The sequence below is a fragment of the Rhizobium sp. L43 genome, from assembly GCF_002531725.1.
Classification (GTDB): Bacteria; Pseudomonadota; Alphaproteobacteria; order Rhizobiales; family Rhizobiaceae; genus Rhizobium.
The window spans coordinates 1-43081 of the sequence record NZ_NWSQ01000039.1; the positions used below are offsets into that span (position 1 = coordinate 1).

The following is a 43081-nucleotide window of genomic DNA, read 5'->3' on the forward strand; positions in this document are numbered from 1 at the left end:
TTTCTCTAGAACGAAAGACTTCGTCGCCAGCAGCGCCGCCGCCCTCGTTCAGTGAGTGGGCTTATAGAACTAACCCCCCGAAACAGTCAACTGCCCTTTTCGAAAAAAATGATCTTTCTTTCAGTCCATTGTTTTTAAAGGGAAATTTCAAGATGGCGCCAAAATGCGGTCGTTTCCCGGATTCGGATCGGCCTGACACGCCTCACGAAAATGAACCTCTTTCGACTTTTCGTGGAAAGAACGCTCTTTCATGTCCCCGCGCCCCGACATCATCACAATCTGCTGGTCTTAAGAGACGCACGATTCACACAGGCAAATGCAGGCAATCTGCCTTTCCCTGAGCGATTTGACTTCCATGCCCAAAATATGCACATCTTTTGCCCCAGCCAGGATGGCCGAGAAATGCTTCCAGAGACGCCTGATGTAAGGACGCGGACCCGACTGCCATGATGACGGAGAAAATGATGATCCGCTCGTTGGGCAACGAGCCTCCGCTTCTGGCCGACGGCAGACGCGCGCCCGACCGGCGCGAGGTTTCCTTGCGCTGGCTCTCGGGCACGTTCCTCACCGGCATTACATCCTCCGTCCTGATGGGCGTCGCCCTTTTTGCCGCCCTTGACGGCCGCCAGCAGCTGGCGATCCCCGCCGAAGCCTATGCAAGTGCCGCGGCAGACGCGCATGAGGATACGGCAGTGGTCCGCGGCGGCCGGCTGATCGCACCCGCCATTGCCGCAAAACCGTCCGACCGCGCCATCATGGAGGTTTCGACCGTCGTTCACGACGGCGAAAAGGAGGTCGTGCGCCGCCAGCCCTTCGCGCATGTGAAGATGACGCTGGCCGCCAACCATGTGGCGACCGAGGACTATCCGGACTTCGATCCCCTGGCGATCTTTTCCGCCGATGAGCCGCAGCCCGCCCCGCAAAGCCGCACCGGCGCGCTTTACGGCTCCGATGTCGAATCCGAAGTCAGCTTGAAGACCATTCCCTTCCCGACCGGCAAGACCAACATGAAGATGGCGTCCGGCCTGTCTCTCGAGGAGGTCGAAGAGAATGTGCGCTCCAACGGCTCGGTGCTGACGGATGGCAACACGCAGCTTGCGGCCCTTTATTACGTCGATCCCCGCCGTTTCTCCAATGAGGATGCCGATGTCGATCTGACCGCCGGTCTGTCCGCCCGCGTGCTCGAACAGAACATGACGGTCTCGGCATCGGAATCGATCACGCCGCAGACCGAAGAATTCGCCGACGACATCCTGCCGGTGCGTGTCGACACGCCGATCGCCAAGGCGCTGACGGATTCAGGCTATCCGCAGCAATATGCCGATGGCATTGCCGGTTTTATCTCGCAGCAACTGGGTTCCACCGATCTCGACAAGGGCGACGTGTTGCGCATCGGTATCATTCAGAAGGGCGAACAGGCAAAGATCATCCGCGCCAGCGTCTATCGCGGCACCCGCCATCTCGTCACCGTTGCTGTTGACGACAAAGGCAGATACGTGCCCGGAAGCGAGCCGCCGATGCTGGATGCCATCGCCACCGCCTTCGATGACAACTCCTTCGCGCCGGCGCCCGGCCAGAATCTGCCGCGCGTCTATGACGGCATCTATCGCGCTGCCCTTTCCTACGGCATGACAAAGGATATGACGGCGCTGATCATTAAGCTGCTTGCCAGCAACGTCGATTTCCAGGCGCAGCTGCGGCCGACCGACAGTCTCGAGGCCTTCTTCTCCGTCGCCGACAGCGCCGGCCAGGCGACCGAGGATTCCGAACTGCTCTACGTCAATGCCCGTTTCGGCGACACGCAGACGCGCTTCTACCGCTTCCAGGATCCGGACGACGGCACGGTCGATTATTTCGACGAGAACGGCAAGAGCATCCGCCAGTTCCTGCTGCGCAATCCGGTTCCGAACGGCATCTTCAAATCGGGCTTCGGCATGCGCCGTCACCCGATCCTCGGTTTCGCCCGCATGCACACCGGCGTCGATTGGGCGGCACCCCGCGGCACCGCAATCATCGCCGCCGGCAACGGCACGGTCGAAAAAGCCGGCTGGGATTCCGGCGGCTACGGCAATCAGACGATCATCCGCCATGCCAACGGCTATGAATCCTCCTACAATCACCAGAGCGCCATCGCCAAGGGGGTCATCCCCGGCGCCAAGATCCGCCAGGGTCAGGTGATCGGCTGGGTCGGCACGACCGGCGAGTCCACCGGACCGCACTTGCATTACGAGCTAATCGTCAACGGCACCAAGGTCGATCCGCTGCGCATCCGCCTGCCGGGCGGCAAATCGCTGCAGGGCGAGGCGCTGGCGAAATTCGAAGATGAGCGCAAACGCATCGATACGCTGCTGAACAACCAGACGGCGGATCAGGTGGCGAGCAAGTAGCCCCCGCAAACAAAATGGCGGCCGAAGCCGCCATTCTTCATTATCATTCATCGGCCAAGCCGGCTTACGCCGCTTCGTTCACCGTCTGCCGTGTCCTGAACTGCAGCCGGTCCGAACCGCTCGTCACCTTCACCGTCGAACCGTCCGGCACCTGGCCGGACAGAATCTGCTCGGCCAGCGGATCCTGCACGAACTTCTGGATCACCCGCTTCAGCGGCCTTGCGCCGTAGACCGGATCGTAACCCTTGTTCGCCAGCCAGTGGCGGGCTTCCTCGTCGAGGTCGATGACGATCTTGCGTTCGGACAAGAGCGCCACCAGCCGCTTCAGTTGGATATCGACGATCGCGCCCATCTCCCCACGCTTCAGGCGGTGGAAGAGGATGATCTCATCGATGCGGTTCAGGAATTCCGGCCGGAAATGCCCGCGCACGACCTCCATCACCTGCTCGCGAACCGTGTCGCTGTCGTCACCGTCCGGCAGCTGCGTCAGATATTCGGCGCCGAGGTTCGAAGTCATGATGATCATCGTGTTGCGGAAATCCACCGTCCGGCCCTGGCCGTCGGTCAGGCGTCCATCGTCCAGCACCTGCAGCAGGATGTTGAAGACGTCGGGATGGGCCTTTTCGATCTCGTCGAACAGCACGACCTGATAGGGCCGGCGGCGCACGGCTTCCGTCAGCGCCCCGCCTTCGTCGTAGCCGACATAGCCGGGAGGTGCGCCGATCAGCCGGGCAACGGAGTGTTTCTCCATATATTCCGACATATCCATGCGCACCATCGCCGTCTCGTCGTCGAAGAGGAAACGGGCGAGCGCCTTGGTGAGCTCCGTCTTGCCAACGCCGGTCGGGCCGAGGAAGATGAACGAGCCGATCGGCCGGTTCGGATCCTGCAGGCCGGCGCGGGCGCGGCGGACGGCGCGGGAAACAGCCTGAACCGCATCACCCTGGCCGATCACCGATTTCGCCAGCTCGTCTTCCATCCGCAGCAGCTTGTCGCGTTCGCCCTCCAGCATCCTGTCGACCGGAATGCCGGTCCAGCGGGAAACGACATGGGCGATATTGTCGGGGCTTACCACCTCCTGCACCATCGCGCCGCGTTCGCCATCCTGCTTTTCGGCATCAACGAGCTGCTTTTCGAGATCCGGAATGACGCCGTAGGTCAGTTCGCCGGCACGCTGGAATTCCCCCTTGCGCTGGGCGATTGCCAGTTCGTTGCGGGCATCGTCGAGCTGCTTCTTGAGATCGGCGGCAAGGCCGAGCTTCTGCTTTTCCGCCTGCCAGCGGGCCGTCAGCGCATCGGCTTCCTCTTCGAGACCGGTGAGTTCGGTCTCCAGCCGCTTCAGCCGGTCGGCAGAGGCAACGTCGGTTTCCTTCTTCAGCGCCTCACGCTCGATCTTCAGCTGGATGATGCGGCGGTCGAGTTCATCGAGTTCTTCCGGTTTGGAATCCACCTGCATGCGCAGCCGCGCCGCCGCCTCGTCCATCAGGTCGATCGCCTTGTCGGGCAGGAAACGGTCGGTGATATAGCGGTTGGAAAGTGTTGCAGCCGCCACCAACGCCGCATCGGCGATGCGCACCTTGTGATGCTGCTCGTATTTTTCCTTCAGGCCGCGCAGGATCGAGATCGTGTCTTCGACCGTCGGCTCGTCGACGACGACGGGCTGGAAGCGGCGGGCAAGGGCCGGATCCTTTTCGACATGTTTGCGATATTCGTCGAGCGTGGTCGCACCGACGCAATGCAGCTCGCCGCGGGCAAGGGCGGGTTTCAGCAGGTTGGAAGCGTCCATCGCCCCATCCGCCTTACCGGCGCCGACCAGCGTGTGCATCTCATCGATGAACAGGATGATTTCGCCGTTTTCCGCCTGGACTTCATTGAGCACGGCCTTCAGCCGCTCCTCGAATTCGCCGCGATATTTCGCACCGGCAATCAGCGCGCCCATATCGAGCGCCATCAGCTTCTTGTCCTTGAGCGATTCCGGCACGTCGCCGTTGACGATGCGCAGCGCCAACCCTTCGACGATCGCCGTCTTGCCGACGCCGGGTTCACCGATCAGGACGGGATTATTCTTGGTGCGGCGCGACAGCACCTGGATCGTGCGGCGGATTTCGTCGTCGCGGCCGATCACCGGGTCGAGCCTGCCTTCGCGGGCTTCGGCGGTGAGATCGCGTGCGAACTTCTTCAGCGAATCGAAACCCTGTTCGGCATTGGAGGAATCCGCCGTCCGCCCCTTGCGGATGTCATTGATGACCTGGTTGAGGCCCTGGGCCGTCACGCCTGCGTTCTTCAGCGTCGAAAAACTCGAGGCCGAGGATTCGATTGCCAGCGCCTGCAGCAAACGCTCCACCGTGACAAAGCTGTCACCGGCCTTCTTCGCCGCTTCTTCGGCGGTCGAAAGGACCTTGGCGAGGGGTTGTGCCAGATAGATGTTGCCGTTGCCGCCGGAGATCTTCGGCAACTTGGCGAGAGCCGCGTCATTGGCAAGACGGGCGGCCTTAGCATCGCCGCCGGCGCGCTCGATCAGCGACGCCGCCATGCCCTGATCGTCGTCGAGCAGGACTTTCAACACATGTTCGGGCGTGAATTGCTGGTGACCTTGCGCCAGCGCATAGGTCTGAGCGGACTGGATGAAACCGCGCACCCGCTCCGAATATTTCTCGATATTCATATTCTACCTCCATGGATCGCCCTGCCCTGACGAGGCGCAGACCGATGATTGAGATCGACCCCCTGAAAAGGCAGGCCGCGCTTGGCCCGTATGGGATTCGGGCGAAGCAGTTCGGAGAGAATATGGTAGCCTGTTCTGCGAGTTTAAAGAGCCCGTAAAATGAAAATCCCCGGCGCGAGACCGGGGATTTTCAAGGCAATTCCGAAGATGGCATGACCTTCCGCTCTCCCCCGAAGGAGAGGCGAAATCCTCATTCCGATGCAGCGTCAGCCAGTACAGGCGCCTCGCCAGAGGCACCCTCGCCTTCTGCTGCTTCGCCTTCTGCGCCGCGGCGCGGGCGACGGGGACGGCTGCCGGTGGCGCGACGGCGGGGCTGGCGTTCGCGCGGCTGACCGCCCGAGCCTTCCTCGTCCATGGCGACTTCGGCCGGAATGCCTTCGATCTCCGGCTGCGGGCCGGTTCCGTCGATGACCTCGGCCTGGGACACCACTGGCGCCGGAGCGGGAGCCGGCTGGGGCCGGGGCTCAGCCTGCGGCCGCGGCTGATGCTGCCTGTTCTGCGGCGGCTGGACGACGACAACATCATCGCCGTCATTGTCGCTGTTATCGATGTCGTCGCCGTCGCGGTCCCCGGCGTCATTGTATTCGCCGCGATCATCGCGCTGGAAACGTTCCTGCATCTGCGCCTGGGCGCTGGCAATGATCCGATTGTAGTGTTCGGCGTGCTGGAGATAATTCTCGGCAATCACGCGGTCGCCGGAGCTTTGAGCGTCGCGGGCAAGCTGCGCGTATTTTTCGGCGATATGCTGGGCAGTGCCGCGAATCTTCACATCGGGGCCGGAACTGTCATAGGTTCGGGTCAGCGGATTGCCGCCCTTGCGGTTGAAATTGTTGTTATTGTTATTTCCGCCGCCGCCGCCGTTGTTATTGTTGTTACCACGCCCTCGACCGCGCTTGTTCTGCTGTCCTGGCCTCATAGATCGTTCACCTGAATTCTCTGTTTGTGATGGATACATGGCACCAACCGCCATGACCGAAAAGCGGGTCAGGACCTTTGTGCCGCGAGCATACTGCGCCTTTGCGCCGACCTGCCGCTTGGTTCTCAAGTCAGATTGACTGATTCACGCATTGGGTCGTGTTCAACCGTTGAAACTCTCGTTTAAAAGAGCGGACCCCCGAGGCAAACCAAGTACCGAACGAATCTCGTTCATTCCTATCTGCCCAACACGTGACCGCAACCTATATCGCTTCCCTGGGAAATCCAAGCCTTTTCTTCGCAATAACAATAATGTCCTGTTCAACGCAGCAATTATCGCCTGTCACGCGAGCGCGAACACGAGCACCCTGTCGTTCTGACCATAATCTTTTACGGATTTGAGACACTTGAAGCCTTTCGCTTCGAAGATCGCCGTCACATCGTTTCGCTGATCGTAGCCGATTTCCAGTCCGAGAACCCCGTCGGGCCTCATGAACCTTGCCGCATCCTTGGCTATGGCTTTATAGGCGTCAAGCCCATCCGGGCCGCCATCCAGAGCCGCAACCGGATCAAATTTCATCACTTCGGGAGCGAGATCGTGAATGACATTGGAAGCAATATAGGGCGGATTTGAGACAATCACGTGAAAGGAGCCCTGGATGCTCTCGAACCATCTCGACTGTATGGCCTCAAAACGATCCTGTAATCCGTTTCTCTCTGCGTTCGATCTTGCCGTCTGAAGTGCATCCGCCGATATGTCGCTGCCGATACCTGACGCCTCAGGACACTCGCTCAAAAGCGCAAGGCATATCGCCCCGGTCCCGGTTCCCATGTCAAGAATATGGAGATCGTCTTGCGCCTTTGCAAGGTCCCGGAGATAGGCAAGCACCGTATCGACCAGGATTTCCGTATCCGGCCGCGGTTCCAGCGTTTCCGCCGAGAGCCGTAACGGCAGCCCATGGAATTCCCGCTCCCCGAGAATGCGATGCACCGGCTCGTGGCCGAGCCGCCGTTCCACCGCCTTGAAAATCACTTCGGCCTGCTCGGAAGAAAGCCGCGCGGCCGATCGCGTCAACAGCTCGGTCGGCGACAGTTTCAAAAGGCCTGCGACCAGCAGCCGCGCATCGGTCGCCGGATCGACGATACCTGCTTCGGTGAAACGGCGGCGCGCTTCGGCAAGCGTGTCGGCGACCGTCGAACTCATTGCTGCTCGCCGAGCTGCGCCAGCTGGCTTGCCTGGTAGTCGGCCATCAGCGCATCGACGACCTCCTCGATTTCGCCTTCCATCATCCGGTCGAGTTTATAGAGCGTCAGATTGATGCGATGGTCGGTCACCCGCCCCTGCGGGAAATTATAGGTTCGGATCCGTTCCGAGCGGTCGCCGGAGCCGACCTGGCTCTTGCGATCGGCCGAGCGCTCGCTGTCGGCCCTCTGCCGCTCGGCATCGTAGAGCCTGGAGCGCAGCACCTGCATCGCCTTGGCGCGGTTCTGGTGCTGTGATTTTTCCGAGCTGGTGACGACAATGCCGCTCGGCAGGTGGGTGATGCGCACCGCCGAGTCCGTCGTATTGACGTGCTGGCCGCCGGCGCCCGAAGAGCGCATCGTGTCGATGCGGATGTCTTCAGCACGGATCTCGATGTCGATCTCCTCGGCCTCAGGCAGCACCGCCACCGTCGCGGCCGACGTGTGGATGCGCCCGCCCGCCTCGGTTTCCGGCACACGCTGCACGCGATGCACGCCGGATTCGAATTTCAGCTTGGCAAAGACGCCCCTGCCGGTGATCGTCGCGATGATTTCCTTGTAGCCCCCGGCTTCGCCCTCGCTCGCCGAGAGCACCTCCACCTTCCAGCCCTTTTCCGCCGCAAAGCGCTCGTACATGCGAAAGAGATCACCGGCGAAAAGGGCGGCTTCCGAGCCGCCCGTGCCGGCGCGGATTTCGAGGATCGCGCTCTTTTCGTCCGCTGCATCCTTCGGCAGAAGCAGGATCTGCATCTCCTGTTCCAGCGCCTCGATCTGCTCCTTCACCTCGGGCAGCTCCAGCTCGGCGAGGTCGCGCATCTCGCGGTCGACCGACCTGTCCTCGAGCAGCGTTTCGAGATCGGCAAGCTCGGCGACCGCCTTTTCATAGACGCGGATCTTCGTCACGACAGGCTGCAGCTCGGAATATTCGGATGCGAGCTTCACATAGACATCGGCAGCCGGACCAGCCGACATGCGCGCCTCGATCTCGCTGAAACGACGTTCCAGCTCGCGCATCTTTTCAACGGGAAGCTTCGCCACCCTTCACTCCGATTCTTCTTAATATCTGTCTAAAGGGGAATATTGTGGCTCTCGGCGAAGCGGGCAAGCACCTCGCGCATCGGCATCAAGGCGTGGTGATCGTCCAACACCTCGTCCATCGCCTTCGTCAGCGCCCCGACATCGAGCCCGAGCAGCATTGCCTTCACCGGTCCGATCGAGGCCGGCGACATCGAGATCGAGCGGAAGCCAATGCCGAGCAGCGCCATCGCCGAGATGGGTTTGCTGGCGAGCTCGCCGCAGAGCGTCACCGGCGTCTTGTTCCGCTCCGCCCCGCGCACGATATCGCGCAGGATGCGCAAGAACGGCTTGCCGAGCGGATCGAAGCGGTCTGAAACCCTTGCATTGCCGCGATCGACCGCCATTGAGAACTGGAAGAGGTCGTTCGAACCGACTGAGACGAAATCGACTGCCTCCATCAGTTCGTCGAGTTGCCAAAGCAGTGCCGGCACCTCCAGCATCGCCCCGAATTGCAGCTTGCGCGGCAAGCCGTGGCCGAAGCGCGAGAGATGCTGCACTTCCTTCTGCAACAGCTCGCGCACCATCCTCAGCTCGGAAACCTCGGTCACCATCGGTACCATCAGCTTCAGCTCGGTGTCGGCCGATGCCTTCAGCAGGGCGCGCAACTGGGTGCGCAACAGTCCCGGCCGGTCGAGCGACAGCCGGATGGCGCGCCAGCCGAGTGCCGGATTTTCTTCCTCATGGCCGCGGAAATAGGGCACCACCTTGTCGCCGCCGATATCGAGCGTACGGAAGGTGACGGTGCGGCCCGCCGCCTGTTTTATCACATTGCGATAGAACTGCTCCTGCTCGTCCGCCTTTGGCATGGTGGAGGCGATCATGAACTGCAGCTCGGTCCGGAAGAGGCCGATGCCCTCGGCGCCCGATTCCGAAAGCTGCGGCAGGTCGACCAGCAGCCCCGCATTCATCATCAGCGCGATCCGCTGCCCATCCCTGGTCACCGGCTCGACGGCGCGCAGCGCCCGGAACTGCTCCTGCCGCCTGGCGCGGAAGCGCACCTTTTCCTCGTAGGAACGGCGGTGATCGGCCATCGGCCGCAGATGCACATGCCCCTCGTCGGCGTCGATGATCACGGCATCGCCGTTCTCGGCGAGCGCCACCACACCCGCCGCCTGGCCGATGACCGGAATGCCCATGGCGCGCGCGACGATCACCACATGGCTCGTCACCGCGCCTTCTTCCAGCACCAGTCCCCGCACATTGGAGCGCGGATAATCGAGCAGCTCGGCCGCGCCCATGGCACGCGCCAGGATGATCGCGTCGCTGGGGAAACCTTCGGCGGTCGTCCGCCCGGTATAACCCGTCAACTGCCTGAGCAGCCGGTTCGCCAGATCCTCGAAATCATGCATGCGTTCGCGCAGATAGGGGTCGGTCAGGCGCATCATCCGCGCCTTGGTGTCGCTCTGCACTTTTTCCACAGCCGCTTCCGCCGTCAGGCCGTTGCGGATCGCCTCCTCGAGCTTGCGCACCCAGCCCTGGTCATGTGCGAACATCCGATAGGTTTCGAGCACCTCGCGGTGTTCGCCTTCCATCGAGACGTCGCGACGCGACAGCATGTCGTCGATCGAGATCCGGAGCGAGCCCATGGCTTCGGCCAGCCGCCGGATTTCCTTCTCTGCATCCTCGTTGAGCAGGTTGGTGACGACGATACGCGGCTCGTGCAGCACGACGTAACCGAGGCCGATGCCGTCATTATAGGTGTCGCCGTCGATCGTCACCGATCGTGTCAGGTCGAGTTCGAGGCCGGGCTTGGTGATCTTCTTCAGCTCGCCGGTGGCGATCATCTCGGCAAGCACCATCGCCGTCGTTTCGAGCGCTTCCACCTCCTCGTCGCGATAGTTGCGGCTCGCCTTGTTCTGCACGACGAGAACGCCGAGCGAGCGGCCGGTTCTCAAGATCGGCACGCCGAGGAAGGAATGATAGATTTCTTCGCCCGTCTCCGGCAGGTAGCGGAACGCCGGATGCGACTGCGCGTCGGAAAGGTTCAGCGGCTGTGCCGAAGCGGCGATCGTACCGACGAGGCCCTGCCCCATCTTCAGCTGCGCCAGATGCACGGCCTCTCGATTGAGGCCTTCGGTCGCGTAGAGTTCGAGCACGCCGTCGGCGCGCAGCACATAGACGGAGCAAACCTCCGCCACCATATTGCCGGCGATCTGCCGGACGATCCGGTCAAGACGCTCCTGCGGCTCCAGCGGCTCTGCCATCAACTCGCGCAGCCGCCTGAGCAGCACGCGCGGACCGCCGGAAAGGTCTCTCATGGCGTCTCAAGCTCCCGAAACAACGCACTCACTCCCGGCGGGCCGGCCCTTGTCTCCTCAACCTGAAGGGGCAGGCCGCCCACTGGGAATCAATTCTTATCCAGACCGTAGCAGGAATGCAAAGTCCTGACAGCGAGTTCTGCATAAGGACCGTCGATCAGGATCGAAATCTTGATCTCGGAGGTGGTGATCGCCTTGATGTTGATGCCTTTTTCAGCAAGTGCACGAAATGCGGTGGCGGCAACGCCCGCATGGCTGCGCATGCCGATGCCGATGACCGACACTTTCACCAGCCCCGATTCGTTCTGCACGACATCGTAGCCGATCTTCTCCTTATGGTCGCCGAGCACCTTGATCGCCTTCTCGACGTCGCCCGACGGCACGGTGAAGGTCATGTCGGTCTTCGACCCGTCCTCGGAGATATTCTGGACGATCATGTCGACATTGATATGGGATTCGGCGAGCGGCCCGAAGATCGCCGCGGAAACGCCCGGCCGGTCGGCAAGACGGCGAAGCGAGATCTGAGCCTCATCCTTGGCATAGGCGATGCCGGTGACTACTTCCTGTTCCACGATTTCATCCTCGTCACAAATCAGCGTTCCGGGCGGGTTTAGCAGATCGCCCATGCCCGGAGCATCGGGATCTTCGAATGACGAGCGCACGAAGGTGCGCACCTTGTGCACCATGGCGAGCTCGACCGAACGCACCTGCAGGACCTTGGCGCCGAGCGAGGCCATCTCCAGCATTTCCTCGAAGGCGATCTTCTTCAGCCTGCGCGCCTTCGGCACGATGCGCGGGTCGGTCGTATAAACGCCGTCGACATCGGTATAGATATCGCAGCGATCGGCTTTGACAGCTGCCGCGATGGCGACGGCCGACGTATCCGACCCGCCGCGCCCAAGCGTCGCAAGGCGGTTGTCAGGCCCCAGTCCCTGGAAGCCGGCGATGACGGCAACCTGTCCCTCGCCCATCCGTTTGACGATGTCGGAACCGTCGATCTCCAGGATCCGCGCCGCGCCATGCGCATTGTCGGTGCGGATCGGGATCTGCCACCCCTGCCAGGAACGCGCATTGATATCCATCGCCTGCAAGGCGATCGCCAGCAGCCCCGAGGTCACCTGCTCGCCGGAGGCGACCACCGCATCATATTCGCGCGCATCGTAAAAGGGAGAATTGGCGCCGATCACTTTCGGCATGCCCTGCACCCAGCCGACCAGTTCATTGGTCTTGCCGGACATGGCCGATACCACAACCGCCACCTCGTGACCGGCATCGACTTCGCGTTTCACATGGCGGGCAACGTTCTTGATGCGGTCCAGGTCAGCGACGGACGTGCCGCCGAATTTCATTACGATGCGTGCCATATGCCTCTACCACGACTGGCGCCGGAAAACGGAAACCCGGACCCGGCATCACGAAAGCTCCGGGGCAGAGCGGCCTGGCCAAAGAGCAGCCATCCCAACCTCTGGAACCGCTCTAAAAAGCCCAGGCCCCAAAGGCCCCAAGTTGCGGCGTCTCTTAGCGAGTTTGGCGGGGGGAGGCAAGCGCGCGCGATAAAAGCTGTTGCGAGCGGCTCAGCCCTCGTCGGTCGCCGATCTCCACGCCCCTTGACTTATGCCCCCGATCGTCCGACTTCACTTGTCGGAACGCAAGGAGTGGACGATGACGGAAACCGCCAGAAGCACGATCGACCAGGGCGAAGTGGACCGCTTCTCGACGATGGCGGCGGAATGGTGGAGCCCGACCGGCAAATTCAGGCCGCTGCACAAATTCAATCCGGTCCGCCTCTCCTATATAAGAGACAAGGCCTGCGAGAATTTCGGTCGCGACCCGAAAAACGCCCGCCCGCTCGAGGGTCTGCGCGTGCTCGATATCGGCTGCGGCGGCGGCCTGCTGTCCGAACCGGTCGCCCGTATGGGCGCCTCCGTCGTCGGCGCCGATCCGTCCGAGAAGAATATCGGCATTGCCTCGACCCATGCGAAGGCCTCCGGCGTTTCGGTCGACTATCGCGCCGTCACCGCCGAGGAACTCGCCGAGGCCGGCGAAACCTTCGATATCGTCCTCAACATGGAAGTGGTCGAACACGTAGCCGACGTCGAGTTCTTCATGACGACCTGCGCGAAGATGGTCCGCCCCGGCGGCCTGATCTTCGTTGCCACCATCAACCGCACGATGAAGGCAGCAGCGCTTGCCATCTTCGCCGCCGAAAACATTCTACGCTGGCTGCCGCGCGGCACTCACCAGTATGAGAAGCTGGTTCGCCCGGAAGAGTTGGAAAAGCCGCTGACAGCAGGCGGCCTCGAGATCACCGACCGGACCGGCGTCTTCTTCAATCCGCTGTCGAACCAGTGGAACCTGTCCAAGGATATGGACGTGAACTATATGCTGCTGGCCAAGCAGCCTGCATAGCTAGCAATAAGCCGACTAAACTTTCAGCATCTGCGCGCGAGCAAGCAGATCCTTTTGGGTTTCCGCGTTGCAAGCGGCAAGTTCCTTGACTCGGTCGCGATCGATTGTCGTCCCCGCTCCGTCAGGCCCGTAAGGCTGCTTGAACGTAAAAGCGCCGGGGCTTGGCCCGTGATCGGCGAGATATTCGAGGCGTTCGACACCCTCCTGCCAATCCGGCCTGTGATGGCCAGACACCCACCACAGAACCAGCGGCGGCCATGTCTGTTTCACATTCCAGCTGCGCGCATGTTTAAGCGCCTCCGCATGCACACCATTATAGGTAAAGGCCATCAGGCTCTCGATGTCGGCCCAGAGCGAAAGGGAGGAGGGTGCTGATGTAAATCCGCTGCCCTCGATATAACGGGGAAAGGCCTGAACGCCCCAGCTTCTGACTCCGGGATAACCGGCATAGCCGGAGCGTCCGATGAAGCCGCAGGCACGGGCGGCGGCTTCGAAATTCAAAGGCTCGCGGAGAACGAAGCCTTCAACCGTTTCGCTTTCGGCAGGCGCGACGTGCAGGCCGAAATTGTAGAAGGCCAGCCGCGCGGAAGGCATTTCAGTTCACATCCTCGGGCAGAACAGGGATAGCGGCGATCTCGATACCCTCTTCCACGAGCGCCTGCGCCTCGTCGAACGTCGCCTGGCCGATAATGCCGCGGGCATCCGCCTCGCCGTAGTGGATCTTGCGGGCCTCCTCGGGAAACTGCGTGCCGACATCCTCGGAATTGGCCTTGACGGCCGCAACCGCCTCTTTCAGTTTTTGCAGGGCTTCCTGGCGCATGGCATCCATCGCCAGCGTCTGCCTCTCGTCCTTTTTCCGCGCCGTCGAGACCGAAGGCGCCATCAGCAGCTTGGACACGGCGGCGGAATGGCAGACCGGGCAGGTCAGGAAACCGGTCGCGGCCTGGCGGTCGAAATCGGCGCTTTCAGAAAACCAGCCTTCGAATTCATGGGCATTGTCACAGGTGAGCGAATAGCGGATCAAGCGGCAACGCCTCCTGCGACTTCCCCCGCAATCCTCTCGACCGAAAATTCCCGGCCATTCCTCAGGTTCGGGATCTTGTCATGCGCGGCCTTGACCGCGCCGGGGTCGATCTCGGCGACGATGACCGCCTCGCCGGTGCCGCCGGCAGACGCCAGCACCGTGCCCCAGGGGTCGATGATCATCGAATGGCCGAAGGTCTCGCGGCCGTCCTCGTGCCGGCCGGCCTGCGCGGCGGCAATCACGAAGACACCGTTCTCGATCGCGCGAGCCCTGAGCAGGATCTCCCAATGCGCCTCGCCGGTCTGCTTGGTAAAGGCAGCGGGAACCGTCATCACTTCGGCGCCGGCAACCGCCTGGGCGCGGAAGAGCGCGGGAAAACGCACGTCGTAGCAGATGGCAAAGCCCATTTCGGCAAAGGGTAGCGACAGGACGCGGGCCTCCGAGCCGGCTGTGTAGGCCGCACTTTCACGCCAGCTCTCGCCATTGTCGAGATCGACGTCGAACATATGGATCTTGTCGTAGCGATTGAGCATCCTGCCGTCAGGGCCGAACAGGAAACCGCGATTGGCGATCTTGCCGTCGGCAAGGGCGATCGCCGTCGAGCCGACATGCATGTGGATGCCGAATTCGGCGGCGAGATCGGAGCCGGTCTTGACGATAATGTCATGGGCCTCGTCGGCGAGCACGGCGCGCGCCGCCGCGCGGTCGCGCTGCAGCATGCCGGTCATCTCGGGCGTCTGCACATAGGTCGCGCCCTGGCCGGCGGCCTCGCGCACCAGCCGCGCCATGGCGGCGGCATTCTTCACCGGATCGACCCCGGAACACATCTGGATGGCGGCAGCCTTGAAGCTCATCGGTTCGTCCTCAGGCCACCAGCATCGGATCGAGCTTGCCGGCCCGATCCAGCGCAAAGAGATCGTCGCAACCGCCGACATGATCGACGCCGATGAAGATCTGCGGGAAGGTGGTGCGCCCGTTCGACTTGCCGATCATCTCCTGGCGAAGATCCGGCGAGTAGGTGGCGTCGTGCTCGACATATTCGACGCCCTTTTCTTCGAGCAGGGACTTGGCGCGGCTGCAATAGCCGCAAAACTGCCGTGTATAGATGGTGACGGGTACCATGATCTCTCCAGACCGATGCCGGGTATTTCTGTCATATAGGCTCGGACAGAGCCCTTGCAAAGGTCAAAACCGTTATCTCGGCCGCCCCCGCCTTGCGCAATGTCCGGCTTGCTGCAGCGACCGTCGCCCCTGTTGTATAGACGTCGTCGACGAGCACGATGCGCTTGCCGAAAATGTCGTTTTCGCGACCCTTGGCAATCGCGAAAGCGCCCCTGACATTATCCTCACGCGCCTTCGCGCCAAGGCCGACCTGCTGGCTGGTGCGCTTGACGCGGATAAGCGTTGCGGCCAGCAGCGGCTTGCCCGAAAGCCTTGCCATGTGGCGGGCAAGCTCGGCGGCCTGATTGAACTTGCGCGCCAGCATGCGGGTACGGTGCAGCGGCACCGGGATCAGCGCATCGCAGCTTTCGACCGCTCCGTCGGAGGCGCGCAGCATCCAGGCGGCCATCATCGGCGCCAGATCGGTGCGATCGCGATATTTCAGCCCATGAACGAGATCGCGGACCGCATGGTCGTGGGTCGCAGCCGACCGCAGCCGGTCGAAGGGCGGCGGGTGGGCGATCGCCTCGGCGCTGAGGATGCCGGCGCCGAGATCGTGCGAGAAGGGAATGCCGAGCACTTCGCAATAAGGCCGTTCGATGAAGCGGATGCCGGACCAACACTTTGCGCAGAGCCCGCGATGACCGCCTGTGGAAATACCGCAGACCGAACAGGCCGGCGGATAAAAGAAATCGGCAAGCACCGAAAACGGCCGCAAGAGATGCGTCCGCAAGACCTTTGACGGACTTTCGACATCGATCGGCCCCATGCCAACGAGGCTAGCGCATAATCTCGAAAAGGAAAATCGTCTTGCCGCTTAAACCGTGCGGGACTAAGGACATCGCCATGGAAACGATTTTCGACAAGGCCCTGATCGCCGTGCATCGCCATCGCGCGCTTGTCAACAACGACCCGAAAGCCGCCTTCCTGCTCGACATCGCCGGTGAAGAAATGGCCGAGCGGCTTGCGGTCGTCGAGCGGACCTTCGAGACCGCCGTCGAACTGCATGGCGCAACGGGGGCTGCCGCCCGTGCCGCGCTGGCGACGGGCAAGATCGGCACGATGATCCGCGTCGAGAGCGAGAAGGCCTATGCGATCCCGGGAGAAACCCTGATCGAGGCGCCGCTCGAGGACGTGCCGCTCGAGCCACAATCGGCCAATCTCATCCTTGCGCCCCTCAGCCTGCATCTGACCAACGATACGCCTGGCGTCTTCATCCAGATCCGTCGCGCCCTGAAGCCGGACGGCCTGTTCCTGGCTGCGATCCCCGGCGCCGGCACGCTGCAGGAATTGCGCGACGTGCTGCTGACCGCCGAGGTCGAGATGACAGGCGGCGCAAGTCCGCGCGTCATCCCTTTCGCCGATGTGCGCGATGTCGGCAGCCTGATGCAGCGCGGCGGCTTCGCGCTCCCGGTGATCGATGCGGAGAACTACACAGTACGATATGATTCGCTCTTTCCGCTGATGCGGGATCTGAGAGCGATGGGCATGAGCAATCCGCTTGCAGCGCGCGGCCGCGCGCCGCTGACGCGCGCCTTCTTCCTGCGCGCAGCCGAGATCTATGCCGAACGCTATGCCGATCCCGACGGACGCATCCGCGCCACCTTCTCGATCATCTATGTCTCGGGATGGGCTCCGCACGACAGCCAGCAAAAGCCGCTGAAGCCGGGCTCGGCCAAGGCACGCCTTGCCGATGCGCTGAAGGTGGAAGAGCACAAGCTCAGGCAATAGATACCGGGTAGCCGGCAGCTTCTTCAATTCACTGGCAGATTGTTATTGATCACGTTGAAGACGTTCTGCAGCGCATTGGTAAAAAAGCCCAGACCGGAGATGAGCGCAGTGCAGATGATGGCGGCGATCAGGCCATATTCGATCGCCGTCGCACCTCTGTTATCCGCAAGAAATGCTTTCATAAGACGCATTACCCCAACCTTTAGCGCGAAGACGACAAACGACCATTCCACGACCATCGGGCGATGGCCGGCACTTTCAGCAACCGGCGCCGACGCCGTAGCCCTGGACGACGCAGACCGAGCCGGGCGTATCCTGGAGGACGCTGCGGCGGATCGTATAACGCTTGCCGCTTTCGGTCTTCGGGATCGATCCTGTCGTCATCGTGTCGAATTCAACCGGCGCGCTGGCAAAGACGCTCTTCTTCGAGGAATCCGCAAGCATCGGCGTCAGGATCAGCGTCAGCGCTACCACCGCCGTGCCGAACAGAAGGGCGATATTGAGCGCACCCGTCCTGCGCGAGGCAGACGAAACCCGTTCCTTTTCCCGGACAGCTTTCCAGAAATCATCGTCCATGACGTCAAGCCTTTTAATACACGCACGCCAGATGCTTGATTGAGGCCGATCTTTGGCAGAAGGTGTTAAACGATCCATTAATATCCACAGCCGAAAACGGCGTGGCACAATAATAATCAGCTAACGCTAATGCATGTCGCCCGGAACTGTGCCGCGGTTCCAGGATAACGACAGGCAATGGAATAAAAATAAAGCGCGTCGCACCAATCAAGTTCAACGGGACGCGCTTTAAAGTAAATCCTGCAGCATCGGGATGAGCGGCTCGTCGGCCGGCGGCATCGGGTAGTCGCGCAGCGCCTGCGGACGCACCCATTTCAGCGCCTGGCCCTCCCGACCCTGGGGAATGCCCTCATAGCGCCGGCAGATATAAAGCGGCATCAACAGGTGGAAAGTCTCATAGGAGTGGCTGGCGAAGGTCAGCGGCGCCAAGCAGGCGATCTTGGTATTGATGCCCAGTTCTTCCTCGAGCTCACGCACCAGCGTTTCCTCCGGCGTCTCGCCGGGCTCGACCTTGCCGCCGGGAAATTCCCAGAGCCCCGCCAGCGACTTTCCCTCGGGACGCTGTGCCAACAGGATACGCCCGTCGGCATCGATCAGCGCACAGGCGGCGACCAGCAAAATCTTCCGGCCTGCATCGCTCATCGCGGCTCCCGCTGCCAATAACAATAATGATAGGCGTCGCGAAAGCCGAGGCGCTCATAGAGGGCGATGGCCGGACGGTTGGACAGCTTCGCCTGCAGCCAGGCCGACCGGGCGCTGCGCATGCGCGCCCAGCGCAGCGCCGAGGTCAGGATCTCGGTGCCCAGTCCCTCGCGCCGCCGCGTCTCGGAGACCGAAAGCGACATAATGCCGGCAAGGTCGTTGTCCTGGACGCAGAGTACGGTCGCAAGCGGGCCGTCCGCCGCATTCTCGATCATGAACAGGCCCGACGGCGGCTTGATCGCCGAAATGATTTCGGCAAGCGCCGGCTTCAAGCTCAGTGGCGCCCGTTCGACGGCGAGGTTGGCGTCGACGAAACGGCCGACATCATGGGTCGGCAGGTGATCGAGCGTATCCGGCAGCGCGGCCTCGGCAAGATCGCAGGTCATCACGACCGTCTCGTCGAACCGCGTCCAGTTTTGCGCACGGAGAAGATCGATCAGCACCGGCGAGGCAAGCGGCGTCTGGCGGATGACGGCAGCGCGGCCATAGGCCTCGAACTTCCGGCTCGCCTTTTCCAGGCGGATTTCGACGTCGCGATGATCCGAAGGATCGAGCGGCACGATCGAATTCAGCCGGTTGGACGGGTGGCCGGCCGTCAGCCGCACCTGCCAGCTGCCGTCGTATTGCACTGATGCCGCCGGCCAGGCACGAAAGCCGACGGCCTCCAGCCTGCGCACCAGCGGCAGATTCTGTGAAGAAATGGATGCCTGCGTCAATGAACGATCAGCTCCGATAGTCGCCATTGATCGCAACATATTCCTTGGTGAGGTCGCAGGTCCAGACGGTTGCGGTGCCGGCGCCGAGGCCGATATCGACTTTCACGGGGATATCCTGCGCCTTCATGACGGCAGAGGCGGCCGCCTCGGAATAATCCGGGTCACGCTCGCCGTTGACGGCGACCCTGATGTCGCCGAACCAGATAGCAAGCCGGTCTCGGTCGGCCATCTCGCCGGATTTGCCGACGGCCATGACGATGCGGCCCCAATTGGCGTCTTCGCCGGCAGCCGCAGTCTTGACCAGCGGCGAATTGGCGATCGATAGACCGATGCGCTTGGCGGCGGCATCGCTCTCGGCGCCCGTTACGGTGATTTCAAGCATCTTGGTGGCGCCCTCGCCGTCGCGCACCACCTGCAGCGACAGATCCTTCAACACTTCGTTGAGGGCGGCGCGAAAGGCTACAAGGCGCGGGTCGTCGGCGCGCTCGATGCGGGCCTGGCCGTCCTCGGCTGCGGCCCCCGTCGCAAACAGCATCAGCGTATCGGAGGTGGAAGTATCGCTGTCGACGGTCATGGAATTGAAGGTCGGACCGACGCCGTCAGACAGAAGCACCTGCAGCGCGGCAGGCGCGATGTCGGCATCGGTGACGACGAAGGAAAGCATCGTCGCCATGTCGGGCGCGATCATGCCGGCACCCTTGGCAATGCCGTTGATCGTCACAGAGACGCCGCCGATCTCGGCGCTGCGGGTCGAAACCTTTGGGTAGGTGTCGGTCGTCATGATCGCCTTGGCGGCCTCGAACCAGAAATCGCCGGTCGCTTCGACCTGCATCCGGTCGAGGACCCCTGCGAATTTGGTGGCATCGAGCGGCTCGCCGATGACGCCGGTCGAGGCCAGATAGACTTCGTTTTCGGCGCAGCCGACGGCAGCGGCGGCCGACTTCGCCGTCAGTGCGGTCGCCTGGCGGCCCTTCAGGCCGGTGAAAGCATTGGCATTGCCTGAGTTGACGACGACGGCGCGGGCGCTGCCATGGGGGAGATTGGCCCGGCAGAAATCGACGGGCGCCGACGGGCACTTCGAGCGGGTGAAGACGCCCGCAACCGCTGCCGGTCTGTCGAAGACCATCATCAGCACGTCGGTGCGGTTCTTGTACTTGATGCCGGCGGAAGCCGTCGCCATGCGCACACCACGCAGCGGCGGCATCGAGACGAAGGATTTCGGAGCGAGCGGAGAGACGGAACCGGACATGATGAGACCTGCCAATGAGCATTTCCGGGCGAAAAATGGAACCGGCTCGCCGTCGGGAAATGCGACAACAACGACGATAGTGAAGGGCCCGGAAGAACCGGGCCCAGATGCGATATTACTGCTTCGGCGCCGGTGCGGCAGGCTCGCTGCCCGGCTCCGGCTGCTTGTTGGCCTGGTCGTAACCCTTGCGCAGCGTCTCGTCCGTGATCTCGATCTTGGCCGAGGCCTTCGCCTTGTTCAGAAGCTCAAGATACTTGTCGCGCATGACGAGCTGACGAACCTGATCCTGCACCTGCTCGAAGGGCGGCGGCGGGGCATCGCGCTTATCCTCGACCTTGATGACGTGATAGCCGAAATCGGTCTTGACGGGCGTCTTGGAATAGGTGCCCTTCTCAAGCGCGAAGGCCGCGTCCTCGAATTCCTTGACCATGCGGCCGCGCGAGAAATAGCCGAGATCGCCGCCTTCCGACTTGTTCGGATCGGTGGATTTTTCCTTGGCGAGTTCGGCGAAATCCTTGCCGGCGTCGAGCTGCTTGATGATGTCCTTGGCTTCGTCCTCGGTCTTGACGAGGATATGACGGGCGTGGACTTCTTCCTGCTTCGGCAGGGCAGCGACTTCCTTGTCGTAGCGGGCCTTGACTTCTTCAGGCGTCACGATGTCGACGACATGCTTCTTGAAATAGGCGTTGTGCAGCTCGCGATCGGTAAGATACTGCATGCGCTTCTTGAATTCGTCGGTCTGATCGAGCTTCTCGGCCGCAGCGTCGGCGGCAAGCAGCTTCACGTCGATGGCTGCGGAAAGGGCTGCGACCTTCTTCTGGTCGTCGGGAAGCTGCGCCAGCTGCGGGTCGAGATTGGCGACCGCGAGGTCGAGTTCCGACTGGTGAATTTCCAGATTGCCGACCTTGGCGATGACGGCGTCATCGGCATAGGCCGGGGCCTGGAGCGCAACAAAAGTTGCAAACGCCAGAACGGCAAGTTTGTTGGTGCTCAACATGAAATACCCTTCACAGTTACATCGCCGGTTTCAGCATCGCCTGAATCCAGCCCAAAATAGCCCTCAACACCGGATTGTGGCCTTTCTGTATCCGCCAAATCCGTTGACATCATTCGACCCCCCTCTTATCTGTCACGCAACCTCGCGTCCAGAACAGTTTCCGGGCGTTTTAAGGCGCGCGCCTGATTTTCGGCTGGGCCGCGAACAAGAAACGTCGGGGATGAATATTGAGAAAGGACCAGTCATATGGTCAGCTTTGGCGGTATAGCCCGCAAGTTATTTGGGTCTTCCAACGACCGCCGCGTGCGGTCCTACCAGCCGAACGTCGTTGCCATCAACTCTATCGAAGAGAAGACCAAGGCCCTGACGGACGAGCAGCTCGCGGCAAAGACCGTGGAGTTTCGCACCCTGCTCGCCGAGGGCAAGACGCTCGACGACATTCTGATCCCGGCCTTTGCCGTCGTGCGCGAAGCCTCGCGCCGCGTTCTCGGCCTGCGACCTTTTGACGTACAGCTGGTCGGCGGCATGATCCTGCATTCGAATGCGATCGCCGAGATGAAGACCGGCGAAGGCAAGACCCTCGTCGCCACCCTTCCGGTCTATCTGAACGCGCTTTCCGGCAAGGGCGTGCACGTCGTCACCGTCAACGATTACCTCGCCCAGCGCGATGCCGCCACCATGGGCCGCGTCTACGGCTTCCTCGGCATGACCACCGGCGTCATCGTCCACGGCCTCTCCGACGAGGAGCGCCACGCGGCCTATGCCTGCGACATCACTTATGCCACCAACAACGAACTCGGCTTCGATTATCTGCGCGATAACATGAAGTACGAGAAGAACCAGATGGTTCAGCGCGGCCACAACTTCGCGATCGTCGACGAAGTGGACTCGATCCTCGTCGACGAGGCGCGCACGCCGCTGATCATCTCCGGCCCGCTCGACGACCGCTCCGAACTCTATAATACGATCGACGCCTACATTCCGCTGCTCGTCCCCAGCGATTACGAGATCGACGAGAAGCAGCGCTCGGCCAACTTCTCCGAAGAGGGCACCGAGAAGCTGGAAAACCTGCTCCGCCAGGCCGGCCTCCTGAAGGGTAACGCACTCTACGACATCGAGAACGTCGCGATCGTCCACCACGTCAACAACGCGCTGAAGGCCCATAAGCTCTTTCAGCGCGATAAGGACTATATCGTCCGCAACGACGAAGTCGTCATCATCGACGAGTTCACCGGCCGCATGATGCCGGGCCGCCGCTATTCGGAAGGTCAGCACCAGGCGCTCGAAGCCAAGGAAAAGGTGCGGATCCAGCCGGAAAACCAGACGCTGGCTTCGATCACCTTCCAGAACTACTTCCGCATGTACGCCAAGCTCGCCGGCATGACCGGTACGGCGCAGACGGAAGCGGAAGAATTTGGCAACATCTACAATCTCGATGTCATCGAGGTCCCGACCAACCTGCCGATCAAGCGCCTCGACGAGGACGACGAGGTCTACCGGACCTTTGACGAGAAGTTCAAGGCGATCATCGAGGAGATCCTCGACGCCCACAAGCGCGGCCAGCCGGTGCTGGTCGGCACGACCTCGATCGAGAAATCGGAACTGCTGGCCGAGCGTCTGCGCAAGCAGGGCTTCGACGACTTCAAGGTGCTGAACGCCCGCTATCACGAGCAGGAAGCCTATATCGTCGCCCAGGCCGGTGTGCCCGGTGCCATTACCATCGCCACCAATATGGCCGGCCGCGGTACCGACATCCAGCTCGGCGGCAACCTCGACATGCGTATCGAGCGCGAACTCGGCGAGGTCGAAGCCGGTCCGGAACGTGACGCCCGAATCCAGGCGATCGTCGAGGAGATCAAGGAACTCAAGCAGAAAGCGCTCGCCGCCGGCGGTCTCTACGTCATCGCCACCGAACGCCATGAAAGCCGGCGCATCGACAACCAGTTGCGCGGCCGCTCCGGCCGTCAGGGCGACCCCGGCCGCTCGAAATTCTATCTCTCGCTTCAGGACGACCTGATGCGCATCTTCGGCTCCGACCGCATGGACAGCATGCTGACCAAGCTCGGCCTCAAGGAGGGCGAGGCGATCGTCCATCCCTGGATCAACAAGGCCCTGGAGCGCGCCCAGAAGAAGGTCGAAGCCCGCAACTTCGATATCCGCAAGAACCTCCTGAAGTATGACGACGTTCTCAACGATCAGCGCAAGGTGATCTTCGAGCAGCGTCTCGAACTGATGGAATCGACCAATATTTCCGAGACCGTTTCCGACATGCGCCGTGAGGTGATCGAGGACATGGTCGAAAAGCATATCCCCGAGCGCGCCTACGCCGAACAATGGGATGCCGCCGGCCTGAAGACCGGTGCCTTGAATATCCTCAATCTCGACCTGCCGGTCGAGGACTGGGTGAAGGAAGAAGGCATCGGCGAAGACGATATCCGCGAGCGCCTGACGGAAGCGGCCAACGCCGCCTTCACGGAAAAGGCCGAGCGTTTCGGCGACGATATCATGCATTATGTCGAACGCTCGATCGTCATGCAGACGCTCGATCATCTCTGGCGCGAGCACATCGTCAATCTCGACCATTTGCGCTCCGTCATCGGCTTCCGCGGTTATGCCCAGCGCGATCCGCTGCAGGAATACAAATCGGAAGCCTTCGAGCTGTTCACGGCGCTGCTCAACAATCTGCGCGAGGCCGTCACCGCTCAGCTGATGCGCGTCGAGCTGGTGCAGCAGGCCCCTGCCGAGCCGGAACCGCCGCTGATGCAGGCCCATCACCTGGATCCGACGACCGGCGAGGACGATTTCGCCCCGGCGATCTACCAGGCATCGGAAGTCATCGTTTCTCCTGAGAACCGCAACCCCGATGACCCGGCCACCTGGGGCAAAGTCGGCCGCAACGAGACCTGCCCCTGCGGTTCCGGCAAGAAATACAAGCATTGCCACGGCGCCTTCGAACAGGTCTGAGACAAACCGCAAAGACCCAGAAAATGCCGCCTTCGGGCGGCATTTTCTTTTCTAGCAATCGCAATTTCAGGGTCGCGCAGCAGGCCCGATCCGGAACCGTTTCTTAACCCTGTTCTGTCAAGACTTCGGCTGCGATTTTGCCTGACCTTAGAGTTTTGCGTGTTCATCATGGCGGTCATAGAAACAGCGGAGAAGATGCTGCCCGCGGGTCTGCGCCCGATCGGCAGCCGTACGCTGCGCATGCTTGCTGCCGTGCTCACCGAACGCGGAGAGAAGGCCGCCGCCCAGCGCATGGCGCTGACGGCCTTTTCGATCCGCGTCCTCAGTGCTGCCCTTGCCTTCGTCTCCCAGATCGTGCTTGCCCGGCTGATGGGCGAATATGAATACGGCATCTTCGTTTTCGTCTGGGTGCTGGTCGTCGTCTTCGGTGATCTCTCCTGCCTTGGTTTCCACACGGCCATCGTTCGCTTCCTGCCGCAATACAGGGCAGCCGGCGCCTTCGAGGAAATCCGCGGCCTGACCGGCACGGCGCGCATCTTTGCGCTGCTTTCCGGCACGGCGGTGCTCGCCGCCGGCATGCTCGGGCTGCATTTCTTCGGCCATATGATCCAGGTCTATTATCTCGTCCCGATCTTCCTCGGTCTGCTCGCTATGCCGATGATCGCGCTCGGCGACATTCTGGAAGGCACGTCGCGGGCGAACCATTGGCCGGTCATGGCGCTGGGCCCGGTCTATATCGTCCGCCCGATCCTCATCATCGTCTTCATGCTGATCGCGATTGCCATCGGCGCCGAGCATACGGCCGTCACCGCGATGCAGGCAGCGCTCGCCGCGACCTTCGTCACCGCGCTCGGCCAGTATGCCGCCACGCTCTATCGCCTTCGCCGGCATTATGACGAAGGCCCGCGCAAGGTCGATTTCCTCGCCTGGTTCAGCGTCGCCTTTCCGATTTTCCTGATCGAGGGCGTGAGCTTTCTGCTCACCAATTCCGATGTCGTCGTTGTCGGCATCTTCCTCGAGCCGCACGACGTCGCCATCTACTTCGCCGCCGCCAAGACGATGGCGCTGGTGCATTTCATCAATTTCTCGGTCAAGGCAGCCTCCGGCCCGCGCTTTTCCTCGATCATCGCCGAAGGCGACCACGCCCAGCTGGCAACCGCTGCCATCGACGCCGCCCGCTGGACCTTCTGGCCGGCGCTCGGGGTCGGCCTTGTCGTGCTTGCGGCCGGTCACCTGCTGCTGTCGCTCTTCGGCGGCGCCTTTACGTCAGGTTATCTGGTGATGGCAATCCTGCTCGCCGGCATCCTCGCCAAATCGCTGGTCGGCCCGGCCGAAACGCTGCTGATGATGGCCGGCAAGCAGAACCTCTGCGTCGCGCTCTATGCCGGCGCATTGGCCGCCAATGTCGGCCTCAACCTTGCTTTGATCCCGCATTACGGCATCGAAGGCACCGCGATTGCCACGGCCTCGGCCATGGCGGTCGAGGCGATCCTGCTGCATCTCGCCGTGCGCCGCGCGCTCGGCATCGTCCTTTTCGCCTTCGCCAGCCCCTCCGCCGCAACGCCAGAAATGAGAGTTCGATAGATGGTGCGCATTCCCCCCGTCACCGAAAGCACCGACAGCATCGCCAACCGCATGGTGCATGATCTCGCCGCGCTGAATTTCGAAGCGCCGCGGGCCGAGGCGCGCGCCGAGATCGGCCGGCCGGGGCGCGAGCTCTGCCTCTATCCCGGCAAGCTCGGCTATGAGCTTCAGGAAGAGCTCGACTTTCTCTCCAACCGGGCGATGGAGCCGAACGTCTTTTTCTCCGGTCGCTTCCTCGCACCCGCCATGCCACGGCTCGAAGACCGGCAGGTGAACTTCGCGCTGATCCGCGACCACAATGCCGGCCGCAGCCGCATGCGCTTCCTGATGCCGTTTTCGATCGACAAGCCGGGCTTTGCCGTCGGCCCGTCGATCATCCGCGGCTGGTCGAACAGCTTCGGTCCGCTCGGCACGCCGCTCGTCGACAGCGAGGATGCCGCCGAAACCCTCGACAATCTCTTCGAGGGGCTGATCGCGCACGATCTCAATCTGCCCGGCATCCTGGTTCTGCCGGATCTGCGGCTGAACGGCATCTTCGTGCGCATGCTCAAGGCCGTGGCGCTCAGCCGCAATCTCCCCGTCACCGTCACCAATCCCTATCTGCGCCCGATGCTGCAGAGCGACGAAGAGGCGCCGGCCTATCTCAGCAAAACCGTCTCCTCCTCGCATATGCGCGAGATGCGCCGCCAATGGCGCCTGCTGGAGGAACAGGGAACCGCGGTCTATGCCGTCGCCCGCCAGCCGCGCGAAATCCATATCCGCTTCGAGGAGTTCCTGGCGATGGAAGCCGGCGGCTGGAAGGGCAAGCGGCGAAGCGCTCTCGTCACCGATCGCTACCACACGGCCTTCGCCCGCGAGGCGGTATCGAATCTTGCCGCCGTCGATGCCGTGCGTGTTCACACGATCGATCTCAACGGCAAGGCGATCGCCGCCATCGTCGTGCTGATGATGGGGGGCGAAGCCTATACCTGGAAGACCGCCTATAACGAAAACTATGCCCGCTATTCACCGGGCAAGCTGTTGATGAGCGAACTGACCGAATGGCATCTCGACGACGCCAATATCGTCCGCTCCGATTCCTGCGCCGTCTCCGACCACCCGATCATGAGCCGCTTCTGGCAGGAGCGCGAGGAGATGGGAACGCTGGTGATCGGCCTGACGCAGAACAGCGACCGCGACATGCGCCAGGTCACAGCCCAACTGCACATGTACCGCAGCACCCGCAACATGGCGAAGATGCTGCGCGAAAAGATCATGTCGCTTGCCGGCCGAGGTTAACCCTCGGCCGCCGCCCTTTCGCGCAGCAAGCGACGAATCACCTTGCCGGTGGTGGTCAGCGGCAATGCATCGATGAATTCCACCTCGCGCGGATATTCGTGCATCGAAAGCCGCGTCTTCACCCATTCCCTGATATCGGCGGCCAGCGCCTCGCTTGGCGGATGACCCGGTGACAGCACGATATAGGCCTTGACGATCTCGGTGCGCACGGCATCGGGTTTGCCGACGGCGGCGGCAAGCTGCACGGCGGGATGGCCGATCAGGCAGTCCTCGATCTCGGCCGGACCGATGCGGTATCCCGACGAGGTGATGACGTCGTCGTCGCGGCCTTCGAAGGTGACGTAGCCCTCGGCGTCCTGCCGGCCGATATCGCCGGTGAGCAGCCAGGCTTTGGCGAATTTTTTCTCGGTCGCCGCCGCATCGTCCCAATAGCCGAGGAACATCACAGGGTCGGGACTGGCGATGGCGATCTGGCCCGGTTCGCCCACCGGCAATTCCTCGCCGGCCTCGCTGACGATGGCGACGCGATGCCCGGGCACTGCACGCCCGATGGCGCCCGCCTTGGTGACGCCATAGGCAGCGCTCGACGCGAGTACGAAATTGCACTCCGTCTGGCCGTAGAATTCATTGACGGTGATGCCGAGCGTGCGCCGCGCCCATTCATAGGTCTCGCGGCCGAGCGCCTCTCCGGCCGAGCCGATGGTGCGCAGGACCAGATCGTATTTGGAGCGCGGATCGGCAACGGATCGCATCAGCCGCAACGCCGTCGGCGGAATGAAGGCATTGCGCACCTTCATCTCCGCCATGATGCGATAGGCCATATCGGCATCGAATTTCTGCGCCGGCGACGAGACGACGGGAACGCCGAGCAGCAGGCTCGGCAGCAGTGCGTTGAGCAGCCCGCCAGCCCAGGCCCAATCGGACGGCGTCCAGACCTTGTCGCCGGCTCGCGGAAACCCCTCATGGGCAAACTGCATACCGGGAATATGGCCGGGCAGGACGCGGTGGCCATGCAAGGCACCCTTCGGCGGCCCGGTCGTTCCCGAGGTGAAGATCATCAGCGCCGGATCGTCCGGGCCGGTCCTGGCGACGTCGAAGACGGGGGAATGGCCGTTCACCAGATCGTCAAAGGCGGCCGCATCGGCGCTCGCCCCGTCGATGCTGACCACATGTTTCAGCATCGGCAGGCGCTCACGGATCTGCCGGATGCGCTCGAGACCGAAGCCATTGGTGACGACGGCCGTGACACCTGCCGCCTTCAGCCGGTATTCCAGCGCCTCGATGCCGAAGAGCAGCGCCAGCGGCAGCGCAATCGCGCCGGTCTTGTAGATCGCTACATGCGCGATCACCGTCTCGAAGGATTGCGGCAAGAGCAGCGCGACACGATCGCCGCGTTCGATCCCAAGCGAAACGAGGGCATTGGCGAAGGCCGAGGACTGGTCTGCGAGCGCGCGATAGGTCATTGCGCGGTGACGGCCATCCGGACTGAAATGTTCGAGGCAGACACGCTCCGGCGCTCGAACCGCCCAGTCGTCGCTGACGGCGCGGCCGATATTGAAATCTTCGGGAACCCGCCACGAGAAATCGCGATAGAGATCGTCGTAGCGATCATGGGGCGGCAGTATCATAGGCGAAATCCGGTGAATGTTGCACCAGCTAACACCTTGTGCTGCAGATGCGCAAGCGGCCGGTTCGGGCGGCGATCACAAGCGCGGCTTCAAAAGCCATCACGTATTGTTGCGCGCATGGCAGAACCGATTCTTCGCCAAGCACCCTGCGACTTCGCCGGTTTCCGCACTAGATCAGGGAAAGCCGCCTGGGGCATCGGAATTGGGTCCACCAACTCATCACGGAGTCGTTTCATGGAATATGCGAAATTTGGAAAGACCGGTTTGGAAGTGTCGAAAATCTGCCTGGGCTGCATGACCTTCGGCGATCCCGGCCGCGGCAATCATGCCTGGAGCCTCAGGGAAGAGGAAAGCCGGGCGATGATCAGGCAGGCGATCGACCTCGGCATCAATTTCCTCGACACCGCCAACACCTATTCCAACGGTTCGTCAGAAGAGATCGTCGGCCGCGCCATAAAAGACTTCGCCAAGCGTGAGGACATCGTGCTGGCGACCAAGGTGTTCAACCGCATGCGGCCGGGTCCGAACGGCGCCGGCCTGTCGCGTAAGGCGATCTTCGACGAGATCGACAACAGTCTGCGCCGCCTCGGCACCGATTATGTCGACCTCTACCAGATCCACCGTTTCGACTATACGACGCCGATCGAGGAAACGCTGGAGGCGCTGCACGACGTGGTCAAATCGGGCAAGGCGCGTTATATCGGCGCTTCCTCCATGTATGCTTGGCAGTTCGCCAAGGCGCTCTACGTCTCCAGGCTGAACGGCTGGACCGAATTCGTCAGCATGCAGGATCACCTGAACCTGCTCTACCGCGAGGAAGAGCGGGAAATGCTGCCGCTCTGCGAGGATCAGAAGATCGCCGTCATCCCCTGGAGCCCGCTTGCCCGCGGCCGCCTGACCCGCGACTGGGACGAGACGACGGCGCGCAGCGAAACCGACGAATTCGGCAAGACGCTCTACACCCAGTCTATTGATGCCGACCGCAGGATCGTCGGAGCGGTGGCCGAGATCGCCAAGGCCCGCGGCATCTCCCGCGCCCAGGTCGCAACCGCTTGGATCCTGCAGAAGAGCGCGGTGACCGCGCCGATCATCGGCGCGTCCAAACCGAACCACCTTACCGACGCTGTTGCCTCGCTCTCGGTGAAGCTCACCGCCGAGGAAATCGCGGCCCTGGAAGCACCCTACATCCCGCACGCGATCGCCGGCTTCAAGTAGTCGCTGGTCGGCTGCCGGGGTCGAGCTGCCGGCGCATCGTCACCAGGAATTGCTCGGCAAGCGCCCTGTCCTCGACCGCGCGGGCAAGAATGACGGCGCCCATCATCGAGGAGAGCGTCGTTGCGGCATTGGCGCGGCGTTCTTCTTCGGTCTCGCCGGGAACGATATCGGCGAGCGTGTCGACCAGCACGGACAGCCCATCGCTGAACACTGCGCGGACCGCGCCGCGGCTGCGGCTCACCTCCTGGATCAACGTTGCGAAGACGCAGCTGCCGCCCGGATCGTCGACCGTACGCCAGTGGATATAATGGTCGAGAAGCGATTCCAGCGGCCGGTCCGGCGATTCGGCGATATGTTCCTTCCAGCGCGTTTCGACCCTGTCGATCAGCTTGCGGCTGACCTCCAACGCCAGATCGTCCTTCGAACCGAAATGACCGTAAAAGCCGCCATGCGTCAGCCCCGCCGCCTTCATGATGTCGGCGACGCCAACGCCATCGAAACCGTTTTCGCGGAAAAGCACGCCGGCAACGCTCAGGATCTTTTCGCGGTTTTCGGCAAATTTTTCGCGGCTGACCCGCATTGTCATCTCCAGAAATAGTCGCTTGACAAAATATATGACGTCCATCATCAATACGCAAGAAATATGATGGCCATCATGTAAACTGGTCCTGTATCTTCCCCAATCTGAATTCGAACGGAATCTTGCCCATGGTTTCCACAGCCCTCGCCTCCACCCTTGCCCGGCGCAATATCCATTACGGCTGGGTCGTCGTTGCCGCCACCTTCCTCACCATGCTGGTCACCGCCGGCGCCATGGGCGCACCCGGCGTGCTCATCAAGCCGCTGCAGGATGAGTTCGGCTGGGAGACGTCGCAGATTTCCTCGGCGCTGGCGATCCGCCTGATCCTGTTCGGCTTCATGGGACCGTTCGCCGCCGCCTTCATGAATTATTACGGCGTGCGCAAGGTCATCGTCTTCGCGCTGGCGCTGATCGGCGCCGGCTTTATCGGCTCGCTGTTCATGACGACGCTATGGCAGCTGCTGCTGCTCTGGGGCATCGTCGTCGGCTTCGGCACCGGCCTGACGGCCATGGTGCTCGCCGCGACGGTCTCCTCACGCTGGTTTACCAAGCATCGCGGTCTGGTCGTCGGCATGCTTTCGGCAAGCTCGGCCACCGGCCAGCTCGTCTTTCTGCCGCTGATGGCCGAGCTGACGGAACGCTATGGCTGGCGCTCGACGGTGTTTTTCGTCTGCGCCATGATCATGGTCGCAGCCCTTGCCGTGCTCGCCTTCATGCGCGACCGCCCGGCCGACCTCAACCTGCCGGCTCTCGGCGAAACGCAGGTGACGCCGCCGCCGGCAAGCACCTCGCTTGGCGTCGCGCTGATGACGCCGATCACCGTGCTTAAGGAAATTTCGAAGACCTCGACCTTCTGGATCCTCTTTGCCACCTTCTTCATCTGCGGGCTCAGCACCAACGGCCTGATCCAGACCCATTTCGTCACCCTATGCGGCGATTTCGGCATCGTGCCGGTGGCTGCCGCCAGCGTGCTCGCCGTCATGGGCATCTTCGATTTCTTCGGCACCATCGGCTCCGGCTGGCTGTCCGACCGCTTCGACAATCGCTGGCTGCTCTTCTGGTATTACGGCCTGCGCGGCCTGTCGCTGCTCTACCTGCCCTTCAGCGATTTCAGCTTTTACGGCCTTTCGATCTTTGCCGTTTTCTACGGCCTCGACTGGATTGCCACCGTGCCGCCGACCGTCAAGATCGCCGCCGACCGCTTCGGCCGTGAAAAGGTCGGCCTCGTCTTCGGCTGGGTCTTTGCCGGTCACCAGCTGGGAGCCGCCACCGCCGCCTATGGCGCCGGCCTCTCGCGCACCGAGCTTTCGAGCTACCTGCCCGCCTTCTTCGTCGCCGGCGCCTTCTGCCTGCTGGCCTCGATCCTGGCAATCACGCTGAAGAAGTCCGGGGTAAGCAGCCCGGCGCCCGCCGCCGCCCATTGATATCAGACATGATCCGGCCTCGAAACGAGGCCGGGTCTCTCCACCGGATCAGTCCTATAACTTCGCCCAACCGTCTTGCGCGCGCGGGCGCTCGCATGTTAGACAGCCGCCCGGTCCGTATCCGTTGCCCCATTGGCGGAATTGGTAGACGCGCTCGACTCAAAATCGAGTTTCGAAAGAAGTGCTGGTTCGACCCCGGCATGGGGCACCAGCCTTCGCTCTGCGAGCTCGGCTCGGCAGGCCGAAGAGAGCAGCTAAGCGGAGGCGGTAATGCTCGGTTAGCTGCCATCATCTTCGCATGCAGGTGAAACTACTTATTCTTCAACAGCCACATCTTGCCGGCCATGGTGATGCCGTAGACGTCTTTTGAGACGTCGTCATCCAGGTGCCGCCGCTCGAGGAAACCCGGCTCCTTCAACTCGCCCAGCGTCTTGGCAGTGACTGATTTAATTTTCTGCGGCCGCTCTTTCCAACGGTCGGTTTTTGCGTAAGTCACTGTGGCGTTCTGGTGCGTCCATTTATTGGCCGGCTGAGGATAGAGGTCTCCATCCCTGGCGAGTTTGAGGGCGGCAATCTGGGACGGTGTAAGCTCAATCATAGTGATAATCCTGTGCGGGAGGTGTTTGCGCCAGGAGCGCGCATGTACCAAAGGCGTGCTCATAACACCGACGGACCACTTCCACCACCCATTCAGATCGTCCTGCCACGAAAGGCGAAAACCCGGCTCGTGGAACCGGGCTTCGTCCTTGTCGCATATTGCAGTTAATAGCAGCGTCGAACCGTCTTGGTGACCTCGCCTTCATCGGTCTGGCGGGTGACGCTTCTGGTTTCGCAGCCATTGTCGCGATAGCGGCGGTGCTCACGTTCGCGCACCGCACCGAAAGTGACGCCACGCTCGCTGATGGTGATGCCGGGTCTTACCCGCTCATGACGATAGCCGTCGTCATAGGAACGTTCCCTGACATAGACGCTGTCGGCGAGAACAGGCGCTGCAAACGAGCAGGCGGCAAGGGCCGCCACAGTACAGTTCAGGATGATCTTCCGCATGTCGTTTCTCCTTTTTTGATGAAAGGGCAACGAGGTAGGATCCAACTGGTTCCGACATCGGTGACGGCCCAACGGTGCCGCGGACGACGATAGACGTCTGCGCCCGACCGCCCGGGACTGAGAACGAAGGCCTCGCAACGCAAATCACCTGTTTAATTTTGCTTGCGCTTCGTCCAAAGTGGCCGCCGCTACACAAGAGAGGGCGGACGTGCATCAGGAAGTAGGACTCATCGCGACGGTTGCCGTCAGTTTTGTTTTCGCCGCGATCCTGGGCTACGGCGCCGATCGGCTCCGGCTGCCGCCGCTCGTCGGCTACCTGATGGCCGGCATCCTGATGGGGCCGTTCACCCCCGGCTTCGTCGCCGACACCGCCCTTGCCGGCCAGCTCGCCGAAATGGGCGTCATCCTTCTGATGTTCGGCGTCGGCCTGCATTTTTCCGCCTCCGACCTGCTCGCCGTGCGCGGTATCGCCGTGCCTGGCGCGATCGGGCGGATCATTCTCGCCACCCTGCTCGGCGTCGGCCTTTGCCAACTCTGGGGCTGGAGCCTCGGCGCCGGCATCGTCCTCGGCCTCAGCCTGTCGGTGGCGAGCACCGTCGTTCTCCTGAAGGCGCTGGAGGAGCGCAATCTCGTCAACGCGCCAAGCGGACGCGTCGCCGTCGGCTGGCTGATCGTCGAGGATCTGGTGATGGTGCTGGCGCTGGTGCTGCTGCCGGCGCTCGCAGAGCTTCTGGGTGGCAACGCCGCCGATACGACCAACCACGGCCTCGGCGAGTTGCCGCTGGTGCTGACGATCGGCCTGACGCTGTTGAAGGTGGCGGCCTTCGCCGCCATGGCGATCTTCCTCGGCCCTCGCATCGTGCCCTGGCTGTTGACGATGATCGCCCGCACCGGCTCGCGTGAACTCTTCACGCTGACGGTCCTGGCGATCGCCCTCGGCATCGCCTTCGGCTCGGCGGCGATCTTCGGCGTTTCCTTTGCGCTCGGCGCATTTTTTGCCGGCGTCGTCATGAGCGAATCCCAGCTCAGCCACAGGGCGGCCGCCGATTCGCTGCCGCTGCAGAATGCCTTCTCCGTGCTGTTCTTCGTCTCCGTCGGCATGCTCTTCGACCCCTCGATCCTGGTGCGCCAGCCGCTGGCCGTGATCGGTGCGCTGGCGCTCGTCATCCTCGGCAAGGGCATCATCACCTTCCTGATCGTCATCCTGCTCAGATATCCGATCGGCCTGGGGCTGACATTGGCCGGCGGCCTCGCCCAGATCGGCGAATTTTCCTTCATCCTCGCCGGTCTCGGCGTGTCGCTCGGGCTTCTGCCGCATGAGGGTCAGGATCTGATCCTGGCCGCCGCAATCCTGTCGATCACACTCAACCCGATCGTGATCCTGGCGACCGACGGACTGAAGAAATATGCCCATTCGACATGGCCCTCCCTTTGGGAGAATTACGGCCGAAAGAGGCAGAAGATGCTCGGCAAGGAACTGGAAAAGATCAGGGCGCTCGGCGAGGAGCGCGAACGCCAGCATCAACTGAAGATGCAGCAGCTGATCGAAACTTTCCCGTTGTTCTCCGAGGTCGACGAGGACGCGCAGGAGGAGCTGCTGCTGCTCTTCAAGGCGAAGTCCGCTCCACCCGGCGAACGCGTCATCCGCCGCGGCGACCGTGGCGACGGCATGTATTTCATCTCTTCGGGGGCGGTGGAAGTCCGGCTTGCCAGCGGCGCGATTCGCCTGGAACCGGGCGCCTTCTTCGGCGAAATGGCGCTTCTCACCGGCGGACGGCGCACCGCCGACGTCATCGCCGTCGACTTCTGCCAGTTCGAGGTGCTCGAGCGGCGCGACTTCAACATGTTCATGGCGCGTCATCCCAATCTGCGCGCCGCCGTCAGCGAGATGGCTCAGAAGCGCACGGAGATGAACGTCCTGCGGCAGCAGTGGGAAAAGTCGATGGACCTGTCGTGAAACGCAAACCGCAGTGGGGATGAAATCCCAGATGCGAATACACCGCTTACGAAAGTTTCAGCCCGCCGGCCAATAGCCATCGGAGCGGAAATCCTCGGGGATCGGGTCGAGCCGCGACAAGGCTTCGGCTGCGAAATCGATCTGCAGCGACAGGTGTTTGAGCGCCGCCAGCATCGGCATGCCGGTCGCAAATTCGCGAACACGCGACAGATGATAGCCGCTTTCGCTGAGCCGCCGCGCCGCCTCCCGACGCACATCGTCCCGGCTCGGACTGCCGCCCTCTTCGGCCTTTACATTCATTTGCACGGCCCGCCCAAGGCCGCCTTCGATCACTTTGAACATTCTTTTGCCACCCTGCACATCGATCAGAAAGCTTGCTGCAGAATGGCCGATTCGCAATCCCGTGAAATCTTGGGAGAGGCGTCGACGCCCCGCATCACGAAAATTTTTGGATGGCGGTGGCATGAAGGACACGGGCGAGCATTTACAGCGCCGCGCACGACCCCTAAAGCTTTTTGCACTGCAACAGGAAGGAAACGGAATGCTCCGCAGACTTTACGACTGGACCATGTCTTTGGCCTCGCGCAAATCGGCCGAAGTCTGGCTCGCCGTCATCGCCTTCGTCGAAAGCTCCGTCTTTCTCGTCCCCGCCGATGTGCTCTTCCTGCCGATGGCGCTTGCCAAGCCGGAACGCACCTATCGTTATGCCCTGATTGCCACCGCCGCCTCCGTGCTCGGCGGCATCGCCGGCTGGGCGCTCGGCTTTTATGCCTATGAGACGGTGGCGCGGCCGGTTCTCGAATTCTACGGCAAGCTCGAAGCCTTCGAGCAGATGAAGGCCTATGTCACCTACGAGACGATCCTGCTGCTGCTCGTCACCTCAGGTCTCGCACATCTGCCCCCGATCAAAATCGTCACGATCCTGTCCGGCGTCATCCACGTCAATCTGGGTCTTTTCATTGTTTCGGCGATCGTTGCGCGTGGCGCGCGTTTCCTCTTCCTTGCTTGGCTGCTGCGCCGCTACGGCGAGCCGATCCGGGATTTCATCGAGAAGCGCCTCGGCCAGATCGTCGGCATCGGTGCCGGTGCCGTGATCGTGCTATACGTCGGCTACCGCTCTTTCGCTCATTAGGCCCCACTTGCGGAGTTCTGCCATGACTGCCACTTCTTCTCCGCTCGCCCGCCCCGGCTTCGTCTATTCCCTGTTGCTCGCGGTCGGCATGGCGGCAGCAGTCGGCACGGCGCTCGGCTTCCAATATATCGGTGGCTATATTCCCTGCGCGCTCTGCCTGCTGCAGCGCCAGCCTTATTATTACGCCATCCCGATCGCCATCCTCGCCGCCATCTCCGAACTCGTCGGCCTGCCGAACTGGATCACCCGCGCGCTCATTCTCGCCGCCGGCATCCTGATGCTGGTCACAGCAGGCATGGGCGTCTACCACGCCGGCGTCGAATGGCATTTCTGGCCGGGGCCGGCCACCTGCTCGACGACGGCAAACAGCATGACGAGCAATGCCGGCGACCTGCTCACCGAGCTCAATACGATCAAAGGCCCGTCCTGCACCGATGCGGCGCTGAGGGTCCTCGGCCTGTCTTTTGCAGGCTGGAACGTGATTGCCGGAATTCTGCTCGCAGCCTTTGCCTTCCTCGGCGTTCGCAAGGCTGCGTAAGCAATTCGATCAAGGCTGCAGTTCGGTATCCCAATAGAGATAGTCGAGCCAGCTATCATGCAGATAGTTCGGCGGGAACAGCCGGCCGTTATTGTGCAGATCCTGCACCGTCGGCTGATAGGGCTTCTGCGACGGAAACATGCTTGCCTGCTTGGGAAGCTTGCTGCCCTTGCGCAGATTGCAGGGCGAACAGGCTGCCACGACATTCTCCCAGGTCGTCTCGCCGCCATGGGCGCGCGGGATGACATGGTCGAAGGTCAGGTCGTCATGGGCGCCGCAATACTGGCATTCGAACCGGTCGCGCAGGAAGACGTTGAACCGGGTGAAAGCAGGATTGCGGGACGGCTGAACGTAAGTCTTCAGGCACACGACACTCGGAAGCCGCATCGAGAAACTCGGTGAGGAAACCGAATGTTCATATTCTGCGATGATGTTCACACGGTCGAGAAATACCGCCTTGATCGCGTCCTGCCAGGACCACAGCGACAAGGGGTAATAACTCAGCGGCCGGTAGTCAGCGTTCAGAACGAGCGCTGGCAGGGCCTGGGGGGAGACTGCAATCGTCAAGGGACTCTCCTGATCGATTCGGCATCTGCACCTGTATATTAGGCCGGTTGTTACAGGATTGTGAAGTCCAATAAATTCAGAGGATAAAGGCAATTTGAAGAGTGTTGCCGATCAGCCGGTCGGCACCATGTCGCGGCGCGTTTTCGCGGCGTAATAGGCCCAGAAAAGCCGTGCCGCCACGGAGCGCCACGGCGACCAGGCTTCCGAAAGCGCGGCAAGCGCCTTCGCCTGCGGCCGTGCCGCGAGACCGAATGCCGCACCGACGGCATTCTGCAGCGCCACATCGCCGGCCGGAAAGACATCGGCATGGCCGCCGCAGAACATCAGATAAACCTCCGCCGTCCACGGACCGACGCCCTTGAGCGCGGTGAGTTCACCAAGCGCTTCATCAGGCGGCTTCAGGCAGAGCCCGGAAAGATCGAGGCGGCCGGAGGCAACGGCTTCAGCGATCCGCGACAGCGTCTCGGCCTTGGCGCGCGACAGGCCGAATTCCCGCCAGGCCTCGGAATGAAGCAGCGTGTAGCCTTCGGCGGTCAGCAGACCGTCCGCCGGCAGCATCCGCCGCCAGATCGCCTCGGCGCTGGCGCGCGATACCATCTGCGAGACGATGATATGGGCAAGGCCGGCAAAACCAGGCTCGCGCAGCCGCAACGGAAGCGGCCCGATATCCGCTGCGATCGGCGCAAGGCGCGGATCGAGGCCGAGCAGCGCTTCCAGCCCCCGCCTGACGTCGTCGTCGTTGCGGATGATCTGCACATTTCCTCCCAGTGGTTCGAAACTGAAATCCATGGCAGAAGAAAGCATGATCACGAGTGAGCGTCAAAAACCTGTATTTCGTTTTGCGCCGAGCCCGAACGGACAGTTGCATCTCGGCCATGCCCTCTCGGCCCTCCTGAACCGCGACATGGCGGAGGCCTGGCATGGCCGCCTGCTGCTGCGCATCGAGGACATCGACCAGGCGCGCTGCACGCCCGATTTCGAGGCCGGCATCCTCAGGGATCTCGACTGGCTGGGGATTGGCTGGGAAAGTCCGGTGCGGCGCCAGTCGGAACATTTCGCCGAATATCAGGCGGCGCTGCATGCGCTGATCGAGCGCGGCCTGGTCTATCCGGCCTTCCTGACGCGCGGTGAGGTGAAGGCACGCGTCGCCGCCTATGAGGCGGCCGGTGAATCCTGGCCGCGCGATCCCGACGGCACGCCGCATTATCCCGCCAACGATCGCGAGCGCCCGGAAGTCGAATGGCGGGACATGCTGGCCTCGGGCAGGAAACATGCCTGGCGGCTCGATATGCGCAAGGCGCTCGCGCTGACCGGCGAGCTGCTGTTCTGGACGGAAACCGGCGACGGCAGATCGGGCGAGATCGCCGCCGAGCCTGAAGCCTGGGGCGATGTCATCCTATCGCGCTCGGACGCCCCGTCGAGCTACCATCTGTCGGTGGTCGTCGACGATGCGCTGCAGGGTGTCAGCCATGTCGTGCGCGGCTTCGACCTCTTCCCGACGACATCGGTGCACCGGCTGCTGCAGGTGCTGCTCGACCTGCCGCAGCCCCTCTATCACCATCATCGCCTCGTCCTGGATGCGCAGGGCCGCAAGCTTTCGAAAAGCGAAGGCGACAGTGGGCTTGCCGAATTGCGTGCCCGCGGCCTGTCAGGGGCCGATATTCGCCGTCTTGTCGGGCTCTGATCGCCGTTCGACACGCTCTCTGCCGACGATCGAAAGCGTATGCGAAAACATCCGGAAGACGCGGAATTTGATCAGCGCCGCATTGATCTCCGCCCCGATGATGAAGATGACGCCGACCATGTAGAGGAAAATCAGCACGATCATGACGGAGGCGAGACCGGCATAGGTGGCGGTATAATTGGCGAAGGTCGCCAGGTAATAGGCAAAGATCAGTGCCCCCGCGAGCCAGAGAAGCAGCGTCAGCAGCACACCCGGAATGACGTCGAAGACCCGCCGCTTGCCGGCCGGCAGCCAGAGATGCATGACCAGCAGTCCGACCGTCAGAACCACCAGCGTGCCATAGATGCGCCAGCTGAAGACGATGTCGAGCGTATCGGCAAACAGTGGGAACCATTTCCTGGAATAATCGAGCGCCAGCGGCAGGGCGACGAGCAGAATGCTGATCGCTGCAAAGATGATGACCGCGATTAGCACATAGCCGAGGCTGAAGAGACGGGTGAAATACCAGGGCCGCGTCTCCTGCACCCGGTAGGCGCGATTGAGCGAGATGCGCAACGCTTCGACCCCGTTCGAGGCGAAATAGGCGGCCGCCAGCACCGAGATCGTCAGCAGCCCGCCGCGCGGGATGGTCAGCACCTGCAGCACCTGGTCGGCCAGCGGCTTAGCGATCGCCTCCGGCCAGGTGTCGAAGATCAGATGGATGGCGGTCGAGGAAAACTGATCGGCGCCGAGAAAGCTTGCAAGTGCCGTGCCGAAGATCAGGAAGGGGAAAACCGCAAGCAGGCTCGACAGCGCCACGTGGCTCGCCATGGCAAAGCCGTCATCCTCGACCATGTGACAGATCGCGTCGTAGATCACGTCATAGATCGTGCGCAGCACCTTGGGCATTCCGTCTCCGGCTTTCCAGATTGTATCCTATGGCCGAATATGGGAAACGAGTCCCATTTTGTACAGGAATCATTCCATGGCGGGAGAGCGCACCATCGTCGTGACCGGATGTTCGTCCGGTATCGGCGCTCATTGCGCGCGGGCGCTGAAAGCCGATGGCTGGCGCGTCTTCGCAACGGTGCGCAAGCCGGACGATTTGGCGGGCTTGGAGGCAGACGGCATCGAAGCCTTCCTGATGGACTATGCCAGGCCCGAGACCATTTCCGACCTGGTCGGTGCGGTCCTCAAACGCAGCGGCGGCCGTATCGACGCGCTCTTCAACAACGGCGCCTACGGCCAGCCGGGCGCCGTCGAGGATCTTTCGACATCAGCGCTGCGCGCCCAGTTCGAGGCGAATTTCTTCGGCTGGCACGAACTGACGCGGCAGATCATTCCGGCGATGCGCAGACACGGAGAGGGACGGATCGTGCAGTGCTCGTCGATCCTCGGCATCGTGCCCTATCGCTATCGAGGCGCCTATACCGCTTCCAAATTTGCGCTCGAAGGCCTCAGCATCACTTTGCGCATGGAGCTGCAGGGCAGCGGCATCCATGTGAGCCTGATCGAACCGGGCCCGATCGCCACGCGTTTCACCGCCAACGCGCTCGCAAGGATCAAGGAGCATATCGACGTCCGGAATTCGCCGCACGCGTCCGACTATATCAGACAACTGGCAAGGCTTGACGGATCGGGGCCGGTCAACCGCCACAAGCTTGGCCCGGAAGCAGTCTATTCCGTATTGAAACACGCATTGAACTCGAAAAATCCGAGGCCACATTATCCTGTAACGACTCCGGCTAAACAGGGCATGTTCCTGAAGCGGCTGCTTCCGGCAGACCTCTTCTACCGCCTGATGCGCTGGACGGACTGAGAAAGCTGAATGCCATGTCCACCGTCACCTACATCCTTGCGATCATCGTCATGGGCGCCGTCGCCCTCGTCCTGATCCGCGGCCTCTTCAACATGATGAAGGGCGGCGACGCCAACCGTTCCAACAAGCTGATGCAGCTTCGTGTCCTGCTGCAGGCAATCGCCGTCGTCCTGATCATGATCACGCTCTGGATCACCGGCGGCGGCCGGCCGAGCTGAGGGCTAATCTAACGGTAGAGGGATAAATATGGGCACTATCGCCTCCTCGAACTCCCTCATTCCTGTGCTTGTCACAGGAATCCAGCCACCGCGCGTCTGCGCGGTGAATAACCAAATGCAACGTTCAAAAGAGTTTCCCGCGCCCAAGGACTTGGGCGCACTGGATTCCTGTGACGAGCACAGGAATGAGGGAAGGTGGGGTAGCGCAAACGCCCTCCCCTCGACAGGCGGTGCGGCATGGTAAAACTCAACAAGATCTACACCAAAACCGGCGACGACGGCACGACCGGACTGGTTTCCGGCCCGCGCCGGCCAAAAGACGATTTGCGCGTCGAAGCCTACGGGACGATCGACGAGGCCAATTCCGCGATCGGTCTGGCGCGGCTGCACACATCAGCCCTGCCCGAACTCGACGTCATGCTGATGTCGATCCAGAACGACCTCTTCGATCTCGGCGCCGATCTCGCCACGCCTGATACCGGTGAGACGCCGGCCTACGAACCGCTGCGGATCGTCGAGACCCAGGTCGACCGCGTCGAGCGCGATATCGATCAACTGAACGCCGGTCTCGAGCCGCTGAAATCCTTCATCCTGCCGGGCGGCAGCGCTGCTGCCGCACATCTGCATCTTGCCCGCACGATTGCGCGGCGCGCCGAACGTTTGATGGTGGCGCTTGCCCGCACCGACGGCGAAATCGTCAGCGAGCCGGCAAGGAAATACGTCAACCGGCTCTCGGATTTCCTCTTCGTCGCAGCGCGTCATGCAAATGACCGGGGCCAAGCGGATGTGCTTTGGGTTCCCGGAAAAAACAGATAGGCTTACCGCGAGTACGATCGCCGGGGGGCCTTTATGTTCATACCACTTCACGACGCCAATACGCTGAAACATATCAAGGTCCAGTGGGTGACGCTCTCGCTGATCGCACTGAATGTCGCAATCTGGCTCCTCACCAGCCTGGAGAGCGAGCAGGCGGCCCAGGCGACGACCGTCGGGCTCGGCTACATCCCGGCGATCGTCTTCGGCGACGCGGTGCTGGCGCAGGGGCTCGAAATCGTGCCGGAACCGCTGACTTACCTTACCTATGCCTTCGTCCACGCCGGCTTCTGGCATCTCGCCGGCAACATGATCTTCCTCTGGGTCTTCGGCGACAATGTCGAGGATGCGATGGGACATCTGCGCTTCCTGATGTTCTACCTCCTCTGCGCCGCCGCCGGCGCGCTCTGCCACGGCCTGCTGAGCATGACGTCGCAAGCGCCGCTGGTCGGCGCATCAGGGGCAGTCTCCGGCGTGGTTGCTGCCTATGTCATGCTGCATCCGCGCGTCAGGGTTTGGGTGCTGGTCTTCTTCCGTATACCGCTGCCTCTACCGGCCTTCGTGCCGCTGCTTTTATGGATCGGGCAACAGTTCTTCATGCTGGCAATCACACCCGACAGCGACGTTTCCTGGGGGGCGCATGTCGGCGGCATCCTGGCCGGGGCTTTTCTGATCCTGGTGCTGCGCCGACCCGGCGTGCCGCTCTTCGACCGGGAGATCGTCACGCCCCGTGCTGTGAGAAACGCCCCCGGCGCCGGTGAGGCCATTGCGGCCGGCACGGACGGGCGGACGACACAGCGCTTTCCCTGGGGTCGGCGCTGACGCGACGATATTGACGTGAACGTAAACGTCATATATTGCCGAGGCAAATCGCCTGCGGCGTGATGGAAGCGTTGAATTTGGAGGAAAAACGCGTATCCATGTCGCCATTCGACCATCGGAGCAGCGCCAGAGCGCGCATTTTCTTACAAAAGTCTCTGAAGCCAGTTTTCCCTGAAGGAAGGACCCCATGAAGATTCTCGTGCCCGTCAAACGGGTTGTCGACTACAACGTGAAGATCCGGGTGAAGCCGGATGGCACGGGCGTCGAGCTTGCCAATGTGAAGATGTCGATGAACCCGTTCGACGAGATCTCGGTGGAAGAGGCGCTGCGGCTGAAGGAAGCCGGCAAGGCCGAGGAAGTGGTGGTGGTGTCGATCGGCCCGGCCAAGGCCGAGGAGACGCTGCGCACCGCGCTTGCCATGGGTGCGGACCGGGCGATCCTGGTCGAGACCGATGATGCGGTCGAGCCGCTCACTGTGGCCAAGATCCTGAAAGGTGTCGCCGATGCCGAGCAGCCCGGCCTTGTCATCGTCGGCAAGCAGGCGATCGACGACGACTCCAATCAGACCGGCCAGATGCTGGCCGCACTTCTGGGTTCGGCCCAGGCGACCTTCGCCTCGAAGATCGAGATCGGTGACGGCAAGGCTGAGGTGACCCGCGAGGT

At 62.1% G+C, this 43081-nt stretch carries 42 protein-coding genes and 1 tRNA gene; 18 read left to right on the forward strand and 25 right to left on the reverse strand.

The genetic code is table 11. The features are described 5' to 3' along the window. The first annotated feature begins 446 nt into the window (after positions 1-446). A complete protein-coding gene (locus CO667_RS31415) occupies positions 447-2387 on the forward strand; it encodes a M23 family metallopeptidase (protein ID WP_097622048.1) in 1941 nt (646 codons plus the stop codon). A gap of 64 nt (positions 2388-2451) precedes the next feature. On the opposite strand, the gene clpB is transcribed toward CO667_RS31415, so the two are convergent. From clpB to CO667_RS31445, 6 genes are all read right to left on the reverse strand, one after another. After that, positions 2452-5052: an ATP-dependent chaperone ClpB gene (gene clpB, locus CO667_RS31420; RefSeq protein ID WP_097622049.1), complete on the reverse strand. Its 2601-nt coding sequence runs from the start codon at positions 5050-5052 to the stop codon at positions 2452-2454. A gap of 250 nt (positions 5053-5302) precedes the next feature. Next, on the reverse strand, positions 5303-6028 hold the full coding sequence (locus tag CO667_RS31425) for a DUF4167 domain-containing protein (RefSeq protein WP_097622050.1): 726 nt from the start codon (positions 6026-6028) through the stop codon (positions 5303-5305). Positions 6029-6370: 342 nt separating this feature from the next. After that, positions 6371-7231: a peptide chain release factor N(5)-glutamine methyltransferase gene (gene prmC / locus CO667_RS31430; protein WP_097622051.1), complete on the reverse strand. Its 861-nt coding sequence runs from the start codon at positions 7229-7231 to the stop codon at positions 6371-6373. Continuing rightward, positions 7228-8307 (reverse strand): peptide chain release factor 1, encoded by a 1080-nt coding sequence (prfA, locus tag CO667_RS31435; protein ID WP_097622052.1) that lies wholly within the window; start codon positions 8305-8307, stop codon positions 7228-7230. Before prfA ends, prmC begins: the two co-directional genes overlap by 4 nt. A gap of 29 nt (positions 8308-8336) precedes the next feature. Next, the gene (ptsP, locus tag CO667_RS31440) at positions 8337-10604 is read right to left on the reverse strand and encodes a phosphoenolpyruvate--protein phosphotransferase (RefSeq protein ID WP_097622053.1); all 2268 of its coding nucleotides are present in this window, start codon (positions 10602-10604) and stop codon (positions 8337-8339) included. 89 nt (positions 10605-10693) lie between these two features. Then, complete coding sequence (locus tag CO667_RS31445; RefSeq protein WP_049732790.1) at positions 10694-11968, reverse strand: aspartate kinase; 1275 nt, start codon at positions 11966-11968, stop codon at positions 10694-10696. Positions 11969-12266: 298 nt separating this feature from the next. On the opposite strand from CO667_RS31445, the gene ubiG reads away from it, so the two are divergent. Then, complete coding sequence (gene ubiG, locus CO667_RS31450) at positions 12267-13013, forward strand: bifunctional 2-polyprenyl-6-hydroxyphenol methylase/3-demethylubiquinol 3-O-methyltransferase UbiG (RefSeq protein ID WP_097622054.1); 747 nt, start codon at positions 12267-12269, stop codon at positions 13011-13013. A gap of 15 nt (positions 13014-13028) precedes the next feature. Here ubiG and CO667_RS31455 read toward each other — a convergent pair whose 3' ends face one another. Genes CO667_RS31455 through CO667_RS31475 form a run of 5 tightly spaced genes read right to left on the reverse strand, consistent with a single transcriptional unit; the run spans position 13029 to position 15967 of the window. After that, positions 13029-13607 (reverse strand): DUF3291 domain-containing protein, encoded by a 579-nt coding sequence (locus CO667_RS31455; protein ID WP_097622055.1) that lies wholly within the window; start codon positions 13605-13607, stop codon positions 13029-13031. Between the two features lies 1 nt (position 13608). After that, positions 13609-14037 carry a DUF1178 family protein gene (locus CO667_RS31460; protein WP_097622056.1) on the reverse strand — a complete coding sequence of 143 codons (429 nt, stop codon included), beginning with the start codon at positions 14035-14037 and terminating at the stop codon, positions 13609-13611. Beyond that, positions 14034-14891, reverse strand: coding sequence for a carbon-nitrogen hydrolase family protein (locus CO667_RS31465; protein WP_097622057.1), 858 nt, complete (start codon positions 14889-14891; stop codon positions 14034-14036). Before CO667_RS31465 ends, CO667_RS31460 begins: the two co-directional genes overlap by 4 nt. 10 nt (positions 14892-14901) lie before the next feature. Beyond that, complete coding sequence (gene grxC / locus CO667_RS31470) at positions 14902-15159, reverse strand: glutaredoxin 3 (RefSeq protein ID WP_097622058.1); 258 nt, start codon at positions 15157-15159, stop codon at positions 14902-14904. A 31-nt stretch (positions 15160-15190) separates the two neighbouring features. Next, entirely contained in the window at positions 15191-15967 is a 777-nt protein-coding gene (locus CO667_RS31475; RefSeq protein WP_097622059.1) for a ComF family protein, read from the reverse strand. Positions 15968-16044: 77 nt separating this feature from the next. Here CO667_RS31475 and CO667_RS31480 point away from each other — a divergent pair, with 77 nt between their 5' ends. Next, positions 16045-16929 carry a methyltransferase domain-containing protein gene (locus CO667_RS31480; RefSeq protein WP_097622060.1) on the forward strand — a complete coding sequence of 295 codons (885 nt, stop codon included), beginning with the start codon at positions 16045-16047 and terminating at the stop codon, positions 16927-16929. A gap of 23 nt (positions 16930-16952) precedes the next feature. On the opposite strand, the gene CO667_RS31485 is transcribed toward CO667_RS31480, so the two are convergent. The 6 genes from CO667_RS31485 to CO667_RS31510 form a co-directional block, all read right to left on the reverse strand. Next, positions 16953-17120: a Flp family type IVb pilin gene (locus CO667_RS31485; protein ID WP_097622084.1), complete on the reverse strand. Its 168-nt coding sequence runs from the start codon at positions 17118-17120 to the stop codon at positions 16953-16955. Positions 17121-17187: 67 nt separating this feature from the next. Further along, on the reverse strand, positions 17188-17505 hold the full coding sequence (locus CO667_RS31490) for a hypothetical protein (protein WP_097622061.1): 318 nt from the start codon (positions 17503-17505) through the stop codon (positions 17188-17190). A gap of 228 nt (positions 17506-17733) precedes the next feature. Next, a complete protein-coding gene (mutT, locus tag CO667_RS31495; protein WP_097610166.1) occupies positions 17734-18147 on the reverse strand; it encodes an 8-oxo-dGTP diphosphatase MutT in 414 nt (137 codons plus the stop codon). Beyond that, on the reverse strand, positions 18144-18950 hold the full coding sequence (locus tag CO667_RS31500; protein ID WP_097622062.1) for a GNAT family N-acetyltransferase: 807 nt from the start codon (positions 18948-18950) through the stop codon (positions 18144-18146). Before CO667_RS31500 ends, mutT begins: the two co-directional genes overlap by 4 nt. Then, a complete protein-coding gene (gene argJ, locus CO667_RS31505; protein WP_097622085.1) occupies positions 18931-20172 on the reverse strand; it encodes a bifunctional glutamate N-acetyltransferase/amino-acid acetyltransferase ArgJ in 1242 nt (413 codons plus the stop codon). Before argJ ends, CO667_RS31500 begins: the two co-directional genes overlap by 20 nt. A gap of 115 nt (positions 20173-20287) precedes the next feature. Next, positions 20288-21169 (reverse strand): peptidylprolyl isomerase, encoded by an 882-nt coding sequence (locus tag CO667_RS31510; RefSeq protein WP_097622063.1) that lies wholly within the window; start codon positions 21167-21169, stop codon positions 20288-20290. A gap of 246 nt (positions 21170-21415) precedes the next feature. Here CO667_RS31510 and secA point away from each other — a divergent pair, with 246 nt between their 5' ends. The 3 genes from secA to CO667_RS31525 all read left to right on the forward strand — a co-directional run bounded on the left by secA (position 21416) and on the right by CO667_RS31525 (position 26995). Beyond that, on the forward strand, positions 21416-24133 hold the full coding sequence (gene secA, locus CO667_RS31515; RefSeq protein WP_097622064.1) for a preprotein translocase subunit SecA: 2718 nt from the start codon (positions 21416-21418) through the stop codon (positions 24131-24133). A gap of 168 nt (positions 24134-24301) precedes the next feature. Continuing rightward, positions 24302-25717: an oligosaccharide flippase family protein gene (locus CO667_RS31520; protein ID WP_097622065.1), complete on the forward strand. Its 1416-nt coding sequence runs from the start codon at positions 24302-24304 to the stop codon at positions 25715-25717. After that, positions 25718-26995, forward strand: coding sequence for a GNAT family N-acetyltransferase (locus tag CO667_RS31525; protein ID WP_097622066.1), 1278 nt, complete (start codon positions 25718-25720; stop codon positions 26993-26995). Here the strand turns inward: CO667_RS31525 and CO667_RS31530 are convergent. Next, the gene (locus tag CO667_RS31530) at positions 26992-28623 is read right to left on the reverse strand and encodes an AMP-binding protein (RefSeq protein WP_097622067.1); all 1632 of its coding nucleotides are present in this window, start codon (positions 28621-28623) and stop codon (positions 26992-26994) included. The genes CO667_RS31525 and CO667_RS31530 overlap by 4 nt on opposite strands. A gap of 234 nt (positions 28624-28857) precedes the next feature. Here CO667_RS31530 and CO667_RS31535 point away from each other — a divergent pair, with 234 nt between their 5' ends. Next, positions 28858-29838 (forward strand): aldo/keto reductase, encoded by a 981-nt coding sequence (locus CO667_RS31535; RefSeq protein ID WP_097622068.1) that lies wholly within the window; start codon positions 28858-28860, stop codon positions 29836-29838. On the opposite strand, the gene CO667_RS31540 is transcribed toward CO667_RS31535, so the two are convergent. Continuing rightward, positions 29831-30418 (reverse strand): TetR/AcrR family transcriptional regulator, encoded by a 588-nt coding sequence (locus tag CO667_RS31540; RefSeq protein ID WP_097622069.1) that lies wholly within the window; start codon positions 30416-30418, stop codon positions 29831-29833. The two genes, CO667_RS31535 and CO667_RS31540, sit on opposite strands and share 8 nt — an antisense overlap. A 128-nt stretch (positions 30419-30546) precedes the next feature. Here CO667_RS31540 and CO667_RS31545 point away from each other — a divergent pair, with 128 nt between their 5' ends. Further along, entirely contained in the window at positions 30547-31842 is a 1296-nt protein-coding gene (locus tag CO667_RS31545) for an MFS transporter (RefSeq protein WP_097622070.1), read from the forward strand. Between the two features lie 126 nt (positions 31843-31968). Beyond that, positions 31969-32053 (forward strand) — tRNA-Leu (locus CO667_RS31550). A gap of 99 nt (positions 32054-32152) precedes the next feature. Here the strand turns inward: CO667_RS31550 and CO667_RS31555 are convergent. Further along, positions 32153-32440 carry a hypothetical protein gene (locus CO667_RS31555; protein WP_097622071.1) on the reverse strand — a complete coding sequence of 96 codons (288 nt, stop codon included), beginning with the start codon at positions 32438-32440 and terminating at the stop codon, positions 32153-32155. 164 nt (positions 32441-32604) lie between these two features. Then, complete coding sequence (locus CO667_RS31560) at positions 32605-32889, reverse strand: hypothetical protein (protein WP_097622072.1); 285 nt, start codon at positions 32887-32889, stop codon at positions 32605-32607. A gap of 208 nt (positions 32890-33097) precedes the next feature. Here CO667_RS31560 and CO667_RS31565 point away from each other — a divergent pair, with 208 nt between their 5' ends. Beyond that, positions 33098-34846, forward strand: coding sequence for a cation:proton antiporter (locus CO667_RS31565; protein WP_097622073.1), 1749 nt, complete (start codon positions 33098-33100; stop codon positions 34844-34846). Positions 34847-34903: 57 nt separating this feature from the next. Here the strand turns inward: CO667_RS31565 and CO667_RS31570 are convergent, their stop codons facing one another. Continuing rightward, positions 34904-35188, reverse strand: coding sequence for a hypothetical protein (locus CO667_RS31570; protein ID WP_097622074.1), 285 nt, complete (start codon positions 35186-35188; stop codon positions 34904-34906). 199 nt (positions 35189-35387) lie between these two features. On the opposite strand from CO667_RS31570, the gene CO667_RS31575 reads away from it, so the two are divergent. Further along, on the forward strand, positions 35388-35978 hold the full coding sequence (locus tag CO667_RS31575) for a YqaA family protein (RefSeq protein ID WP_097622075.1): 591 nt from the start codon (positions 35388-35390) through the stop codon (positions 35976-35978). Positions 35979-36000: 22 nt separating this feature from the next. Continuing rightward, entirely contained in the window at positions 36001-36516 is a 516-nt protein-coding gene (locus tag CO667_RS31580) for a disulfide bond formation protein B (RefSeq protein WP_097622076.1), read from the forward strand. A gap of 9 nt (positions 36517-36525) precedes the next feature. Here CO667_RS31580 and CO667_RS31585 read toward each other — a convergent pair whose 3' ends face one another. Continuing rightward, positions 36526-37083, reverse strand: a complete 558-nt coding sequence (locus CO667_RS31585; protein ID WP_097537242.1) for an HNH endonuclease — start codon at positions 37081-37083, stop codon at positions 36526-36528. Positions 37084-37194: 111 nt separating this feature from the next. Continuing rightward, the gene (locus CO667_RS31590) at positions 37195-37887 is read right to left on the reverse strand and encodes a DNA-3-methyladenine glycosylase (RefSeq protein ID WP_097622077.1); all 693 of its coding nucleotides are present in this window, start codon (positions 37885-37887) and stop codon (positions 37195-37197) included. Between CO667_RS31590 and gluQRS the strand changes: the two genes are divergently transcribed. Further along, positions 37886-38767: a tRNA glutamyl-Q(34) synthetase GluQRS gene (gene gluQRS / locus CO667_RS31595; RefSeq protein ID WP_097622078.1), complete on the forward strand. Its 882-nt coding sequence runs from the start codon at positions 37886-37888 to the stop codon at positions 38765-38767. The genes CO667_RS31590 and gluQRS overlap by 2 nt on opposite strands. Here gluQRS and CO667_RS31600 read toward each other — a convergent pair. Then, positions 38732-39655, reverse strand: coding sequence for a YihY/virulence factor BrkB family protein (locus CO667_RS31600; protein WP_097622079.1), 924 nt, complete (start codon positions 39653-39655; stop codon positions 38732-38734). The two genes, gluQRS and CO667_RS31600, sit on opposite strands and share 36 nt — an antisense overlap. Positions 39656-39731: 76 nt before the next feature. Between CO667_RS31600 and CO667_RS31605 the strand changes: the two genes are divergently transcribed. The 5 genes from CO667_RS31605 to CO667_RS31625 all read left to right on the forward strand — a co-directional run. Continuing rightward, positions 39732-40565 carry an SDR family oxidoreductase gene (locus CO667_RS31605; RefSeq protein ID WP_097622080.1) on the forward strand — a complete coding sequence of 278 codons (834 nt, stop codon included), beginning with the start codon at positions 39732-39734 and terminating at the stop codon, positions 40563-40565. 14 nt (positions 40566-40579) lie between these two features. Then, entirely contained in the window at positions 40580-40783 is a 204-nt protein-coding gene (locus CO667_RS31610; protein ID WP_097622081.1) for a twin transmembrane helix small protein, read from the forward strand. A gap of 237 nt (positions 40784-41020) precedes the next feature. Next, a complete protein-coding gene (locus CO667_RS31615) occupies positions 41021-41599 on the forward strand; it encodes a cob(I)yrinic acid a,c-diamide adenosyltransferase (RefSeq protein ID WP_097622082.1) in 579 nt (192 codons plus the stop codon). 33 nt (positions 41600-41632) lie between these two features. Further along, entirely contained in the window at positions 41633-42418 is a 786-nt protein-coding gene (locus tag CO667_RS31620; RefSeq protein WP_097622083.1) for a rhomboid family intramembrane serine protease, read from the forward strand. A 187-nt stretch (positions 42419-42605) separates the two neighbouring features. After that, the coding region (locus CO667_RS31625; RefSeq protein WP_143540778.1) for an electron transfer flavoprotein subunit beta/FixA family protein at positions 42606-43081 on the forward strand (476 nt) is incomplete at its 3' end.

Bases quoted from the DNA above. Each gene is read 5' to 3' on its own strand.
- ubiG (WP_097622054.1), top strand. From the start codon at position 12,267: ATGACGGAAACCGCCAGAAGCACGATCGACCAGGGCGAAGTGGACCGC.
- CO667_RS31590 (WP_097622077.1), bottom strand. From the start codon at position 37,887: ATGCTTTCTTCTGCCATGGATTTCAGTTTCGAACCACTGGGAGGAAAT.
- CO667_RS31615 (WP_097622082.1), top strand. From the start codon at position 41,021: ATGGTAAAACTCAACAAGATCTACACCAAAACCGGCGACGACGGCACG.
- CO667_RS31415 (WP_097622048.1), top strand. From the start codon at position 447: ATGATGACGGAGAAAATGATGATCCGCTCGTTGGGCAACGAGCCTCCG.
- CO667_RS31520 (WP_097622065.1), top strand. From the start codon at position 24,302: ATGGCGGTCATAGAAACAGCGGAGAAGATGCTGCCCGCGGGTCTGCGC.
- ptsP (WP_097622053.1), bottom strand. From the start codon at position 10,604: ATGAGAGACCTTTCCGGCGGTCCGCGCGTGCTGCTCAGGCGGCTGCGC.
- CO667_RS31530 (WP_097622067.1), bottom strand. From the start codon at position 28,623: ATGATACTGCCGCCCCATGATCGCTACGACGATCTCTATCGCGATTTC.
- CO667_RS31620 (WP_097622083.1), top strand. From the start codon at position 41,633: ATGTTCATACCACTTCACGACGCCAATACGCTGAAACATATCAAGGTC.
- mutT (WP_097610166.1), bottom strand. From the start codon at position 18,147: ATGAGCGATGCAGGCCGGAAGATTTTGCTGGTCGCCGCCTGTGCGCTG.
- CO667_RS31425 (WP_097622050.1), bottom strand. From the start codon at position 6,028: ATGAGGCCAGGACAGCAGAACAAGCGCGGTCGAGGGCGTGGTAACAAC.
- CO667_RS31610 (WP_097622081.1), top strand. From the start codon at position 40,580: ATGTCCACCGTCACCTACATCCTTGCGATCATCGTCATGGGCGCCGTC.
- CO667_RS31605 (WP_097622080.1), top strand. From the start codon at position 39,732: ATGGCGGGAGAGCGCACCATCGTCGTGACCGGATGTTCGTCCGGTATC.
- grxC (WP_097622058.1), bottom strand. From the start codon at position 15,159: ATGGTACCCGTCACCATCTATACACGGCAGTTTTGCGGCTATTGCAGC.
- CO667_RS31575 (WP_097622075.1), top strand. From the start codon at position 35,388: ATGCTCCGCAGACTTTACGACTGGACCATGTCTTTGGCCTCGCGCAAA.
- CO667_RS31455 (WP_097622055.1), bottom strand. From the start codon at position 13,607: ATGCCTTCCGCGCGGCTGGCCTTCTACAATTTCGGCCTGCACGTCGCG.
- CO667_RS31475 (WP_097622059.1), bottom strand. From the start codon at position 15,967: ATGGGGCCGATCGATGTCGAAAGTCCGTCAAAGGTCTTGCGGACGCAT.
- CO667_RS31465 (WP_097622057.1), bottom strand. From the start codon at position 14,891: ATGAGCTTCAAGGCTGCCGCCATCCAGATGTGTTCCGGGGTCGATCCG.
- CO667_RS31445 (WP_049732790.1), bottom strand. From the start codon at position 11,968: ATGGCACGCATCGTAATGAAATTCGGCGGCACGTCCGTCGCTGACCTG.
- CO667_RS31555 (WP_097622071.1), bottom strand. From the start codon at position 32,440: ATGATTGAGCTTACACCGTCCCAGATTGCCGCCCTCAAACTCGCCAGG.
- CO667_RS31560 (WP_097622072.1), bottom strand. From the start codon at position 32,889: ATGCGGAAGATCATCCTGAACTGTACTGTGGCGGCCCTTGCCGCCTGC.
- CO667_RS31535 (WP_097622068.1), top strand. From the start codon at position 28,858: ATGGAATATGCGAAATTTGGAAAGACCGGTTTGGAAGTGTCGAAAATC.
- CO667_RS31485 (WP_097622084.1), bottom strand. From the start codon at position 17,120: ATGCGTCTTATGAAAGCATTTCTTGCGGATAACAGAGGTGCGACGGCG.
- gluQRS (WP_097622078.1), top strand. From the start codon at position 37,886: ATGATCACGAGTGAGCGTCAAAAACCTGTATTTCGTTTTGCGCCGAGC.
- CO667_RS31490 (WP_097622061.1), bottom strand. From the start codon at position 17,505: ATGGACGATGATTTCTGGAAAGCTGTCCGGGAAAAGGAACGGGTTTCG.
- prmC (WP_097622051.1), bottom strand. From the start codon at position 7,231: ATGAGTTCGACGGTCGCCGACACGCTTGCCGAAGCGCGCCGCCGTTTC.
- CO667_RS31525 (WP_097622066.1), top strand. From the start codon at position 25,718: ATGGTGCGCATTCCCCCCGTCACCGAAAGCACCGACAGCATCGCCAAC.
- CO667_RS31480 (WP_097622060.1), top strand. From the start codon at position 16,045: ATGGAAACGATTTTCGACAAGGCCCTGATCGCCGTGCATCGCCATCGC.
- CO667_RS31540 (WP_097622069.1), bottom strand. From the start codon at position 30,418: ATGCGGGTCAGCCGCGAAAAATTTGCCGAAAACCGCGAAAAGATCCTG.
- CO667_RS31580 (WP_097622076.1), top strand. From the start codon at position 36,001: ATGACTGCCACTTCTTCTCCGCTCGCCCGCCCCGGCTTCGTCTATTCC.
- CO667_RS31500 (WP_097622062.1), bottom strand. From the start codon at position 18,950: ATGGCGACTATCGGAGCTGATCGTTCATTGACGCAGGCATCCATTTCT.
- argJ (WP_097622085.1), bottom strand. From the start codon at position 20,172: ATGTCCGGTTCCGTCTCTCCGCTCGCTCCGAAATCCTTCGTCTCGATG.
- clpB (WP_097622049.1), bottom strand. From the start codon at position 5,052: ATGAATATCGAGAAATATTCGGAGCGGGTGCGCGGTTTCATCCAGTCC.
- CO667_RS31545 (WP_097622070.1), top strand. From the start codon at position 30,547: ATGGTTTCCACAGCCCTCGCCTCCACCCTTGCCCGGCGCAATATCCAT.
- CO667_RS31570 (WP_097622074.1), bottom strand. From the start codon at position 35,188: ATGTTCAAAGTGATCGAAGGCGGCCTTGGGCGGGCCGTGCAAATGAAT.
- secA (WP_097622064.1), top strand. From the start codon at position 21,416: ATGGTCAGCTTTGGCGGTATAGCCCGCAAGTTATTTGGGTCTTCCAAC.
- CO667_RS31600 (WP_097622079.1), bottom strand. From the start codon at position 39,655: ATGCCCAAGGTGCTGCGCACGATCTATGACGTGATCTACGACGCGATC.
- CO667_RS31510 (WP_097622063.1), bottom strand. From the start codon at position 21,169: ATGTTGAGCACCAACAAACTTGCCGTTCTGGCGTTTGCAACTTTTGTT.